Annotated in this window: 53 protein-coding genes, 6 pseudogenes and 2 other annotated features (1 of these 61 running past the window's edge); of the genes and pseudogenes, 6 read left to right on the top strand and 53 right to left on the bottom strand. The window is 34.1% G+C overall.

All coding sequences use genetic code 11. The features are described 5' to 3' along the window. Window positions 1–78: 78 nt before the first annotated feature. The 15 genes and pseudogenes from FD18_RS04880 to FD18_RS04950 all read right to left on the bottom strand — a co-directional run bounded on the left by FD18_RS04880 (window position 79) and on the right by FD18_RS04950 (window position 20,516). Complete coding sequence (locus FD18_RS04880) at window positions 79–1,503, bottom strand: C69 family dipeptidase (RefSeq protein WP_057718891.1); 1,425 nt, start codon at window positions 1,501–1,503, stop codon at window positions 79–81. 39 nt (window positions 1,504–1,542) lie between these two features. Further along, a complete protein-coding gene (ftsY, locus tag FD18_RS04885; protein WP_057718892.1) occupies window positions 1,543–2,898 on the bottom strand; it encodes a signal recognition particle-docking protein FtsY in 1,356 nt (451 codons plus the stop codon). A 2-nt stretch (window positions 2,899–2,900) separates the two neighbouring features. Beyond that, window positions 2,901–6,461 carry a chromosome segregation protein SMC gene (smc, locus tag FD18_RS04890; RefSeq protein WP_057718893.1) on the bottom strand — a complete coding sequence of 1,187 codons (3,561 nt, stop codon included), beginning with the start codon at window positions 6,459–6,461 and terminating at the stop codon, window positions 2,901–2,903. Window positions 6,462–6,475: 14 nt separating this feature from the next. Continuing rightward, window positions 6,476–7,156, bottom strand: coding sequence for a ribonuclease III (gene rnc / locus FD18_RS04895; RefSeq protein ID WP_057718894.1), 681 nt, complete (start codon window positions 7,154–7,156; stop codon window positions 6,476–6,478). Window positions 7,157–7,263: 107 nt separating this feature from the next. Then, window positions 7,264–8,871, bottom strand: a pseudogene (locus FD18_RS04900) (oligopeptide ABC transporter substrate-binding protein). Window positions 8,872–9,011: 140 nt separating this feature from the next. Next, window positions 9,012–10,766: an oligopeptide ABC transporter substrate-binding protein gene (locus FD18_RS04905; RefSeq protein ID WP_057718895.1), complete on the bottom strand. Its 1,755-nt coding sequence runs from the start codon at window positions 10,764–10,766 to the stop codon at window positions 9,012–9,014. Between the two features lie 303 nt (window positions 10,767–11,069). Next, window positions 11,070–11,984 carry an ABC transporter permease gene (locus FD18_RS04910; protein ID WP_057718896.1) on the bottom strand — a complete coding sequence of 305 codons (915 nt, stop codon included), beginning with the start codon at window positions 11,982–11,984 and terminating at the stop codon, window positions 11,070–11,072. A 15-nt stretch (window positions 11,985–11,999) separates the two neighbouring features. Beyond that, window positions 12,000–12,962 carry an oligopeptide ABC transporter permease gene (gene opp4B / locus FD18_RS04915; RefSeq protein ID WP_057718897.1) on the bottom strand — a complete coding sequence of 321 codons (963 nt, stop codon included), beginning with the start codon at window positions 12,960–12,962 and terminating at the stop codon, window positions 12,000–12,002. A 2-nt stretch (window positions 12,963–12,964) separates the two neighbouring features. Beyond that, window positions 12,965–13,933 carry an ABC transporter ATP-binding protein gene (locus tag FD18_RS04920; RefSeq protein WP_057718898.1) on the bottom strand — a complete coding sequence of 323 codons (969 nt, stop codon included), beginning with the start codon at window positions 13,931–13,933 and terminating at the stop codon, window positions 12,965–12,967. Window positions 13,934–13,939: 6 nt separating this feature from the next. After that, window positions 13,940–14,950 carry an ABC transporter ATP-binding protein gene (locus FD18_RS04925; RefSeq protein ID WP_057718899.1) on the bottom strand — a complete coding sequence of 337 codons (1,011 nt, stop codon included), beginning with the start codon at window positions 14,948–14,950 and terminating at the stop codon, window positions 13,940–13,942. A gap of 156 nt (window positions 14,951–15,106) precedes the next feature. Further along, window positions 15,107–15,349: an acyl carrier protein gene (gene acpP, locus FD18_RS04930; protein ID WP_004895326.1), complete on the bottom strand. Its 243-nt coding sequence runs from the start codon at window positions 15,347–15,349 to the stop codon at window positions 15,107–15,109. Window positions 15,350–15,405: 56 nt separating this feature from the next. Beyond that, window positions 15,406–16,407, bottom strand: coding sequence for a phosphate acyltransferase PlsX (plsX, locus tag FD18_RS04935; RefSeq protein ID WP_057718900.1), 1,002 nt, complete (start codon window positions 16,405–16,407; stop codon window positions 15,406–15,408). 17 nt (window positions 16,408–16,424) lie between these two features. Next, a complete protein-coding gene (gene recG / locus FD18_RS04940) occupies window positions 16,425–18,464 on the bottom strand; it encodes an ATP-dependent DNA helicase RecG (protein WP_057718901.1) in 2,040 nt (679 codons plus the stop codon). A gap of 3 nt (window positions 18,465–18,467) precedes the next feature. Further along, entirely contained in the window at window positions 18,468–20,132 is a 1,665-nt protein-coding gene (locus FD18_RS04945; RefSeq protein WP_057718902.1) for a DAK2 domain-containing protein, read from the bottom strand. 21 nt (window positions 20,133–20,153) lie between these two features. After that, window positions 20,154–20,516, bottom strand: coding sequence for an Asp23/Gls24 family envelope stress response protein (locus FD18_RS04950; protein ID WP_057718903.1), 363 nt, complete (start codon window positions 20,514–20,516; stop codon window positions 20,154–20,156). Window positions 20,517–20,687: 171 nt separating this feature from the next. On the opposite strand from FD18_RS04950, the gene rpmB reads away from it, so the two are divergent. Beyond that, a complete protein-coding gene (rpmB, locus tag FD18_RS04955; RefSeq protein WP_003647522.1) occupies window positions 20,688–20,873 on the top strand; it encodes a 50S ribosomal protein L28 in 186 nt (61 codons plus the stop codon). 48 nt (window positions 20,874–20,921) lie between these two features. Here rpmB and FD18_RS04960 read toward each other — a convergent pair whose 3' ends face one another. The 10 genes from FD18_RS04960 to gmk are packed head-to-tail and all read right to left on the bottom strand — an operon-like array spanning window position 20,922 to window position 31,443. Then, window positions 20,922–21,590: a thiamine diphosphokinase gene (locus FD18_RS04960; protein ID WP_057718904.1), complete on the bottom strand. Its 669-nt coding sequence runs from the start codon at window positions 21,588–21,590 to the stop codon at window positions 20,922–20,924. Continuing rightward, on the bottom strand, window positions 21,587–22,237 hold the full coding sequence (rpe, locus tag FD18_RS04965; RefSeq protein ID WP_057718905.1) for a ribulose-phosphate 3-epimerase: 651 nt from the start codon (window positions 22,235–22,237) through the stop codon (window positions 21,587–21,589). Before rpe ends, FD18_RS04960 begins: the two co-directional genes overlap by 4 nt. Window positions 22,238–22,245: 8 nt before the next feature. Continuing rightward, window positions 22,246–23,139, bottom strand: a complete 894-nt coding sequence (gene rsgA / locus FD18_RS04970; protein WP_057718906.1) for a ribosome small subunit-dependent GTPase A — start codon at window positions 23,137–23,139, stop codon at window positions 22,246–22,248. Then, window positions 23,139–25,121: a Stk1 family PASTA domain-containing Ser/Thr kinase gene (gene pknB / locus FD18_RS04975; protein WP_057718907.1), complete on the bottom strand. Its 1,983-nt coding sequence runs from the start codon at window positions 25,119–25,121 to the stop codon at window positions 23,139–23,141. Before pknB ends, rsgA begins: the two co-directional genes overlap by 1 nt. Before the next feature lie 2 nt (window positions 25,122–25,123). Continuing rightward, window positions 25,124–25,876, bottom strand: coding sequence for a Stp1/IreP family PP2C-type Ser/Thr phosphatase (locus FD18_RS04980; RefSeq protein ID WP_057718908.1), 753 nt, complete (start codon window positions 25,874–25,876; stop codon window positions 25,124–25,126). Between the two features lie 6 nt (window positions 25,877–25,882). After that, the gene (gene rsmB, locus FD18_RS04985; protein ID WP_057718909.1) at window positions 25,883–27,199 is read right to left on the bottom strand and encodes a 16S rRNA (cytosine(967)-C(5))-methyltransferase RsmB; all 1,317 of its coding nucleotides are present in this window, start codon (window positions 27,197–27,199) and stop codon (window positions 25,883–25,885) included. After that, entirely contained in the window at window positions 27,192–28,136 is a 945-nt protein-coding gene (gene fmt, locus FD18_RS04990; protein ID WP_057718910.1) for a methionyl-tRNA formyltransferase, read from the bottom strand. Before fmt ends, rsmB begins: the two co-directional genes overlap by 8 nt. 19 nt (window positions 28,137–28,155) lie before the next feature. Then, complete coding sequence (gene priA, locus FD18_RS04995; RefSeq protein ID WP_057718911.1) at window positions 28,156–30,555, bottom strand: primosomal protein N'; 2,400 nt, start codon at window positions 30,553–30,555, stop codon at window positions 28,156–28,158. 51 nt (window positions 30,556–30,606) lie between these two features. Next, window positions 30,607–30,825, bottom strand: a complete 219-nt coding sequence (rpoZ, locus tag FD18_RS05000; protein WP_003647530.1) for a DNA-directed RNA polymerase subunit omega — start codon at window positions 30,823–30,825, stop codon at window positions 30,607–30,609. Between the two features lie 3 nt (window positions 30,826–30,828). Next, window positions 30,829–31,443 (bottom strand): guanylate kinase, encoded by a 615-nt coding sequence (gene gmk, locus FD18_RS05005; RefSeq protein WP_057718912.1) that lies wholly within the window; start codon window positions 31,441–31,443, stop codon window positions 30,829–30,831. A gap of 170 nt (window positions 31,444–31,613) precedes the next feature. Here gmk and FD18_RS05010 point away from each other — a divergent pair, with 170 nt between their 5' ends. After that, window positions 31,614–31,907: a hypothetical protein gene (locus FD18_RS05010; protein WP_057718913.1), complete on the top strand. Its 294-nt coding sequence runs from the start codon at window positions 31,614–31,616 to the stop codon at window positions 31,905–31,907. A 65-nt stretch (window positions 31,908–31,972) separates the two neighbouring features. On the opposite strand, the gene recN is transcribed toward FD18_RS05010, so the two are convergent. The 12 genes from recN to rplU form a co-directional block, all read right to left on the bottom strand. Next, window positions 31,973–33,652, bottom strand: a complete 1,680-nt coding sequence (gene recN / locus FD18_RS05015; RefSeq protein WP_057718914.1) for a DNA repair protein RecN — start codon at window positions 33,650–33,652, stop codon at window positions 31,973–31,975. A 9-nt stretch (window positions 33,653–33,661) separates the two neighbouring features. After that, entirely contained in the window at window positions 33,662–34,474 is an 813-nt protein-coding gene (locus FD18_RS05020; RefSeq protein WP_057718915.1) for a TlyA family RNA methyltransferase, read from the bottom strand. 3 nt (window positions 34,475–34,477) lie between these two features. After that, the gene (locus tag FD18_RS05025) at window positions 34,478–35,344 is read right to left on the bottom strand and encodes a polyprenyl synthetase family protein (protein ID WP_057718916.1); all 867 of its coding nucleotides are present in this window, start codon (window positions 35,342–35,344) and stop codon (window positions 34,478–34,480) included. Window positions 35,345–35,346: 2 nt separating this feature from the next. Beyond that, window positions 35,347–35,592 (bottom strand): exodeoxyribonuclease VII small subunit, encoded by a 246-nt coding sequence (locus FD18_RS05030; protein ID WP_057718917.1) that lies wholly within the window; start codon window positions 35,590–35,592, stop codon window positions 35,347–35,349. Then, a complete protein-coding gene (gene xseA / locus FD18_RS05035) occupies window positions 35,582–36,943 on the bottom strand; it encodes an exodeoxyribonuclease VII large subunit (RefSeq protein WP_057718918.1) in 1,362 nt (453 codons plus the stop codon). The genes FD18_RS05030 and xseA overlap by 11 nt, the downstream gene beginning before the upstream one ends. Beyond that, a complete protein-coding gene (locus FD18_RS05040; protein WP_057718919.1) occupies window positions 36,933–37,781 on the bottom strand; it encodes a bifunctional methylenetetrahydrofolate dehydrogenase/methenyltetrahydrofolate cyclohydrolase in 849 nt (282 codons plus the stop codon). Before FD18_RS05040 ends, xseA begins: the two co-directional genes overlap by 11 nt. A gap of 46 nt (window positions 37,782–37,827) precedes the next feature. Then, entirely contained in the window at window positions 37,828–38,229 is a 402-nt protein-coding gene (gene nusB, locus FD18_RS05045) for a transcription antitermination factor NusB (RefSeq protein ID WP_057718920.1), read from the bottom strand. After that, window positions 38,230–38,676, bottom strand: coding sequence for an Asp23/Gls24 family envelope stress response protein (locus tag FD18_RS05050; RefSeq protein ID WP_057718921.1), 447 nt, complete (start codon window positions 38,674–38,676; stop codon window positions 38,230–38,232). A 17-nt stretch (window positions 38,677–38,693) separates the two neighbouring features. Further along, window positions 38,694–39,263, bottom strand: coding sequence for an elongation factor P (efp, locus tag FD18_RS05055; RefSeq protein WP_003647540.1), 570 nt, complete (start codon window positions 39,261–39,263; stop codon window positions 38,694–38,696). 84 nt (window positions 39,264–39,347) lie between these two features. Beyond that, window positions 39,348–40,457: an aminopeptidase P family protein gene (locus FD18_RS05060; RefSeq protein WP_057718922.1), complete on the bottom strand. Its 1,110-nt coding sequence runs from the start codon at window positions 40,455–40,457 to the stop codon at window positions 39,348–39,350. 69 nt (window positions 40,458–40,526) lie between these two features. Next, window positions 40,527–40,826: a 50S ribosomal protein L27 gene (gene rpmA / locus FD18_RS05065; protein WP_003647542.1), complete on the bottom strand. Its 300-nt coding sequence runs from the start codon at window positions 40,824–40,826 to the stop codon at window positions 40,527–40,529. A gap of 19 nt (window positions 40,827–40,845) precedes the next feature. Beyond that, on the bottom strand, window positions 40,846–41,157 hold the full coding sequence (gene rplU / locus FD18_RS05070; RefSeq protein WP_003647543.1) for a 50S ribosomal protein L21: 312 nt from the start codon (window positions 41,155–41,157) through the stop codon (window positions 40,846–40,848). Window positions 41,158–41,171: 14 nt separating this feature from the next. Beyond that, window positions 41,172–41,252 (bottom strand) — a sequence feature (ribosomal protein L21 leader region). A 120-nt stretch (window positions 41,253–41,372) separates the two neighbouring features. On the opposite strand from rplU, the gene FD18_RS05075 reads away from it, so the two are divergent. Next, complete coding sequence (locus tag FD18_RS05075) at window positions 41,373–41,729, top strand: arsenate reductase family protein (protein ID WP_057718923.1); 357 nt, start codon at window positions 41,373–41,375, stop codon at window positions 41,727–41,729. On the opposite strand, the gene FD18_RS05080 is transcribed toward FD18_RS05075, so the two are convergent. The 14 genes and pseudogenes from FD18_RS05080 to FD18_RS05140 all read right to left on the bottom strand — a co-directional run bounded on the left by FD18_RS05080 (window position 41,724) and on the right by FD18_RS05140 (window position 52,027). Continuing rightward, complete coding sequence (locus FD18_RS05080; protein WP_057718924.1) at window positions 41,724–42,563, bottom strand: YitT family protein; 840 nt, start codon at window positions 42,561–42,563, stop codon at window positions 41,724–41,726. The two genes, FD18_RS05075 and FD18_RS05080, sit on opposite strands and share 6 nt — an antisense overlap. A 77-nt stretch (window positions 42,564–42,640) precedes the next feature. Continuing rightward, window positions 42,641–43,961 (bottom strand): annotated as a pseudogene (locus FD18_RS05085) (DUF2325 domain-containing protein). A 296-nt stretch (window positions 43,962–44,257) separates the two neighbouring features. Then, on the bottom strand, window positions 44,258–44,659 hold the full coding sequence (locus FD18_RS05090) for a hypothetical protein (RefSeq protein WP_057718925.1): 402 nt from the start codon (window positions 44,657–44,659) through the stop codon (window positions 44,258–44,260). 2 nt (window positions 44,660–44,661) lie between these two features. Further along, window positions 44,662–44,841, bottom strand: a complete 180-nt coding sequence (locus FD18_RS05095; protein ID WP_003647546.1) for a 2-hydroxymuconate tautomerase — start codon at window positions 44,839–44,841, stop codon at window positions 44,662–44,664. 52 nt (window positions 44,842–44,893) lie between these two features. Further along, the gene (locus FD18_RS05100; RefSeq protein ID WP_057718926.1) at window positions 44,894–45,451 is read right to left on the bottom strand and encodes an ECF transporter S component; all 558 of its coding nucleotides are present in this window, start codon (window positions 45,449–45,451) and stop codon (window positions 44,894–44,896) included. 2 nt (window positions 45,452–45,453) lie between these two features. Next, window positions 45,454–46,283: pseudogene (locus FD18_RS05105) on the bottom strand (PfkB family carbohydrate kinase). Then, window positions 46,280–46,741, bottom strand: coding sequence for a DUF7679 family protein (locus FD18_RS05110; RefSeq protein ID WP_057718927.1), 462 nt, complete (start codon window positions 46,739–46,741; stop codon window positions 46,280–46,282). Before FD18_RS05110 ends, FD18_RS05105 begins: the two are co-directional and overlap by 4 nt. 177 nt (window positions 46,742–46,918) lie before the next feature. Then, on the bottom strand, window positions 46,919–48,712 hold the full coding sequence (locus FD18_RS05115) for a DUF2207 domain-containing protein (protein ID WP_057718928.1): 1,794 nt from the start codon (window positions 48,710–48,712) through the stop codon (window positions 46,919–46,921). A gap of 81 nt (window positions 48,713–48,793) precedes the next feature. Continuing rightward, window positions 48,794–48,985, bottom strand: a pseudogene (locus FD18_RS05120) (MFS transporter); the annotation flags it as partial. A gap of 37 nt (window positions 48,986–49,022) precedes the next feature. Then, a pseudogene (locus FD18_RS09625) lies at window positions 49,023–49,115 on the bottom strand (alpha/beta hydrolase); the annotation flags it as partial. Window positions 49,116–49,199: 84 nt separating this feature from the next. After that, a complete protein-coding gene (locus FD18_RS10110) occupies window positions 49,200–49,544 on the bottom strand; it encodes a helix-turn-helix domain-containing protein (RefSeq protein WP_338141086.1) in 345 nt (114 codons plus the stop codon). Window positions 49,545–49,635: 91 nt separating this feature from the next. Continuing rightward, window positions 49,636–50,050, bottom strand: a pseudogene (locus FD18_RS05130) (ROK family protein); the annotation flags it as partial. Window positions 50,051–50,189: 139 nt separating this feature from the next. Continuing rightward, complete coding sequence (locus FD18_RS05135) at window positions 50,190–51,506, bottom strand: C1 family peptidase (RefSeq protein WP_057718930.1); 1,317 nt, start codon at window positions 51,504–51,506, stop codon at window positions 50,190–50,192. Window positions 51,507–51,661: 155 nt separating this feature from the next. Then, window positions 51,662–52,027, bottom strand: coding sequence for a pyridoxamine 5'-phosphate oxidase family protein (locus FD18_RS05140; RefSeq protein ID WP_057718931.1), 366 nt, complete (start codon window positions 52,025–52,027; stop codon window positions 51,662–51,664). A 362-nt stretch (window positions 52,028–52,389) separates the two neighbouring features. Continuing rightward, window positions 52,390–52,629, top strand: a binding site (T-box leader). 79 nt (window positions 52,630–52,708) lie between these two features. Here FD18_RS05140 and FD18_RS05145 point away from each other — a divergent pair. Then, on the top strand, window positions 52,709–54,463 hold the full coding sequence (locus FD18_RS05145; RefSeq protein ID WP_057718932.1) for an oligopeptide ABC transporter substrate-binding protein: 1,755 nt from the start codon (window positions 52,709–52,711) through the stop codon (window positions 54,461–54,463). Window positions 54,464–54,547: 84 nt separating this feature from the next. On the opposite strand, the gene FD18_RS05150 is transcribed toward FD18_RS05145, so the two are convergent. Continuing rightward, entirely contained in the window at window positions 54,548–54,985 is a 438-nt protein-coding gene (locus FD18_RS05150; RefSeq protein WP_057718933.1) for a MerR family transcriptional regulator, read from the bottom strand. A gap of 172 nt (window positions 54,986–55,157) precedes the next feature. Between FD18_RS05150 and FD18_RS05155 the strand changes: the two genes are divergently transcribed. Together FD18_RS05155 and FD18_RS05160 are read left to right on the top strand one after the other, a co-directional pair. Continuing rightward, window positions 55,158–56,630 carry an MDR family MFS transporter gene (locus tag FD18_RS05155; protein WP_057718934.1) on the top strand — a complete coding sequence of 491 codons (1,473 nt, stop codon included), beginning with the start codon at window positions 55,158–55,160 and terminating at the stop codon, window positions 56,628–56,630. After that, the gene (locus FD18_RS05160; RefSeq protein ID WP_057718935.1) at window positions 56,631–57,191 is read left to right on the top strand and encodes a DUF4811 domain-containing protein; all 561 of its coding nucleotides are present in this window, start codon (window positions 56,631–56,633) and stop codon (window positions 57,189–57,191) included. It begins immediately after the preceding gene. A gap of 158 nt (window positions 57,192–57,349) precedes the next feature. On the opposite strand, the gene FD18_RS05165 is transcribed toward FD18_RS05160, so the two are convergent. Beyond that, window positions 57,350–57,671: the end of a nitroreductase gene (locus FD18_RS05165; RefSeq protein ID WP_057718936.1), read on the bottom strand. Its footprint extends 341 nt past the window's final position; the window shows 322 of its 663 coding nt (coding positions 342–663); the start codon falls outside the window, past its right edge; it ends in the stop codon at window positions 57,350–57,352.

The raw sequence follows: 57,671 nt of genomic DNA on the forward strand, positions 1-57,671 counted from the left end.
TAGTTGCTTGATTCTTTTTCAAAACTATTCATCAACAGGATTTGACAAACAGCCCTCTTTTTCTATAATCTATTTAAATTATAAGTTTGGATCCATCTTAAATGTTAACTTAGACATCTTAATTGCGTCTGTAAACATCTGACCCATTAATTCTTCACTATCTTTCTTAGTATGAGCAACAGTCTTTTGATTTTCTTGAGTCAAGTAATCAGTTAATTTTTCTCCACTCAAATCTTTAGCGTTTTCGATAACTTCTTCAACACGTCCACGGTAGTATCTATTTAATTCTTCTAGGTACTTAGTATTAAGTTGAACAAATTGAGGATAATGACTTTCAACTAAAGCAGCAAGAGACTTGTAATACCACCAAGCATCTTCCTTATTATAAGTCATTGAAGTATTGTTAAATGAAGGATCCGTATCATTCATATTTGCAAAGAATGGAATGTAAGGGGTAAATGTTGGACCACCGATACATAACCACATAATACCTGCTATTTCTTCAGGAACATCGCTTCTAATTTGTAAGATATGTGAGTTTTGAGTTCTATTTAAACCAATTGGACGATAGAGATGCTTTTCTTCTTCAGTTCCATGTCCAAATGGATCAAATGGCGTATCTTGATAGTGAGAACCAAGTGCATACTCAATATCTTCCTTAGCTAACTTTTTAGAAGCTTTTCTAATGAATGGAATATCTGGATCTTCAGGATCTTGTTCAATTTCTGGATTGAAAAGCTTTTGAATATACCATTGACGACTGGTATTGTAGTGACGATCTTGTTCAGTATAAGTTCCGAAAATATGACGGAAATTCCAACCTTCATGATCTGGATTCAAGTGATGTTCTTCAACAAATTCTTGGATTCCTTCACTCCACATAAAGTTATCTTGATCATCAAAGTTCACTTCTTGAATAGCTACGCGGTTACCAGTTGCAGCATAACAATCATCTGGAATACGTTGGGCAACCCAGTGGTGACCAGTAACAATTTCCATGTACCAAATTTCATCCTTATCACCGAATAAAACTGAATTTCCTGCTGGAGAACCATATTTCTTAATTAAAGCACCAAGACGCTTAACACCATCTCTTGCAGAATCAATGTATGGTAAAACGACGGTTTGCATACAATCTTCATCCAAACCATCTTTAACCAATGGATCAAAGGCTAAAGTTCTTTCATTACCATAAGTTGATTCAGTACATGACATGGCAACATTCTTTTGGTTAATACCACTTTCGTCATAATAACCAAGTTTCTTATAATCAACATTGGGAACAGCTGGCACTCTTTGAGCATCTTCTGGCAAATCCATTTCAAATTTATTAAGCCAAGATTTAATCTTACGTCCTTTTTCACCGTGAGCAGCCGGTTCAATGATGAACTTTTGAGGTGTAATTGCGCCAGCAGTATCATCATTACGTGAAATCATTACTGAGCCATCGATTGAGGCCTTTTTACCAACTAAAATAGTTGTACATGCACTTAAATGCTTCATATTTACTCCTTCTATAATTACTCGTAATTTTACCTATTATTAGATTATTCCTTGGAAGAGACCAATTGCAAATTTTTCTGCATCAAAGTCAGCTAAATCGTCAACTTTTTCTCCTAAACCGACTAATTTAACTGGTAAGTCCATTTCATTTCTAATTGCTAAAACTACTCCACCCTTAGAAGATCCGTCAAGTTTAGTTAAAACTAAACCAGTAAGTTTTGTTGTTTTATCAAAATCTTTAGCTTGAAGCAATGCATTTTGACCAGTTGAACCATCTAAAACTAAAAGTACTTCGTTTGGTTGATCGGGCAAGATTTTCTTTATCGTACGCTTTATCTTATCAAGCTCGCTCATCAAATTTACTTTATTTTGAAGTCGCCCAGCAGTATCAACTAATAAAAAGTCAACGCCTTCTTCTTTAGCTTTTTTAACACCATCATAAACCACAGAAGCTGGATCAGCTTTTTCAGGACCCGTAATAACTTCAACACCATCACGCTTGCCCCACTCTACTAATTGTTCAACAGCCCCCGCTCTGAAAGTATCAGCTGCTACCATCATAACGGATTTTCCTGAATCTTTAATTCTTTTAGCCAATTTACCGATTGTAGTAGTCTTACCTGCTCCATTGACTCCTACAAACAAATAGACGTTAGGTTTAGCTTCAGTATCATCTGCCAATTTAGCATCCTTACCTTCTCCACCTTTATCGTAAATATCAACTAATTTTTCGACAATAACTTGTTTTAAGGCATCATGACTTTTGGCATTTTGTAATTTTGCCTCATCCCTCAAAGAATCAGTTAATTCTTCAGCAGTTTCGAAACCTACATCAGACTCAATTAGCAAATCTTCCAAATCATCAAAGAAATCTTCATCAACCGTTCTAAATTTAGCAAAGAATGCATTTAAACGAGCACCAAATGAATGATTGGTTTTTTCTAATCCTTTATCATATCTTTCTTGTTCGTCTTCTTCTGGTGCTTCTTCCTCAGTTACTTCTGCCGTAACACTTTCTTGATCATCTTGATCTTCAACTTCTGAATCAGATACTTCTTCTATATCCTCTTCTTGTTCTTCAGACTCTTCTTCTGACTGATCTTCTACTTCTTCAGCTGGTTTTTCAGCCTCATTTTGCGTTTTTTCAAATGCACTACCAGCGTCACTCCAACCAGGCGTTTCTTCTGATTCGGTATTTTCTTCGTCAGATTGATCTTCAGTTTCTGAATCGGGTACCTCTTCTGAATTTTTTTCAACATTTTCTGCTTCAGAAGGCTCTTTTGATTCTTGAGTCTCTTCATTTGATTTTTCAGTTAGTTCTTTTTCTTTATTCTCTTCTTGTTCTTCATCTTTATGACCAAAAAGAGATTTTTTGATTTTATCAAATAATCCCACTACTATTTCACTTCTTTCTTAATCTCATTTAATGATACTGACAGCACCTTCGAAATTCCAGATTCCTGCATTACAATTCCATACAAATTATCTGCTTTCTGCATCGTACCACGACGGTGAGTAATCACAATAAATTGAGTCTTCATATCATAGCGATTTAAAAATTGAGCAAAACGATCAACATTGGTTTCATCCAAGGCCGCTTCTACTTCATCTAGAATACAGAAAGGCACTGGATTAACTTGCAACATTGCAAATAATAAAGTAATTGCAGTCAAAGCTCTTTCACCACCAGAAAGAAGTGTTAACTTTTGCGATTTCTTACCAGGTGGCTGAGCGATAATTTCAATTCCTGTTTCAAGTAAATTCTTAGGATCGGTAAGTTCTAATCTTGCATGTCCACCATCAAACATAATTGGGAAAATTTTAGCAAAGCTTTTTTCAATTTGATGGAACGTTGCACTGAAACGACTCTTTACTTCATCATCTAATTTCGACATTGATTCTTCAATATCTTTTCTTGCATTAAGCAAGTCTGTTTGTTGACCATTCAAGAAATCATAGCGTGTTTTTACATCTTCATATTCTTCAATAGAATTTAAGTTTACTTCACCAATATCTGCTAAAGACATCTTATGTAGATGAACTTCGCGCTCTAGCTTCCTACGTAAGTCTGTTGTATTTTGACCCTTAGATAATTGCAAAGCAGCTTCAAAGGTAAGGGAATACTCTTCACTTAAAGTTTTAAGTTTTTGATTAATTTGAGACTTCAGCTCTCCTAATTTAGCTGAATATTCTTCTTGCTCAGCAGCTGTATTCTTACGCAAATTATAGTTTCTTGTGGCAACTTGATCTAGATTATTTATCTGCGCATCAAATTTTCCTAAATCTTGATTTATTTCAGCAAGAGCCTTTTGCATTTGCTTTCTCTTTTCAGACAATCGAGAAACTTGTTCTTCAACCTCAGTTTCACTTTGTCCATTTTGAGACAATGTAAGGGCCTTAATTTTATTATCAATATCCTTTAAACGAGCATTAGTATTAGTTAATTGTTCCTCTAGCTCAGTCTTTTTTGCAGTAATATTTTCAAGCTTATTCTTAACAACAGCCAAATCAGAATTTAAGTTACTCAATTCATTTTGTAGCTTTTGATAAGCCTCATCAAAATCACTAAGATCATATTTTAATTGATCCATTTGTGTTCTCTGCTTTTGGGCTAATTCTTCAAGTTCTACTTTTTTAGCTTGTTGCTTTTCAAGGCGAGTTGATAGTTCTGCTTCTTCTTGCTTTTTTTCTAGTTGCGCTTTTTGTTGTAAATCATTTAATTGAGTTAAACGTTTTACTTCTTTCTCTTCATTTTCATACTTAATAGCTTGCTCGCTAATTTGTTGATTTAATGAGGTTAAATTACTCTTCTTAGTTTCTAGTTCTGCCTGCAATTCATTTAAGACTTGATTTAACCCATTCAAAATCTCTTGTAATTTAACAAACTTTTCTTTGCTTGCCTTAATTTGAGCAGTCAGCTTATCAATTTCTGCATTTGTTGCAAGTGGTGAATTATTTCTAGTATTTCTAGTTCCCCCAGTCATACTTCCGCCAGGACTGATAATATCACCATCTAAAGTCACAATTCGATAGTGACGACCAATTCTACGTTGCACGCGCAAAGCAGTATCAATTGTATCAACTACCAAAACATTTCCTAAAAGATAAGAAATAGCATTGGAAATATCGATATCCGTCTTTGCAGTAACGAGGTTTGCTGCTACGCCCTTAAATCCATCAATGCTTTGAAGAGACTTAATTGTTGAAGCAGCAATTTCATTATGTCGCAATCCATCTAAAGGTAAAAAAGTAGCTCTACCAGTACGAGTTTGCTTTAACAAATTAATTGCATCCCTAGCACTATTTTGATCAAGCGTTACTAAATCTTGAACTCCGCCACCTAAAGCAGTTGATAATGCTGCTTCTAATTCGGCTGGGAATGAAATTAATTCACCAATAACCCCAACAATACCATGGAAATCACTTTGATGATTTAAAACATACTTAACCCCATAATAGTAACCTTCATGGCGATCTCTAATTCGCTTTAAACCTTCTACTTGAGCGGAAATTTGTTGAAGATTATTACGTACTTGGAAATAGTTCTGCTCATTTTGATCTTTAAGTTTGCTCTTCTGTGCAATTTTTTGATCAAGGACTGATATTTCTTCATTTAATTTTTTACGTTTAAGTACTAAATCATGTCCTTGTTTTTTTAATTGGTCAAGAATTTGTTGAGACTCTGATAATTGCTCTTCAACCTCTTGCTGACGACTATCAGTTGACTTCTGATTACGAGTTAATTCATTTTTCAAATAAACAATTTCGTTATTATTGCTGGTTTGATCTTGTAAAGTTTGAATGTAATCAGAACGAACCTTCTCTAATTGATTATTTAACTGTTCTGGTCCCTGCTTCAATTCTTGCTTTAATTTTTTTTGTTTTTTCAAAAAATTAGCAAGTATTTTATTTTGACTAACCAAATCTTTTTCATTACTATCAAGTTGCTTCAAAAGATGTTTTTGACGTTCTTTTAATTCATCAGATTGAGCGGTATATTCCTTTTGCGTAGCAACATCATACTCACGAGATTGCTGATGCATTTGTAAATCAGTATTCAAAGCAGCAATTTTTTGCGTTAAAGCTAATAATTCTTGTTGTTTTTCATCTTTTTCTGCATGTCGCTTATTTGACTGCTTACGTTTTTCCTCTAAATCAGCTTGAGATTGTTTAACTTCATCATCAAGCTTATTTAAGATTCCTTGATTAGTAGCTGCTTTTTTAGCAACTGCTTTTTTTTCTTCATTTAAGCTTTCAATTTCTAAGCCTAGAAGCTGTTTCAACTTATGATCAAGTTGATCTTTTTGAAACTTATATTCTTTTGCTAACGAGCTTTGTTCATGAAGAGGCTCAATTCTACCCTCTAACTCCTTAACCAAGTCATTAATTCTAATTAAATTGGCATTAGTCTTATCTAACTGCTTCAAAGCAATCTCTTTTTGTTGCTTAAAATGAAGTACCCCAGCAGCTTCTTCAAAAATTTCCCGTCGTTGCTGCGGCTTAGAATTAAGAATTTCATCAACTTTACCTTGCGAAATTATTCCCAAGCTGTCAGATGACATTCCAGACTCAATAAAAAGTGTTTTGACATCTTTTAATCTAACTGGATGATGATTTAAAAGATAATCACTTTCGCCGTTACGCAAAATTTTTCTTGTAACTACAACTTCATCATCATCAGAGGCAAGTTGATGATCACGATTATCGAAAATCAGCTCAACTTCTGCATGATTCATCGGAGCACGCATTTGACTACCAGCGAAAATAACATCTTTCATATTTTCACCACGTAAAGACTTGGCAGACCCCTCACCCATTACCCAGCGAATTGCTTCTGTAATGTTACTTTTTCCACTACCATTTGGACCAACGATGCCAGTAATACCATTATTAAAGCTAATTATCGTCTTATCAGCAAAAGACTTAAAACCATTTAAAACTAATTGTTGTAGTGGCACAGACTCACCTTTTCTTATTTATTTTTAGCTAATGCAGCTTGAGCCGCTTGCTGCTCTGCAGCTTTTTTATTACGTCCTTGTCCCTCTGAAACTTTTTCACCATTTACAAGTAGCTGAACTTTAAAAGATGGCTTTGATTCATCTTCATCTATTACTTGATATTCAATCTTAACTGGTCCATTTACCTGCAAACGCTCCTGAAGTTCAGTTTTATAATCGCGTGAGGCATTAAAATCTCCTTCAGCAATTAATGGATAAACTGTCAAATGTAAGAAGTGCTGTACTGCTGGCATTCCTTGATCCAAAAAAAGCGCACCATTAAAGGCTTCAAACACATCTTCAAGAAGTGTTTTACGTTTTCTTGCCCCAGCTTTTTCTTCTCCTCTACCCAAATTAATTTCTTTTGGGAATCCACATTCAATTGCAAATTCAGAAAATCCTTCTGTTCTAACAATATTAGAACGCATTCTGGTTAACTCACCTTCATTTAATTTTGGAAAATGCCGATAAAGATAATCAGATACAGCTAGTTCAAGAACAGCATCCCCAAGAAATTCTAATTTTTCATAGTCCTTTCTACCAGGATGCTCATTAGCATACGAAGAATGCGTAAATGCATCTTCGAGTAATTTTTCATTATTAAATTTTATTCCATATTTTTCTTTTAAGTTTTGTTTAAAAGCTACTGAAACCATAGTTGCTTCCTTTCTTTAACTCTTTAATTATACCTATTTTATCCTATTAAAAAAAGATAAAGAAAAAGTGTGACCTAATATAAGTCGCACTTTTAAATAATTTTTATTTATTTTGCATAGCCAACATAGTACCAGTTAGGGAATCCACCACCCATACTCTTAGATGGTTCTAATGAGTATCCAGTTAACTTATTGTTAATTGCGTAAATGCTGTAGCTATTAGCAACTGGCACAACATAAGCTTCCTTATCCATGTATGCTTGCCATTGATGGAATTTCTTAACTCTGTAGCTATTATTAAAGGCCTTTTGTGAATCAATATCGTTTAACAAGTCAGTATTTTCTTTAGTGACAAATCTACTGTAGTTAAATGGTGCTTTTGCGCCGTATAAGTCTTGAGGTGATGGTTCAGAAGAAAGTGACCATGCACCCATGAACATATCTACGTCTTTAGAATCATTTTGAACCTTGTCGTAGAAGGAATTCATTTCCATTAAACGACCATCAGTTAACTTAACATTCAAGCCCATTTTCTTCCATTGTTGAATGTAATTTTGAATGATTGGTTCTTGAACTTTACTACCACTCATGGCAGCTAAACGAATAGTTAAAGGTTTACCATTTGGTTGAACACGGTAAGTTCCCTTCTTCTTGTATCCAGCTTTATCTAATAGTTCATTACCCTTTTTAATGTTATAAGTGTATCCCTTAACATTCTTATCGAAGTAATCACCGAATTGCTGTGGAATTAAAGTTGGAATTCTAAATGAAAGACCTGATGAGTATCTCTTATAAACTTGGTCAACATTCATACCATAGGCAATAGCTTGACGAAGAGCTTGATTATTCATCTTAGCGTCTTTGTTCATTACGTTTTCGCCCTTAGAGCCTTTAATATCTTGCCATTGAGAGTTACTTACTTGGGTGACATCAAATTTATTACTCTTAATTGATTGAGCAACTGAAGTTGGAGTAATTACGGAAGCTGTAATTTTATCTAAGTGTGGTTTATCTTTATAGTAATGTTCGTTTGGAACCCAGAAAACTGATTGTCCACGAACCACTTTACTTACTTTATATGGACCATAGAACAATGGATTCTTACGAATCTTATTGCTTGAAATAAGCTTATCAAATGGAACATCTCTTAAGCAATGATAAGGAGCAACAGCTTCCCAAATACAGCTATTACCACTTTGTGTCATTCCAGGCTTCATTTCTTTAAAATGAAGTACTACTGTACGACCATTTTCGCCATCTGGCATTTCAATCTCTGAAATAGTATCAGATTTTCCATCATGATATTCTTGCAAACCTTCAAGTTCAGCTAAACTTGAAGTGTAAGGTTGAGAATGAGTTGCTTTATTAGTGATAATTTCATAAGCATATTCGTAGTCTTTTACAACCAATGGCTGACCATCAGACCACTTAACTTTAGGATTAATAGTAACGGTTGCGGTTTTAGCATTCTTATCAATCTTAATATCTGGCGCTCCACCTTTTACATACTTCTAAGTATTGTTAGTTGATAATTCATCATTAAAAATATCTGTAAATGATGTATCGATAACTACAACGACACTAACCTTACCACCATCTTTAATTGTTTTCTTGGGAGTTGACTCCTTAAAGTTAGGGTGACTACAGTTATTGCTGTTACTATTACCACAGGCTGCTAAAGTTAAGACTACACCTGAATTAATGTACCACTTAATTTGCCTTTCCTTATCGAATTTTCCTCCAATAATATTGGGCAAGTTGATATATTTAATTTTAGCCCTGAAGCCGATTAAAACAAGTTGAACAAAAAACGATCGTCAAAATTGACGATCGTTTGAGAAAATTCATAAAATTATTATTTGGCAATTCCAACGTTGTACCAAAGACTGTTAGCAGCCGAAGGTTTTAATGAGTAACCAGTAATCTTACTGTTAACAGCGTTTACACTGTAACTGTTAGATACTGGAACGACATAAGCTTCATCATCCATGTATTTTTGCCATTCATGGAACTTCTTGACACGATAATTCGTATTAAATGCCTTTTCAGAATCCATTTCTTGAAGTAACTTAGTGTTCTTAGCAGTTACAAAGCGTGAGAAGTTATAAGGAGCCTTTACACTGTACAGGTCATTTGGTGATGGTTCTGATGATAATGACCATGCACCCATGAACATATCAACATCCTTAGAGTCGTTTTGAACCTTGTCGTAGAAGGAATTCATTTCCATCAAACGACCACCAGTTAACTTAACATTCAAGCCTAACTTCTTCCATTGTTGGATATAATTTTGAATGATTGGTTCTTGAGTAGAAGTACCAGTCATAGCAGCTAGCCGAATAGTTAAAGGTTTTCCATTTGGTTGAACACGGTATTTACCCTTCTTCTTGTAGCCAGCTTTATCAAGAATTTCGTTACCTTTCTTGAGGTTATAGTCATATCCTTTAACATTCTTGTCGAAGTATTTACCAAATTGCTTTGGAATTAAAGTTGGGATATGGAAAGTCAATCCATTAGTATAACGTTTCGTTACAGCGGAAACATTCATACCATAAGCAATAGCTTGACGTAATGATTTATTGTTCATCTTGGAATCCTTATTCATTACGTTTTCGCCCTTAGCTGCATCCCACTTACCAACTTTAAAGCCTAAATAGCTATAACCAAGCGGAATATTTGCAATCCAGTTAACGTTATTAGTATTAGCTACATTCTTCCATTGCGAGTTAACAACCCCAGCAATATCATATTTGTGACTCTTAATAGCCTGAGAAGCTGAATTAGGGTTCAAAACTTGAATTGTTACTTTATTTAATTTTGGTGTACCTCTCCAGTAGTACTTATTAGGTACAAATGTTACAGCTTGACCACGAACCACTTTGCTCATCTTATAAGGACCAAAGAATAGTGGATTCTTTCTTACTTGATCGGAGGATTGTAACTTATTAAATGGAACATCCTTTAAGTAGTGGTATGGAGCCGCAGCCTCCCAGAAATAACCGTTACCACTAAATTTCATACCCGGTTTCATTTCTTTAAAGTGAAGTACTACAGTTCTGCCATTATCACCATCAGGCATTTCAATACCAGAAATAGTGTTAGATTTTCCATCGTGATATTCGCTTAAACCAACAATATTTTGAAGTGATTCAGTATAGCGAGAAGACTTTGTTGCCTTATTAGCAATAATTTCGTAAGAATATTCAACATCCTTAGCAGTTACTTGCTTACCATCTGACCACTTTACACCCTTTTTAACAGTAATAGTGGCAGTTTTATTTTTATTATCTAATTTTAATGTAGCTGGACCCTTATCATTAATTTGATAAGTATCATTTGTATCAAATAATGCCTCATTAGCAGGTGCCATTGCATCGGTATCATTTTGAGTATCTGACAATTCATTTAAGAAAATACCGGTAAATGGTGTATCAGATTCAAGGGCAACACTTACTGTACCACCCTTTTTAACAGCTTTCTTTGGAGTAGCTGACTTAAAGCTCTTAGTTGGGTTATCTACCTTAGAATTTGAATTATTATCACATGCTGCCAATGTTAAAGCAACACCAGAAAGTAAAGTTAAACTTCCAAATAGTTTGGCTTTCTTCATAGTTATATTCCTCCATCTATTTGGGACAAGTTGATGATTTAATAGTATCATCATCAAACTCCTAATACAACGCTTTCGCTCAATTAATTTTAATATTAATTTATTATATATAGTCGTAAATGCTGATTTATAGCCTATATCAGAGCTTTTTAATTGCCATAAAAAACTTATTTCAGTAGAGCAAAAATTAAATTTATTCCCATTATTAAACAAACAAAATTAATATATCAGCTGTATTTTGGGCAATATATACAAAAAAGCAACTCAATTATGAGTTGCTTTTTAATGTTCATACAATTAAATTTAATTTTCACGTTGGCGAGCGTCTCCAGCTCTTTGAAGAGCACGACCAACATAGTTAATACTCAAGGAAATAATTAACAACAAAATAGTTGCTGGTAACCACAACCATGGACGAGTAGTGACGTTAACTGGGTCATTAGCAAATCCAATTAAAGTACCAAGAGATGGCGTAGTGGTTGGCAATCCATATCCTAAGAAAGATAAAGTAGTTTCAATACCAATGTTACCAGCAATTGCTAATACCACCTCAATAATAATAGCAGAAGTAATGTTAGGTAAAACTTCACGGAAAATAATCGTTAAATTAGATGAACCAGAAGTTTTTGAAGCCAAAACATATTCACGCTCTCTTTGTGATAGAACGAAGGCACGGAAGTATCTAGCCGACCCAGTCCATCCAAACATAGAAATTAACCATACTAATGTTCCTGCATTATAGTTAGGAATAACAGTAGTTAAAACAATGATGATTGGGAACATAGGTAAAATCTGGATGAAGTCAACTATACGCATGATAATTGCGTCGGTAACTCCACCAAAGTATCCAGAGAACAAACCAACTAAAAGTCCTATACCTTCACAAAGTACAGTAACAGATAGACCAATCAAAATAGAGTTTCGTCCACCCATCATCAATAACTTCAGAATATCACGACCACCGTCATCAGTACCAAAGACGTGACCTGATTCGCCCCAAGCATAATATGCTTCAGCGATATTAATTTCTGTTACCTGACTCTTATTTAAGAATAATGAACCGACGAAAGTAAATAGTAAGATAGCAACGATAATACAAAATGAAACAAATGCTACCTTATCACGCCAAACCTCGCGAACAATAATCTTAAATCCAGATGGTGGTAGAGAGGTTTTAGCATTTTGATCTTTTTTCGATGTGTTTTTATCTTTAGCCATAATTTCTACTCCTCCCTACTTAATCCGAATTCTTGGGTCAACAATACTCATGATAATATCTGACAACAAGTTACCAATTAAAGTTAACACACCAAATAATAAAATTAAAGCAGTTAAAGTACTATAGTCACGTTGTCCAATTGAATCTAGGAACAACTTACCCATACCAGGGTAACTAAAGACTGATTCAATAACCATTGAGCCTGAAAGCAAACCAGTAATAGTGTTACCCAAGAAAGCAGCGATTGGTAAGAGCGAGTTTCTTAAAATGTGTTTATTAAAGACAACATTTTCTGGAACACCCTTACTACGAGCTGTTCTTACATAGTCTTCAACCTTATTATCAACAATACCAGTTCTTAAGTATTGAACAATTGCTGTAGTGGAGATTAAAGAACAAAGGATCGAAGGTAGAATCAAGTGATAGAACCTACTCCAGAAGTAAGCAAAAGTACCTGGGTTAACGTCTGCACTTACAGAACCAGAAATTGGGAACCAACCTAAAGTAAATCCGAATAGCCAAATACCTAAAATGTAGAAAACAAACGGAGGTACAGCATAAGTAATGTAGTTAAAAATTTGTACTCCGTGATCTTGCCATTCATCTTGGTGACGACCGGCTGTAACACCTAATGGAATTGCAATTAAATAAGTTAAAACAACAGTCATTAAAGACAACCAAAAAGTGTTAACCGCACGGTCCCAAATCAAAGAAGTTACTGGCACCTTTTGAATATATGATTGACCTAAATCACCATGGAACATGTTTCCAAGCCAGCGAGTATATTGAACCCATACCGGATCATTCAATCCATATTCCTGTCTTAATCTTGCAATTTCCTTAGGGTCTGAATTCGGATTAATCATTCCAGTAAATGGGTCACCAGGCATCATTTTAGCCAAAATAAAGACTAGTAAACTCAAGATAAGTAACTGGGGGATCATAATCAGGATTCGACGTAAAACCGTTTTCCACATACCTATTCTCCCTCCTTCAATTCTTGTTGAATCATATCTTTAGGTAATGCAACGAAATGACGATCGCCAACTTTTTGAAGTGGTAATACACGACCATCTTTTTCATACCATTTATCTTGATCTTGCAAGAATTCTTTTTCTACGCGTTGACGGTCTTCCTTATGCTGTTCTCTATTTTCAACATCAACAACAGGAATTGCGGAAAGTAGACGTTTAGTATAAATATGCATTGGGTTCTTGTAAATTTGATCACGTTTACCAATTTCTACAAAACGTCCACGGTGCATAATAGCAATATCTTCTGACATGTGTTTTACAACACCTAAATCGTGAGAAATGAATAAGTATGCAATGTTATATTCTTGTTGAATATGCTTCATAAAGTTCAAAACTTGGGCTTGAACTGATAAGTCCAAAGCTGATGTTGGTTCGTCAGCCACGATTAATTTTGGATGAGTAGCAACGGCACGTGCAACCCCAATTCTTTGACGTTGACCACCAGAAAATTCATGTGGAAACTTGTAAATTGCATCACTAGGCATTCCAACAATATCCAAAAGTTCTTGAACTCTCTTTCTTTCTTCATCAGTAGTCAAGTTCTCGAAGTTTCTAATTGGTTCAGCAATAATGTCTTCAATACGTTTTCTAGGGTTCAAACTAGACATAGAATCCTGGAAAATCATTTGCACATCTTTATTGTAGTTAAGCTTTTTACGGTTAGATGCCTTAGTAACGTCAACACCTTTATACAAAATTTGACCGTTAGTTACTTTTTCAACACCAACAATTGCTTTACCAGTAGTTGATTTACCTGAGCCTGATTCACCAATTAAACCGTAAGTTTCCCCTTCTTTGATAGAAAGATTAATTCCATCAACGGCCTTAACATATCCAGTAACTCTATTCCAGAAGCCAGAACGAATTGGATAGTGAACTTTTAAATTTTTTATTTCGATTATTTCATCGGCCATAATTTCCTATCCTTTCTTTTCTTCATCTTGAAAATGGAAGCTTTGCCAGCAAGTACATCTTACAAAGTGTCCTGGTTCAACTTCATGAATCTTAGGATTCTCTTCATGAGCACTTGCAGGAATCCAAGGAATTCTTGCTGCAAATCTATCTCCAGTTCTCGGCATATTAACCAGTGAAGGAACTGTTCCATGAATCACATGAAGATCCTGACTTTCATCATCTGTTTGCGGCATAGAATGAAGAAGTGAACGAGTATATGGATGAAGTGGATTTTGAAAAATAGTCTTGACATCTGCTTTTTCAACAATTTGTCCAGCATACATAACTGCTACTTGATCAGCTGTTTCAGCCACAACACCCAAATCGTGAGTGATTAAGACAATTCCTGAGTGAGACTCTTTTTGAATTTCCTTAAGTAAATCTAAGATTTGTGCCTGAATAGTAACATCTAAAGCTGTAGTTGGTTCATCAGCAATAATAATTTCTGGCTTACATGCGATTGCAATCGCAATTACAACACGTTGACGTAAACCACCAGATAATTCATGTGGGTACATCTCATACATTTCTTCTGGACGAGGCATACCAACTTGGTTAAAGAGTTCAATTACACGTGCATGACGTGCCTTTTCATCCATATCTGTATGGTAGTAAAGTGTCTCAGCAACTTGATCTCCAACCTTCATTAAAGGATTAAGAGAAGCCAATGGATCTTGGAAGATCATTCCAATATTATTACCCCGAATTTTATTAAATAATGATTCGTTCAAATTAACTAAGTTCAATTCATTGTATAAGATATCTCCGGTTACTTTCGTATTTTTATGGTCATACAAACCAATAATGCTTGAAGCAATTGTGCTTTTACCACAACCAGATTCACCAACAACTGCCAAAATCTCATTTCGTTTCAAGGTTAAGTTAATGTCATCAGCGGCATCATAAAACTTACCATGCAAACGATATGCGGTATGCAAGTGTTCGATATCCAATAAAAGATCACTTTGCTTTTCCAAAGGCCATTCTCCTCTCAAACCTTACGACATTATTAAAAGTCAATTAGATTTTCAATTTAATGTCATTATTATAAACAAAAGATACTGCTATTTCAACAACTTTATAAAAGTAAATGAAAAATGACAGTATCTTCTGAAATTTCAATGATTAAAATTTTAATTTTGGTGACTCTTAATGTATTCTACTGCTTCACCAACAGTTTGTAATTTTTCTGCGTCATCATCTGGAATTTCTGCTCCAAATGTATCTTCAAGATCCATTACTAACTCAACGAAATCAATTGAATCTGCATCTAAATCATTCTGAAAATTTAAGTCTTTAGTGATCTTATCACGATCAATACTAAAACGTTCTGAAATCATATCAGCGATTTTGTTAAAAATTTCCTCTTCGGTCATTTCTTTTAACCTCCAAAAAAGTTTAGTTTAATTCTAAGGCATTTTTATATTAAAGTCTAGCGAGATTTACTGAAGTATTTTTTGTATTCTCCAACTAAATCTTGGCTAAGCATTTTATCAATTTGCAATAATGTGTAGTAAATCGGACGGATATTAGATCTACCATGAGTTTTAACAACCGGAGCATTAACACCAAGTAACACAGCCCCACCATATCTTGCCGTGTCAAATCTCTTCTTTAAGGCAGTAAGCCCTGGTTTAGCTAGCAATGCACCAACTTTAGGACGCAAACCATTATTTAAAAGAGAGTCTTTAAGTAAGCGCAAAATAACGCCAGCCGTCCCCTCAATAGCTTTAAGCGTAGCATTTCCAGTAAAGCCATCGGTTACGATGATATCGGCTTTTCCTTCCATTAGATCGTTTCCTTCAACGTTACCAATAAAGTTAAGATTAGTTTCTTTAAGAAGCTTATAAGCTTCCTGGTGAAGAGGATCTCCTTTATCATCTTCTGCTCCATTGTTTAATAAAGCAACTGTTGGCTTATTAATATTTCTAACTTTTTCTGCATAAAAGTTAGCCATCTGAGCCCATTGGACCAAATATTCAGGCTTACTTTGTGCATTGGCACCAACATCGATAATATTGAATCCCTGTTCACTCTTAGCACTTGGGAGAGTTGGCATTAAAGCAGGACGCTCAACGCCTTTAATTCTACCAATAATGAAAATTCCGCACGCTAATAATGCTCCAGTATTTCCAAGTGAAAATAATGCACCAGCTTTTCCAGATTTCACGTAATTAGCCGCAACTACCATTGACGAGTCTTTTTTTCGTCTAATTGCTTTAACCGGTTCATCGCTATCGACAATAATTTCACTTGTTGCTATTATTTCTAAACGATCTTTTTTATCTTCGGGAATTAGACGCTTAATTTTTTCTTCATCCCCGAATAAAACAAATTTTGTATCCCTTAATTTCGGTTTTACTTTCAATACGGCATCTACAATGGCCTTAGGAGCATTTTCTCCGCCCATCGCATCAATTGCAATTGTTTTCATATTTACTCCGTCTAAACTTAATTATTATTCAAATCTTTCTTATATTTTAGCACTTCTTGTAAAAATGTATTTTCTGAGCTTTCCAGATTAGGATCAGCCTTAACTAAAATACGTGCTTCTTTTTGTGCAGTTACTAATGTATTATAGTCATTAACTACGTCTCCAACCTGAAATTGGGGTAAACCTGATTGAGCTTTTCCAAAAACGTCTCCTTCGCCACGTAATTTTAAATCTTCTTCTGCTAATTTAAAACCATTACTAGTCGAGGTAATAATATTCATTCGCTTTTTGCCAATTTCAGTTTTAGGATCACTTATAAATACACAAAAACTTTGTGTTTGACCACGACCAATTCTTCCCCGAAGTTGATGTAATTGACTCAATCCAAAACGGTCAGCGTTAAAGATCACCATCATATTTGCATTAGGTACATCAACGCCAACTTCAATTACGCTCGTAGTAACTAGAACATCAATCTTTCCAGCAGCAAAACTATCCATAATTTTGTTTTTCTGATCGCCCTTCATTTGACCATGAAGCAAGACTACATTTTCATCCTTAAAATATTGTGCCAATCGCGCTTGTAAATCTTCAGCATTCTTTAAATCGCTTTTTTCGGATTCGCTAATTAGTGGTGTTACAACATAAATCTGAAAGCCCTTGTCTAATTGCGATCGCATTAAATCCAATACTTCTTTCAACTTACTAGAGGTTGCCCAAGAAGAAACGACTGGCTTACGTCCCTTAAGCAAGTGACGAATTTCTGAAACAGTCATATCACCATATACAGTTAAAGCTAAAGTTCGCGGAATTGGAGTTGCGGTCATCGCTAATACATCAGGTGTATCTCCTTTTGTAATCAGGGTATTTCTTTGATTAACACCAAAACGATGTTGCTCATCAATAATTATTAAGCCAAGATTTTTAAAATGGACATCCTTTTGAATTAAAGCATGCGTTCCAATGACAACATTAATTGTTCCATCAGCCAGTTCTCGGTAAATTTCTTTCTTTTCTAAATCTTTAGTATCACCTGTTAATAAGGCAACTCTAACTCCTAAAGGTCTCAACAATTCATCAACTTTAGCAAAATGTTGTTGTGCCAAAATTTCAGTTGGAACCATTAATGCAGCTTGATAACCAGCTGTTATTGCAGCATAAACTGCAAAAACTGCTACTACCGTTTTTCCGCTACCTACATCTCCTTGAAGCAATCTTCGCATTTGTCTTGGAGAATGTAAATCAGCAAAAATTTCATTAACTACCTTTTTTTGATCATTCGATAATTCAAAAGGAATAGTTTGAATCAACTCTTTTACAGCAGCTAAATCATATTTTTTAGCAACTCCCGGTACATCTTCATCTCTTTGAGATAAAAGCTGCGCCAATTGCACTTGAAAAAGAAAAAATTCTCTAAAAATTGCACTTCTACGAGCTATTTTGGCTTCGTTTCCACTTTTAGGATGATGCATCTTTTCAATCAAAACTTGATCAGAAAGCAGCCTATATTTTTCTCTCAAAGCTGCTGGAATAGTTTCTCCTACTTCATCTAGCACCTCATCTAAAGCAAGATCAATTAGCTTTTGCAGCTTACTTTGTTTTAAATGACGATTAACCGAATAAATAGGAGCAAAGCCAGAATCTTTCTTTTCAGCTACCATTTTAAAACCACTTAAGGCTTGCTTTGCTACCTGATATTTACCATAAACGGCAATCTCTTTGCCAATTTCGACTTTATCTTTTAACCAGGGTTGATTAAAAAAATTGACCATGATTATGTCATGATCAATTTTTATTTTAAAGCTGAGCCTTGTTTTTCGATAACCAAATCGGCTAACAAATGGAGCTGTTACCACTATTCCTTTTAATAAAACTTTTTGTCCGTCATCAATTTGATTAAGCGGAAGTGTCTCTAAGTCGTCATACCTAAAAGGAAAGTAAAACAGTAAATCATAAATTGTATTAATGCCCAAACTAGTTAAGGCAGCAGCAGTTTTAGCGCCTACTCCCTTTAACTTAGTCACTGGTTCAAATAACTTACTCTGCTTATTATTCATTTTTTATTCCACAGATATTAAGAAGTAATATACTGGTTGACCACCATCATGAATTTCAAATTCAAGATCATCATGATCAGCTTCAAGTTTCTTGACTACGGCATCTGCTTCTTTTCTAGTAGCGTCACTACCGTACATAATGGTAATGATCTCACTATCCTCATCTAGCATTTTTTCAATCATTGCCACTGCCGTATCAACTAAATCAGGATTATCAATCTTAATCGTACCATCCACAATACCAAGATAATCATCCTTCTTAACTTGGATATCATCAATTTTAGTATCACGAATTGCCTTAGTAACTTCACCAGATTTAACTGTATCTAAGTCTTCTGACATAGCTTCAACGTTTTCTTCTACTGATGCGTCAGGATCAAAAGAAAGCATCGCAGTTAATCCTTGAGAAATAGTCTTAGTTGGCACAATTCCAACTGGAATATCACTAACTTCAGCAGCTTGTTTGGCAGCCATGATAATATTACCGTTATTTGGCAAAATAATGGCCTTTTTAGCGCCTGATTTAGTAATAGCGTCCATAATATCCTTAGTAGACGGATTCATAGTCTGACCACCAGAAATTATTCTATTTACGCCTTCACTCTTAAACAGCTCACGAATTCCATGACCAGAAGCAATGGCAATAACTGCGAAATCAACACTTTCTTCTTGTTCTTCGTTATTTTCTAAAATAGTTTCATGTTGAATACGCATATTATCAATTTTAATTTTACCTAGTTGACCAAACTTTTGACCATAAATAAAGACATCGCCAGGATGTTCTGTATGAACGTGAACCTTAGCTACTTCACCATCTGAAACAGCAAGAAGTGAATCACCAAGTTTAGAAAGATGTCCTCTAAATTGATCAAGATCAAACTTCTCTTTATTTGGAACATCTGCTGTTAAATCAACCATAATTTCTGTGCAGTAGCCGTTCTTAATATCACCAGTTGATAATTGAACTTGCGCAGCTTCAGCTTGATGGTGAGCAGCATTTATTAATTCATCCATTTCACCTTCATCAAGTTGATAGTCATTATTATCCTTTTCACCAAGTACTCCTTCTAAGAATCCTTGATAAATAAATACTAAACCTTGACCACCTGAATCAACTACACCAACTTGTTTTAAAACAGGCAATAAATCTGGGGTAGTCTTTAATGCTTTTTTAGCACCGTCAACTACAGCTCTCATTACTTCACTGACATCATCAGTTTCGTTAACCTTATTTTTACCTTCTTCAGCTGCAACTCTTGCAACAGTCAAAATTGTTCCTTCAACAGGCTTCATAACTGCCTTATAAGCTGTTGCAACACCATTTGAAAATGCATCAGCTAGATCTTGCGCAGTTAAAGTCTTTTTGCCCTCAGTAGCTTTATAAAAGCCTCTAAAGAGTTGAGAGGTAATAACACCACTGTTACCACGAGCTCCCATTAGCATTCCTTTTGAGAGACTTTCAGTTAAATCACCGACAGATTCACTAAGGTTTTCATTAACTGCCTTAGCTCCACTTTCGATGGTTAAGTTCATATTAGTTCCAGTATCACCATCAGGTACTGGGAAAACATTTAATTTATTCACAAATTCAGCATTTTTGCCCATGCGATGAGTTGCTGCACGAACCATATCTCTGAATTGATCACTATTAATTTCAGTTAAAACCACAATTAACTCCTCCAGATTGCATTATTCGTCTAGAATCTTTACACCTTGAACAATAACGTTTACAGATTTTGTTTTAATGCCTAAAAGATTTTCAAGATTGTATTTTACACTATCTTGGACATTGTGACTTACTTCCGAAATTTTTAGGCCATAACCCACAATAATATATACATCAACGACTATTTGATTATCATTAGTTTTAATTACAACACCACGTCGATAATTTTCGCGGTTTAAAATAGTATAAGCACCATCACGTAGAGCATTTTTTGAAGCCATTCCAACTACACCATAGTTAGAAGTTGCTGCTCCACCAACAATAGTAGCGATAACACTATTTGAAATATCAATTAAGCCATATTTTGTTTTAATTTTAACAGCCATCGTATTCCTCCATTAACGAAGAACAATTTTTTCTCAATTTATTTTAACACAGCATGCTTTTATATCAACAATGTTAGTTTTAAGAAATTCAAAAGACGTTATTGCACAAATACAAAAGCTGTGATAAATTAGATAAGTACTACAACACAAATAAAGGAGGGTTTAGCACAAATGGCAAAAGACATTATTACTGGCCGCAAGACGGTCTTTGGTAACAAGCGTTCAAAGGCTTTGAACTCCGTGCGGCGTTCATGGAAGCCAAACCTTCAAAAAGTTCGCATCCTTGTTGACGGTAAGCCAAAGCGTGTTTGGGTATCCGCTCGCGCTTTGAAATCCGGTAAGGTTAAACGTGCCTAATTAAGAAGTAAAAAAATAAAAGGGATCAAGATTTTTTCTTGATCCCTTTTATTTTTTATCTCGGCTATTAATTACGATTAATGTACCTGCTCTGCAACCAATTTCTATATTTTGCCCTTCTAAATACTCATTTGAGGAATACATCGTTGGTGCAGATAAATCAGTTTTAGCTAAATCATATCTTGCATTTTTGATATAAAAATTTTGCACTGGTGTAAGCGTCCCAATTCCTAAATATTTATATGCGGCATTATAAGCAATAATATGTTTACCTTCTTTAAAAAATCTTATTAGGTTTTGTTTATCTATAAATTTGATTTTTTCAGCAAAACGATTAAATGGTGGCTTTAATACTGCGTACAGATTAACTAGAAAATGATCTAGTCTTCCACCTGTTGCACCATAAATAGTTAAATTTTCAACCTGATAATCAACAAATGCAGCATAAAACAGCATCTCCGAATCCGTAAAATCTTTAATTGGATTCGAATATCGCATATCCTGAACCTTTCTTTCTACTTTTTCTCGCTCTTCAAATGACAAAGAGTCATAATCTCCCAAAGCTACATCTGGAACTATTCCTAATTGTAATAAAAAAAGGCTTCCCCGGTCACTAGCCATAATTAGGGCGCCCTCTTTACGTGCCTTCTTGATATCAGCAACTATTTCTTGCGGCCATTCTTCTTGTGGTCCGCCTAATAACGCAATTGCTTTCATTTGTCTTCTTTTTTCAATTTCATAACTTGATCTTTGATACTACCATTTTTAAAAATATAAGAACCCACAACAAAAATAGTAGCCCCTGCATCTCTAGAAATTTTCAAGGTTTCACGATCTATGCCGCCATCTACTTCAATTGGTAAGTTCAAGTTCTCCGCTTTAATCATGTTTTTCAACTCAACCAAACGTTCAACAGATTTTTCTTCGAATTTTTGCCCACCAAATCCTGGCTTTACAGTCATTAAAAGAACCTGATCCAAATCTTTTAAAAACGGTCTTACCTTCTGAACTGGAGTTGAAGGATTAATTGCCATTCCTCTGCGAACATTATGATCTTTTAAATATTTTAACCAATAACTTGGATTATCAGTAGCTTCATAATGAAACTCCAAAAGATCGCATCCTGCTTCAACAAAAAGAGGCAATGTAATTTTTAAATTATTACTCATTAAATGAATTTCAGCCCCTGTTAATGGAAAAGAACGTTTAAAATCCTTTACTAATTCTGGACCATAGGACAAATTAGGCACAAAATATCCATCCATAATATCAATATGAAATCTATCAATTCCACTTTCTATAGCGGCTTTAATATCACGACTTAAATGCATATTATCTGCATTTAAAATTGATGGTGCTATCATTGGTTCACCTATTTCTTCAAATACTCTGGCATTCTATTATCAGCTATTTCTTGTCTAATCTTTAAATAAGAATCATAACGACTTTTGGCTATTTTTCCTTCTTCAACTAACTTTTTAACCTCGCAACCTGGCTCTTTTAAATGTTGGCAGCGTCTAAATTTACATTTAGTACTTGCTTCTTTAAGATCATAGAAATAATTTCCTAATTCATCAACTTTTATCTTAAAAAGATCAATCGCTGAAAAACCAGGTGTATCTGCAATAAAGCCTTCACCATACTTAAATAACTTTACTTGTCTAGTTGTGTGTTTTCCACGGTTCAAAGCTGTTGAAATTGCTCCTGTTTCTTGATTGGCTTCACTTTCTAATTTATTTAAAAGTGTTGACTTACCAGCGCCAGATTGACCAGCTAAAGTCCAAATTCGATCTTTTTGAATCAGCTTTGGCAGTTCTTGCTCTAATCTTTCTGCATCCTCGAAAACCAGATAGCCAATTTTTTGATAATACATTAGTTCCTGACGAATCTTCTTCATTTTTTCAGAAGACGCAATATCAGATTTTGACAAATAAATAACTACACCAACATTTTTCCAAGCAAAAAAAGTTAAATATCGATCTAAAAGCTCAAGTGAAAAATCCGGTTCAACTGCTGAGATAACTAATAATACTTTAGAAACATTGGCAACTGCAGGCCGGCCAATTTCATTTAGTCTTGGAAGAAGTTCTACTAAATAGTTCATTCCTTTATCATCTAGTTGAACTACTACTCTATCTCCCACCAATGGCTTTTGCTTACGATCTCTAAAAACTCCACGTGCTCTAGTTCTCACTACTTCATTATTAATTTCAACATCATAGTAGCCAGAAATCGCTCCAATAATGGTTCCTTGTGCTTTTTTCATTATTTATTAACGTCCTCATCTAAAATCGTATTACCATTTCTCAAGATCTTAATATGACCATTTTTCTTGCTTAGTTTAAATGGAACTGTAAAACTTTGTTCAGAAGTTATATTCATATCACGATAAATATTATTAATTGAATGATCATCATCAGAAACATAGACTTGAATATGATCTGGTGTCTTTTGCGAATCGCTTTGACTAGAACTAGGTGGATAACTAATTGTATACGACTTAGTAACAGTAGTAGTAGTATTACTTGACGTACTCTTTTCATCGTGTTTATTAGCTTTAGCTACGACAATAGTCAAAGTATCTCCAGAACTTACATCTGTTCCAGCTTGCGGTGATTGACGTAAAACCTTTCCATCATTTTTTTCATCGGAACTTTCTTCTTCAACTTTTAAGGAAAGATTATGTTCACGAGCGTAATCTTGTGCATCCTTTAAAGAATAACCCACAATATCCCTCAACTTTATTGTATGTCTTCTGGATCGGCTACTACTCGCTGGTGCGTGTCCCTTTGATACCAGTAACGTCACAGTTGTCTTATCAGGATTAATCTGTTGACCAGGTTCAACATCTTGTGCATTAACTTGATTCTTAGGATTGCCAGAATATTCTTCTGTTTTGGTAACCGTAAAACCTAGTTTAACTAGTTGTTTTTTTGCAATACTATAAGGCATCCCAATTACATTAGGCATTTCTATAAGATGGACACCTTTAGAAATTACAATGTTAACTTTTTGTCCATCTTTTATTTGGGAGCCAGATGGTGGTTCCGTTCTAATTACTTCGCCTTTGGGAACTGTGTCAGAATATTCATAACTAATCTTTCCAATTTTCAAACCCGAAGATTTTAAAGAACTTTTTGCTTGTATTTGAGACATTTTATTAAGATTAGGAATATCTACCATATCTTTTCTGCCAAGGGCAAAAAATAGAATTATCATAATTACACAAAAAGCTATTACTGCTCCAAGCCACCACCATGTATGACCCTTTAGATTCTCTAAAAGACCTTTTTTCTCTTCTTGAGGCTCTTCTTGCTTCTTAACTTCATGATCTTTATTATGAACGCTTCCTTCTAAAGGAGGAATAACAATTGTCTCGTCTGCTGACGGATCATGTTGCGGCTTAAAAACAGGCTCATCTTTACGTTTAGGATCTAAAGAAGTATCCAAGTCCTCTTTCATTTCTATTACAGATTTATAGCGATCTCTTGGATCTTTTGCAGTAGCTTTAAATACTACGTTTTCAAGAGCTTGAGGAATTGCTGGATTTTTATCTCTTAAAGATGGTGTCTTTTCTTGAAAATGCTTTAAAGCAACTGTTACGGCATTTTCACCAGTAAAAGGAACACTTCCAGTTAAGAGTTTATATAGAATTATTCCTAAAGAATAGATATCTGACTGCTTTGTAGCCATACTGCCCCGAGCTTGTTCAGGTGACATATAATGTACCGAGCCCATTGCAGTATTAGTTTGAGTCATCGTACTTTGATTAAGTGCAATCGCAATACCAAAATCAACGATCTTAATATTGCCCTTCTTATCCATTAAAATATTTTGTGGCTTTAAGTCGCGATGGATCACATTATGCTTATGTGCCAATGCCACAGCACTCAAAATTTGATCCATAATATCGATAACTTTAGGTAAAGGAATTGGACTATTATGTTGAATATATTTTTCTAAGTCAGGTCCATCAACATAATCCATTACCAGATAATGCCGGTCTCCCTCAGTTCCTACATCAAGAATAGAAACTATATGCGGATGACTTAATTCACTAGTAGAAAGTGCCTCTCTTTGGAAACGTTGAATAGTCTGAGGATCCTTCTGCAAATCTAACCTTAATACTTTAACAGCAACTTTTCTTTGCAAAATAATATCTTCGGCTAGATAAACATTAGCCATCCCGCCTTCACCTAAAACAGAGATAATTTTATAGCGACCACCGAGCAAATGGCCCTTTTCCATTGCTATTTGTCACCCTCCTTTTCTACATAGGTAAGTAAGCAAACAGTAATATTATCTCCGCCACCTAAACGATTAGCTTCGTTAATCAATTTATTGCAGCGTTCTTTTAAACTTAAATTTTTAGTCGCAAGAATTTGTTGAATTTGCGGATCAGTCAATGAGTTAGTTAAGCCATCAGTACATAGAAGAAAAATATCTCCCGCATGTACTTCTAATACATCATATTCTGGATTTACTGTACTTGATACACCTAAAGTCTCAGTAATGATATTTTTTTGAGGATGATTTCTAGCTTGTTGTTCAGTAATTTGTCCCATTTTAACTAGTTCATGAACTAAAGAATGATCTTCAGTAATTTGTTTAAATTCATTTCCACCATATAAATAGCATCGTGAATCCCCTAAATGAGCAATTAAAATTTTCTCCGTAAACGCAATTGCTAAAACTATTGTAGTTCCCATTCCATTTAGGTCTGCAAAGCGATCAGCTGTATTTAAGATAGTTTCATTCTCTAACCTCAATTGAACTGTTAACCACTTTTGAGCTAATTCAGGATCAGTAAAATCTGTTTTTTCAAAATTGTGACCCAAATGACTAACTGCCATAGTTGATGCCACATCACCACCTTGATGACCGCCCATTCCATCACAAACGATCCCCATAATAATATTATTTTGATTTTTAAATACTTTTACAAAGTCCTGATTAGTTTCTCGGACTCTACCAATACTTGAAGCAAATGCTGTCTTAATCAAAATTACTTACCCTCGTTTTTTTAATTTTGCAATAAAAAATCCGTCACTGCCGTCTTCACTTGGAAAAATACGTACCATCTGCTGTTTTGGAAGCTTTCCTACTTGAACAGGTACTAATTCAAACTCAGGATGTAATTTCAAAAACTGCTTAATTACTCCTTCATCTTCTTCATAGCTAATCGTACAGGTTGAGTAAACTAATTCTCCGCTTGTACGTAACAAGACACTAATATTTTCCAAGATAGCTAGCTGAATCTTAGCTAAATTTTTAATATCATTTAACGATTTTTCATATCTAATTTCTGGCTTGCGTCTAATCAATCCAAGTCCAGAACATGGTGCATCTACTAAAACTTTATCAAACTGCTCTTCAGCAAAATATTCCTTTGCCTTTCTTGCATCTAATGCTTTTGTCTTTACTTTATCACTAACATGCAATCTTTTAGCAGTATTTTTAACAAGTTTTAGCTTATTTTCGTGAATATCTAAAGCTACAACGTTCCCTGTGGTTAATTTTTCTGCAATTTGAACTGTTTTTCCGCCTGGAGCACTGCATGCATCCAAAACATGTTCGCTGCCTTTAAAATTAAAGGCATCAACTGCAAGCGAAGCCGCAGCATCCTGAATAGTAATCTTACCAGTTTCAAATAAATCAGTCTTAGCCACTCCACCCTTATTTAGGTTTAAATTATGAGTTGTTAAACTTGATTCTTTATAATCAAAGTCATCTTTTCTTAGATCCTCTTTGATTTTTTCAAAACTATTTTCTTCTACAGTCATTCTAATTGAATTAGATGCTGGCTGGTTACTTCTAATCAAAATTTCTTTGGTTTTATTTTTACCAAAATTATTTAATAAATATTCAACTAACCATTTAGGAAAACTTTCTTTGATGCTTAAATAATTAACTAAGTCATTTTCAGCCGGTAAGATTTTCCCTTGACGTTCAAGTGCTCTCAAAATTCCGTTAACTAATTTATAGCTACCACTATTTTTCTTGCCATATTTTTTAGCTAATTTATTTGCTTCATCAAAAATTGCGTTCGTTGGTACTTTCTCTAAGAAAAAATACTGATATGCAGACATTAAAAGAAGCGGTTTTAAAAACTTATCACGTAAGTTTGTCTTAATAAGTGGGTTTAATTGATACTCTAAAAATAATTTATATTGAATTGTTCCATAAACAACTCTTGTAGCTAAAGCTTTATCAGCTGCCTTTAAATCATGTTTTTCTAATTCATTATTTAAAGCAATATTAGAATAGCTCTTTTGATTAAAAACTTTAATTAAAGTATCTAAAGCAACTGTTCTTGCGTTACTCATCAATTATCTTATCTCCACTTATAAAATGACTGCCTTGTCCGTTCAAATAATCTTTGATATTCATCTTTTTCTTACCAGTTGGTTGAACTTCTAATAGTTCTAATTCAGTTCCATCAGCCATACTAATTACAAATTTCTTTTTATTTGTAACTAAAGTTCCAGCTGGAAAACTAGTTTTCTCAGCTAAAGGCATAGCTTTCCATACCTTAAATCTCTTTCCATCAAGCATAAAGTATGCACCTGGATCAGGATTAAGGGCACGAATTAAATTATTAGCTTCTTTAGCTGTCATTGATAATTTAATTTGTTCTTGTTCTTTAGAAATATTCGGTGAAAAAACAACTTTATCTGTATCTTGAACAGTACGAGTAATTGTTCCATTAATAAATTTAGGTAAAGTTTCTAAAAGTAAATCTCTTCCTAAAACACTTAATTTATCAAATAATGTACCACTTGTATCATCATCTTCAATTGGCAAAGCTTTTTGAGCAAAGATATCACCCGCATCCATCTTCTTTACCATTTCCATAATTGTAATTCCAGTTTCTTTATCACCGTTTAAAACTGAATATTGAATAGGCGCACCACCACGGTATTTTGGAAGTAATGATCCATGAACATTAACAGGAGCAATTTTTGCAGATTTTAAAAATTTAGTTGGCAAAAATTGACCATATGCCGCAGTAACGATAAAATCGGGCTTAATTTCCATTAATTCAGCAAGCTCAACTGATCCAGATAATTTAGCTGGTTGATAAACAGGCAGATCATTCTTCAATGCTGTTTCTTTAACTGCAGATTGATGGACTATTTGCTTACGTCCTACTCGCTTATCAGGTTGAGTAACAACCGCTTTAACATCATATCCCTTATCAATCAATCCTTGTAAAACTACGCTTCCAAAATTTGGAGTTCCTAAAAATATAACTGATGACATAGATTCAACTTCTTTCTTATTACATTATTCTTTCTGGTTCATTATCAATATAAATATTTAACCCACGTTTTTGTGCTAATTGCGCGTCATCTTGAATCTGATGCAACAAATTATGCAATTTAGGTTCATATTTATATTTTACCAAGATTTGATAATAATATTGATTTTTTATTCTCGTTATACTGCTGGGAGTTGGTCCTAAAATAATAGTTGGTACATGCAACTCGCGCATTAACATTCTTTTTATCACAAAAGCTTCCTTTGCAGCTGATTGTTCATTTTTTGAAGTAATTGTAATTAATGTTGTATAGAAAAATGGTGGATAATTCCCCTGAAATCTAACCTGCATCTCTTTTTGATAAAAAGCTTCATAATCCTGATTTTGTGCTAATTTAATTGCATAGTTCTCTGGGTTATAAGTTTGGATCATTACTCTACCAGTTTTATCTGCCCTACCTGCTCTTCCTGAAACTTGCGTTAACAAATCAAAAGTTTTTTCAGAAGAATTAAAATCAGGTAAAGACAAAGCTGTATCTGCATTGATTACGCCAACTAAAGTAACATTTGGAAAATCAAGTCCCTTAGCAATCATTTGTGTACCAAGTAATATATCAGCTTTGTGCTCTCCAAAACTGTCTAGAATCTTCTTATAGCTACCCTTGCGTCTAGTAGTATCAACATCCATCCTTAAAATTCTAGCCTCAGGAATCAATGTTTCAAGCTCTTCCTGAACCTTCTGCGTACCAGTTCCTAAAAATCTTATCTTTTCACTTTGACAACTTGGACATTTTCTAGGAATAGCTTCTTTATGACCACAATAATGACACTGCATCTGCTGAGTATCTTTGTGAAGAGTTAACGAAATATCGCAATTTGGGCATTTTAAGACAAAACCACAATTTCGACAAAGCATAAAACTAGCAAAACCACGTCGATTAAGAAGCAAAATAACCTGTTCTTTTTTAGCAATTTTTTCTTTAATTGCATCAACTAAAGGAACAGACAAATCAAATTGACCACCTGCAAATTCAACTGTTTTCAAATCAATCAAGTCCACTTTAGGAAGAGACTTTTGATTAGCACGTTTTGTTAAGAGAAGCAGTTCATACCTCCCCTTTTGAGCTCGTGCTCGACTGGCCAAAGACGGCGTTGCACTTCCTAAAACTACAGGACAATGATGAAATTTACTACGAAGTAAGGCTACATCCCTTGCATGATAGCGAGGAGTATCGTTTTGCTTATATGAAGATTCATGCTCTTCATCAATCACGATTAAGCCAATATTTTGTAGTGGGGCAAAAATTGCACTTCGAGCTCCAACTACAACTTGAGCTTCTCCGCGTCTTATTCTACGCCATTCATCGTATTTTTCTCCTTCAGATAAACCGCTATGCAAAACTGCTACATTATTTCCAAAACGTTCTTTTACTTGCTTAACCATTTGCGGTGTTAAAGAAATTTCAGGAACCAACATCAAGGCATTTTTCTTCTGCTTAAGCGCAATACTAATTGCATGAAGATAAACCTCGGTCTTACCGCTACCAGTAATTCCCTCAAGTAGGAATGTCTTGGCCTCTTTTTCCTTAATACTAGTTCCAATTGAATTTAAGGCATGTAATTGTTCAGAATTTAATTCAACTGAAGCTTTTTCTACATTATTAGATGAAAAATCCTTTAGCGGGTCCCGATATATTTCTTGTTCCTTTTTGGCAAACCAGCCTTTTTCCGTAGCAGTTCGTAAAACTGAACTAGAAATATTTAACTCGTTTTCTATATCTGGCCCTAGTTTAGGATAATTATCATAATCCTCAATGATATTTGTTAAAAGTAACTGCTGTTTCTTAGCTGTAGACCGGATATTTTGTAATAAAGTCTGATATTCTTTTTTAGTTTTAGTTAAAAGGTAAATAGCTGCCTTTTTCTTCTTCGCTTTATTTTCAACAAGATATTCTATTTGGGCCTGACCATCTTTAATAAGTTTTTTAATTTCTACAATAATCTTAAGATTAGACAATTCATCTAAATCAACCACTTCTTCTTTAAACATTGGTAAGCTTTTTGCTTCTTCTGTAATTGGAACTAAAATTTTACGATAATTTGCCCTCATTACACGTGGAAGCATTGATTGAAGAATAGTGATTCGATAGGCAAAAATTTTATCAGCTAAAGTTTTAGATAAAGCGACTAATTCTGGAGTTAAGGGTGGTAATTCATCAACAACTACGAGCAAATCTTTTAATTTTCCTGAATAAGAGGTTGCCTCGCTAATCCCCACTACAAACCCTTGCACCTTTCTTCTTCCAAAAGGCACAATAACTCTTGAACCAACAGCTACGTCCGTTAACTCGTTTGGAATGTGATATTCAAATATTCTATCAGTTTGTTTTGCTGCTACATCTACAATTACTTGCGCAATCAATCTTATCACCTACTAAAAAACCTTCATTGATTAACAATGAAGGAAAAATTTCTAGCCAATATCTTCACGATGTTCAGGATCAATTGTAACCTTACCAGCAGCAATTTCTTCAAGTGCTTTGCCAACTGCTTTATCAGATTTATAATGCTTTAAAGCTAATGGAGCACCTGCTTGAATTTCATGAGCTCTTTTAGCTGCTAAAACTGAAAGAGAATAACGGGAATTTACTCGAGATAGTAATTTATCAATAGATGGGTATGTAATTTTCATCTGTTAATCCTCCTTAACCATATTTCGATAATCATTAATTACTCGCGACACACGTACATGTTCTGCTTCAACAATTGACTTAATATGATCAACTGCATTAGCAACAGTATCGTTAACTACAGCATAATCATAATCTTCCATCATCAAAATTTCTTTACGTGCTTGTTTCATTCTCATCGCAATCACTTTGTCAGAATCAGTTCCGCGATTAACAATTCGATGTTTCAATTCATGTAAATCTGGTGGTGTTAAAAAGATAAAAACACCATCTGGCATTAATTTACGAACTTGCTTTGCCCCATTGACATCGATTTCAAGCAAAACATCTTTACCTTTGCTTAACATCTTTTGTACAGGTGCTAAAGGCGTACCATAATGATTACCTACATATTCATTATATTCCAAAAGTTCATTACCTTTAATTGCTTCTTGGAAACGATCTTCCGAAACAAAGTAATAATCTTTTCCATCAACTTCACCTGGGCGAGGCTTACGCGTCGTCATCGAAACAGAATATTCAAATGAAAAAGCCTTTTGCTTAACCATTGCACTCTTTACGGTCCCTTTACCAACACCAGAAGGACCAGATAAAACTAATAATAAACCTTGATGTGCCATTTTCGCTCCTAAAAATTATAGTAACAAGAATATATTGCACTAAAAAGAGAGTAATTTCAAGAGTTTCGCAAAGAGATGATAAATTCTCCTTGCAATCCAAAACGTTTGTTCGTATAATACATAGTGCAAACACAAGTTCGAAATATTGAGATAATATAGAGGAATGAGATATGAATTTACTAAAGTCACTTAATAATTATAGCAGACTGATCTATAATTATTTTTTTACCTACAATATTGATAAACTTACCACTTTTGCGCAAGATCCAGGTAAAATTATCCGCATTTTGGAGCATGCTTTATTTCATAAAGAATTTATATTACTTACTTATCAAAATGGCAAAACAGAAATTGGTCAATTAATTAAACGAACATCTGCTGGACGATTCGTCTTAGACAGTTACGATAATAATATTATTCGCATTATCGATTTAAATGATATCTTTAATGTAGAAGCAGCATAAAAATAAAGGACTTTTCATGTAATGCAATTTTTACTATTTGCATTATTTCGAAAAGTCCTTTTATTTTAATTTTTAAAACTCTCCATCAAATCAGCAGCGTTTCTCTTAGCTGCATCAGTCACATCAGATCCTGCCATCATTTGAGCAATTGCAGTAATTGCTTCTTCTTGAGTTAACGGACCCACCTGTGTATAGGTTGCACCGTCTTTAACTTGTTTAACGACAGAGTATCGTTGATCTCCCGCAGCTGCTACTTGCGGTGAGTGAGTAATAGTAATAACCTGTTTTTCTTGACCAATTGCATGCATCTTTTTTCCAATAGCCGCTGAAACTCGTCCAGAAACTCCAGTGTCAATTTCGTCAAAAATCATTGTTCCTACTGGCTCTACACGGCTAAAGATTGCCTTCAAAGCTAGAATTAATCTCGACTGCTCTCCCCCAGAGACAATTTTTACTAATGGCATTAATGCTTCACCGGGGTTTGGCGCAATCATAAAAATTACTTGATCAGTTCCAAGTTGAGTGAAAGAATTAGTTTCATTAATTCTAATTGAAAAACGAGCTTTTTCCATATATAAATCAGCTAGTTCTTTTTTTATCTTTGCTTCAAGGTCGCGGGCAATTTTTTCTCTTTCTTGGTGTAGTCTTTGAGCCTTCTGACTAAGAGATTTTTCAACAATTGCCAATTCCTTTTGAATTTTTTCTTCGTCTAAGTCTCCAGTTTCAAATTTGCCCAATTCTTCCTTAACTTTTTGAGCAAACTTAAATACGTCCTCTAAAGTTGGCCCATACTTTTTCTTAAGCGTATTTAAAGTATCTAAGCGACTAGAAACATACTGATAACGTTCCTCATCAAAGTCCATCTGATCCATTAAAGTAGATAGCTCACTACGAGCATCATTTAACGAATAGACACCATCATTAAAACTAGTAGCGAAGTTTTCGAATTTTTTACCATAGTTACTTAAATCTTCGGCCGCATTTTGTGCATCCCCAAGTAAAGTTGCTAGACCATGTTCGTCATCATCATATAATTGCATAAAATAATTAGCTGTATCAGCAATCTTTTGATAATTATTTAATTCGTTAAATTCTTCTTCTAATTTTTCGTCTTCTTTTGGATCAGTTAAATCAGCACTCTCAAGCTCATTATTTTGAAATTCTAAAATATCCTGTTTTTGAGCTATTTCTTGTGCATCTTCCCTGAGCTTACGTAGTTGGGAAGTGAGATGACGCCACTTTTTATAGTCAGTTTCATAACTTTTTAGCTCTTCTTTAAATTCAGGTTTAGCATAATTGTCAATTAAATCAATTTGTCGATCTGGATCCATTAAAATTTGCTGATCATTTTGTCCATGAATATCGACTAAATTTCTACCAATTTCACGCAAAACATTAATAGTAGTTAACTGACCATTAATTCTAACTACATTCCTTCCTTTATGAGTTAATTCTCGACTAATTATTAGCTGATCATCTTCAAAGGGTAGACCATATTTTTCACATAAATTTTCAATAATTGCTTTTTGATCACTTAGGACAAATAAACCAGTAACAACTGCTTTCTCTTCGCCTGAGCGAATCATTTCACTTTGTGCTCTGCTTCCTAATAATAATGAAACTGCGTCAATTATAATAGATTTACCAGCACCAGTTTCACCAATTAGAACAGTCATTTTTTCTTGAAAACGAACTTTTAAAGTCTTAATAATCGCAAAGTTTTTAATATCTAATTCAACTAACATCTATCTCACCTAAAGACCATTAACTGCACGTTGAACTACATCGACTGGATTGCCTTGCCACAAATCTTGTCCTGGATTAGTTATATCTTTACCTAAATGAATTAAAAATTCAATATTTCCCTTACCACCTTTAATTGGAGAATAATCTACTCCTAAAATATTGAATCCAATCTTTTGAGCCACTTGCATAGTATGCCTGATTACATTTGCATGAACTTCATGATCATGCACAATTCCGTGCTTACCAACATTTTCAGGGCCTGCTTCAAATTGAGGCTTAATTAGGCAAACAGCGTCACATTTATCTTTTAAAATTTTATACATTGGTGGCATGATTAAATCCAAAGAAATAAAAGATACGTCCGTCATGGCAAAGTCAGGCAAACCATCAGTAAAATCAGATGGTTTACTATAGCGAAAATTTTGTTTTTCCATTACTACAACCTGCGGGTTATCACGTAATTTCCAAGCAAGCTGATTATAGCCAACATCAAGAGCATAAACCAGCTTAGCTCCATTTTGTAAGGCGACATCGGTAAAACCACCAGTTGAAGCACCAATATCAAGACAGATCTTATCTTTTAAATCAATATCAAAAACTTGTAGTGCTTTCTCTAATTTAAAACCACCACGAGAAACATATTTTTTCCCATCATCTTTAATATGAAAGACTTCATCTTCTGGAAATTTTTCTCCACTTTTATCAATTCTTTGATGATTGTGGTCATTAACTAATCCTGCCATAATAGCTCTTTGAGCTTGACTACGAGAATTAAAAAGACCTTGTTCAAACAACAGAACATCTGCGCGTTTCTTGACCATTTACTATAATACCTTCTGATATAAATTAAAGAACTCACCTAATACAGGTTCATTAAAAATTGCTATAGCTTCTTTCCCAGCTTTTATCATTTCCGCAAGTTTTTTTCTACTATCTTCAAGTCCAAGCAGAGTTAGAGTATTATTTTTCCCTTCATCTGCATCTTTATGTGTGGCTTTTCCGGCTTCCTTAGCTGTTTCTACCACATCGATTAAATCATCGTAGATTTGATATGATCGACCAAATTCTTTACTAAACTTATCCAGTTTAGCAATTTCGTCATCATTTGCACCTGCGTAAACTGCAGCCATTTTAACACTGGCTTCAATTAAACAACCAGTCTTCAACCATTCCATTTGATTAATTACTTTAGCATTGTTTTTAACTGAATCATTATTTGTCGAATCAATATCTAGATATTGACCACCGACCATTCCATTTGGGCCAATGGCTTGTGACATAATAATTGCCAAGGCAGCTGAATTACTTCCTTCTGCGATCCATTGAATTCCTAAAGGAAGGAGCGCATCTCCAGCCAAAATTGCTTCTGCTTCTCCCCATTTTTTATGAGAGGTAAGCTCTCCGCGACGATAATCATCATTATCCATTGCCGGTAAATCATCATGAATGAGAGAATAAGTATGAATCAATTCAATCCCACATGCAATTCTTAATTCCGATTCTCCAATTCCATGCCCTAATGTTTCAAGAGTTGCTAAAAAGAGCAATGGACGTAGTCTTTTTCCGCCAGCCATCACTGAATAGGACATAATTTTACTAAAAACAGGATTATCAACTTCACTTACTAAATGACTTTTTAAAAAATTATCAATTTGAGGTACATATTTTGTCTGAAACTCTGTTAACTTCATTTTTATTCTTCCTCAGGAGCAGCGGCATTTTGGGGATCTAATGTCTTTTCGTTTCCGTCTTTATCAACGAGTTTAGCAACTGTTTGTTCAGCATCATTTAGCTTCTTTTCTAGCTCTCGACTTAATTTAACCCCAGCTTGAAATTCACTTAGGGCATCTTCAAGTGGAACGTTACCACTTTCAAGTTTGTTTACAATTTCTTGCAATTCATTTAATTGCTCTTCAAAATTATTTTTCTTAGTTGCCATCTTTTTCTCTCCGAATACTTTCTATATTTACTTGTACTTGACCATCTTTAAAATGCAATTTTAATTTTTCATCAACCTGAAGTTTATTAACTGAAGTAACAGTATTACCTTCCTGATCAGTTGTATAAACATAACCACGACTAATCGTTTTCAATGGACTAATATCATCTAATTGCTGCATTGTTTGATGCAATTTATTTCTTTGATCTTTAAGATATGCAGTCATTGCGGAAATAAGGTTCGCATTAATAAAAGTCCGTTCTCGTTCAAGTTGTTGTAATCTTCGACTAGGACTTAAAGCTTTTAAACGCTCTTGCAATAAGCGTAGAGCAGATTGATCATGCTGCAAGCGATTGAGCATTGCTTGATTCAAACGATGTGCAAGCATATCAACTTGTTGGGTTTGCTGATCATATATTCTAGTTGGTTCCCTTAAAACTGCCGCATTTTTTAATCGATCTAAAATTTGGCGTTTAGCATGAATATTAGCTTGCATTGCAGCATAAAGTCTGGCACGTAATTGAACAATTTGTGTTAACACATCCGATAAATTTGGTGTTGCATACTCAGCTGCTGCTGTTGGGGTAGCTGCCCTAGCATCGGCAACTAAATCTGCCAAGGTAGTATCAGTTTCATGTCCAACAGAACTAATAACTGGCATTTGCATTGCATAAATTTGCCTTACAACTTTTTCTTCATTAAACGGCCAAAGATCTTCTAATGATCCTCCTCCACGCCCAATAATTACTACATCATATTTATCGCCTTGCGCTTGAATTTGTTGTAAGGAAGCAACAATGGTATCTGCTGCTTCATCGCCCTGCACTTTTGCGGGATATAAATCAATTTCTGCATGGGGAAAACGCCGATTAGCAGTAACCATAATATCATGGATAACTGCACCAGAAGCACTAGTTACAACAGCAATTCGGTCTGGAAATAAGGGCAAGCGTTTTTTATGTTCTTCATTAAACAAGCCTTCTTTTGCAAGTTTTTCTTGCAGCTGTCGCAATTGTTCATAAAGAGCCCCTAAACCCGCTGGCTCCATCGTTTGAGCATAGAATTGATATGAACCTTGTGGACCATAAACATCCACATAACCACTTACATAAACTTTCATACCTTCTTCAGGCTTAAATTTTAATTTTTCAAAAAATGAGCGAAACATCACCACATTAATCTTAGATTTTTCGTCCTTTAATGAAAAATATTGATGAGAATTCATTCGAAAGCGAAAATTAGATAATTCTCCCTGCAAAAAAACCTTGTGCAAATAAGGATCATTCTTAAATTTTTGTGAAATATAAAAATTTAAATCACTAACAGAAAGATAAATTGGGTTATCTGCCATGTTGTTTCCTCGTTAAAATCACTGCTTGTTTCATTAAACTCGCAACTGTTAATGGACCAACACCGCCCGGTACTGGAGTAATAGCATCGGCTTTTGGAGCAACTGTATCAAAATCCACATCCCCCATCAATTTACCGTTTTCTCGATTCATGCCCACATCGATTATTACGGCACCATCTTTTACCATATTTTCAGTTACTAAATGTGCTTTCCCAACATCAGAAATAATGACATCAGCATTTTTAGTTAAAGTAGCTAAATCTTTAGTTTTAGAATGGGCAATTGTAACTGTTGCATCACGCCCCAAAAGAACTGCAGCTAATGGTTTTCCAACAATAACACTACGACCTATAATAACTGTATTTTTACCAGCCATTTCAATCCCATAGTAATCAATTAAAGTCAAAATACTGCGAACGGTTGCTGGAATAATATCACTTTGGCCTTCCCAAAGACGACCTAAATTAAGTGGAGAAAATCCATCTGCATCCTTTTCTGGAGCAATTGTTTCAAAAATAGCTCTTGGATCAATTTGAGGTGGAACTGGTAGTTGAACCATAATTCCATTAATATTTGGATCTTGATTAAGTTCTTTGATTTTTCCTAGAAGTTCAGCTTGAGAGGTATCAGCAGGGAAATGTAGTCCCACCTCATTAATGCCAACTTTTTTAGCCAAATTTCTTTTAACTCGCAAATAAATCTTACTTGCAGGATCATCTCCAACTTCTATTACGCATAAAGTCGGATTTATTCCGTCATTTTTTAAATTTTTTATTTCTTTTGTTAGATTTTCTGTAATTTTATTTGCAGGAGTTTTTCCCTCTAGTAATTTTTTCACCTAATCACCTCATAAAAAAAGTCGGCTCAACGAGCCGACTCATTAGTTAGTCCTTCTTAATGAAATTGGCCAAGAGACCATTAATAAACTTTTTAGATTCTTTAGAGCTAAATTCATCACATAAATTTAACGCTTCATTCAAAGCAGCTACTGGATCAATTACTTTGCTATTTTGCATTTCATAAAGAGCTACTTCAAGAATTGCCAAATCGATTTCGTTAATTCTATTAAGACGCCAACCCTTTTTTAAATATTTGCTTAATTGCTCATCAAGCGCTTCTTTATTTGCTAAAATGCCTTCTACTAATTCAGCTGAATAAGCAGGGAAGTCTTTAAGTTCTAATGCTTTTAAAGCTTTTTGAGAAACCTCTTTTGCATCAGTTAGTTTGCCTTGATTAGCCAAATAAATTGCTTGCATAGCAATTTTTCTCATCTCATGCTGTGTCATTTAGTCTTTAGCCTCGTCCTCTTTATCATCTGGGAAAAGTGCTTCTGTATCAGTTTTTGCTTCAGCATCAGTATCGTCTGTTTCTGAAACTAAACCAACTACATGAACATTAATTTGAGTTAAATCTAAATCTGTCATTTGCTTTAATTGCAAAGTTAAGTTTTTTTGCAGTTCGACGCACACTTTAGGCACATTTACACCATAGTCAAGATAAGCAAAAACATCAGCAGTTAACTTATCATCTTCAACACTTAAGGAAACGCCTTTACCTTGGTTAGAACGACCAAAAAGAGTATTAATGCCAGTTTTTAGCGTCCCACGCATTTCGCTGACGCCATCGACTTTTCTGGCAGCAATTCCTAGAATAACTTCTAAAACACCAAGATCAACTCGGGTTTCATCGCCTTTGTCATTGCTTGATAAAAGAATCGTTGAATTATCAGCCATATTTTTTACCTCAAAAATTATTTATTTGCACGAGAAACGTAAGTACCGTCGGCAGTATTAATAGTTAATACATCACCTTGGTTAATAAAGAATGGTACGTTAACTACTAATCCAGTTTCCATAGTTGCAGGCTTACCACCACCAGAAGATGTGTCACCTTTAATATTAGGCTCAGTTTCGGCAACTTCAAGATCAACGGTATTTGGTAAATCAACACCTAAAGTTTCACCATCGTGCATAATTACGTTAACTACCATGTTTTCTTTTAAGAACTTAGATTCTCTTTCAACTTGAGCTTCTGGAATTTCAAGTTGTTCATAAGTAGTTGTATCCATAAATACAAAACTTGTACCATCATTGTATAAGTATTGCATTGCCTTAGTTTGAATATCAGCAGTATTAACCTTAGCAGTTGAACGGAAAGTATATTCTTGAACTGCACCAGTTCTTAAACTCTTAAGCTTTGAACGAACAAAGGCACTACCTTTACCTGGCTTAACGTGTTGGAATTCAACAATACGCCATAAGTCATTGTTATATTCAATAGTTAATCCATTTTTAAATTCATTAACTGAGATCATTGTCATAGTAAAATTACCTCATTTCTACACTTACTTATCTTACCAATCTTATCCATTGTTTCGCAACATTAACCGCACAATTACAAAAAATTATAAAATTAAAAGCTCATCTTTTGGTAAATTCGACATTACGTAAGGATGATTGTCTTTAATCAATACATCATCTTCAATTCTAACACCACCACGATCTGGCAAATAAATTCCAGGTTCAACAGTAATGGCCATATTATTTTTCATAACTTCTTTACCGTAAGGCATTGCTGGAGTACAAAGTTCATGTACCTCTAATCCAATTCCATGGCCTATCCCATGACCGAAATATTCTCCATAGCCCTGTTCTTTAATATAATTTCTACCAGCTTGATCAATATCCTTGCCAGTATTTCCAGCGCTTGCAGCTGCGATTCCACGCTTTTGCGCTTCAAGTACAATATAATATATTTTTTCTAACTCAGGTTCTACCTGTCCTAAAGCTACTGTTCTTGTAATATCAGCAGTATAACCATGATAAAAACTTCCAAAGTCAATGACAATTAATTCACCTTGTTGAACTTTTTTATCGCTAGCAACTCCATGAGCCCAACTTCCGCGATAGCCAGAAGCAACAATAGTTTCAAATGATGGACCATCGCCACCATTCATTTTAAATAAGTAATCAAGCTTTGCACCAATAGCTCGTTCGCTAACACCTGGCTTAATTAAAGGTAAAATTTCTTTAAAACTTTGAGCAGAAATATCAATCGCTTTTTGCAAAGTAGCTAGTTCTAACTCATCTTTTACATTTCTAACTTTCTCTACCAATTCAGCACTTAAAACAAAATGAAGATCAGGACATTCCTCTTTTAAAGTTTCAAATTGAGTTGCAGAAATAAATTCGCCTTCAACTAAAACATTTTTAATGTCCAGCTGTTTTAGTTGCTTTGCAATTTCTTTTACTACATCCATTGTTTGCATAACGACTTTCATTTCACCAGGTGCTTGATGACGAATCTGATCTTTGAAACGAGAGTCAGATAAAAGTACTCGGTCTCCATTAGCCGTTAAAATAAGTTCAGCTTCTTCGCCAGAAAAGTTAGTTAAAAAACGATAATTAGCTTGATTAAAGATAACCAAAGCATCTGCCTGTTCAGTTTTAATCAAATTAGTAGTCTTATTAATACGATTATTAATTAGGGTTAACAACTCTTGATCTGAAGACATAAGCTATCCCTCCTGAGTAGATAAAAAAAGACTGAACGTTCCTTAGGGACGTCCAGTCTGCAAAAAAGATTATTTTGCTTCTTCAACTGGGTAAACAGAAACTTGTTTACGATCTCTGCCCAAACGTTCGAATTTAACAACGCCACTAGTTAAAGCAAACAAAGTGTCGTCGCCACCGATACCAACGTTCTTACCTGGGTGGATCTTAGTACCGCGTTGACGGAAAATGATTGAACCTGCGTTGATCTTTTGACCATCAGCACGCTTTGCGCCTAAACGACGACCAGCTGAGTTACGACCGTTAGCAGTTGAACCACCACCCTTGTGGTGGGCAAATAATTTAAGTGCTTCAAGATTATTAATCATCATAATTTGTTTCACCCCTTAATTAAGCTTCAATGCTTTCGATAGTTACCTTAGTGTAAGGTTGACGGTGACCATACTTAGTATGAGAGTGCTTCTTAGGCTTGTACTTGAAAGTAACAACTTTCTTTTCCTTACCTTGCTTTTCAACTTTAGCAACTACCTTAGCACCTTCAACTACTGGAGTACCAATCTTAGTTGACTTACCATCATTTACAAGAATAACTTCATCAAAAGTTACTTCGTCACCAGGCTTAACTTCAAGTTTTTCTACAAAAACGCTGTCGCCCTTAGCAACCTTGTATTGCTTACCACCGGTTTTAATAACTGCGTACATTTGTACACCTCCGAAAAAATACTTAGACTCGCCGTATAAGGTGGAATTAACATTAATTCTCTTGTAACCCCATAAACGTGCGGTTGCAGATGTGAGGTTTCCACAAATACAACTCTTACAGTATACTCTCATCCCACTTTTAAAGCAATTCAATATCAAAAAATCTCAAAAAATAATAGAATATATTTAGTATATTTTCAGTTAAGGAGAAAAAAATGATTAAATTTTATGGTTATAAACGCTGTTCCACATCAAAAAAAGCACAAAAATGGTTTGATATACATAACATTTCTTACCAATATCAAGATCTAGTAGAAAAGCCACCTCAACAAGAAGACTTGCTCAAGTGGCTCACTAAGTTCCAGGATCGTGGCTTGCGATACTTTTTCAATACATCTGGTCAAGTTTATCGTCAGATGAAATTAAAAAATCAAATAAATAATATGTCAATTGATGAAGCAGCCAAATTATTATCGCAAAACGGAAAATTAATTAAGAGACCCTTAGTGACTGATGGTCAAAAATTAACATGTGGCTTTAAAGAAAATATTTATGAAGAGACTTGGCTATAATCCCCATTGACCACCATGTACTCTAGCGACTGTATCAGTGATAATAAAAGCCTCAGGATCAATTTCATGTATTTTACTAATTAAGGGACCATATTCACGCGTGTCAACTACTAAAAGTAACTGCTTTTTATCATCATCGCTATAGCCGCCAACTACATCATAAATAGTTAAGCCATTATAGTTATCAAGTAGCATTGCTTTTAATTCGTCAAAGTGAGTATTGCTCATAATTCTAACTTGATATTTACGATCAAATCCTGCTTCTGCATAATTCATTGTCACTGCTGTAACTACTTGAGATAAAGCAGCTAGTAAAAACGCATTCCATCCATCAACAAATATATTTAGGAAAATAATTATCATATCAATTCCAAGCAAACCAACCGCTGGATTGATATAAAAATATTTTTTCAAAATCATTGGCGGAATTGTTGTACCACCACTTGATGCATTTACACGATAGAGAAGAGACACTCCTAGTCCCATTAGTACCCCACCGTAAATTACAGCAAGTAATTGGTTATTAGTAATTTTAAAACTTGGGGTAATTTCCATTAGTATTGGCAATAATAAACTACCTAAGGCAACGTTCTTCGTTGTCTTTTTTCCTAAAAAGATGGCTGCTAAAATCAACATTAAAATATTAACAACTAAAACCGTTATTGAACGGTTAATTCCCCATACTGCGTCAACTAAAATTGAAATACCAGTTGATCCTCCCGCAGCAATATTAATTGGACCGTAGAAGAAATTAATAGAAATGGCGATTATTTCTAGGCCGGCTAAAAATATTACCGAGCGCATCCAAGATTTCTTTTTAATATTTTTTGTCATTTCATCATCCTTCCTAAAAATAAGTTATTAATATTTTATCTAATTTCTATATAGTTTGTCAGTTTCATCCTTTATTCCTAATTATTTTTTAACATTTTATATTCTAATTGCTGATTTCCTTCATAAGCTGGCATCCCATTTTCTGCCCTATACAAAGCGCGTTCAAATGCTTGATATCCTTTGCTGGAGCTAACGGCAAATTTTACATGATATTTGCTTGCAAACTCTCTAATATTCCAAGTACTGTCATGAGCTGCAAAAGCTGTTAACAAAATTACAATATCTAAATCTTTAATTTGATTTTCAATTACCTTTTTCTTTCCTTCAAAAGCATCGATTGGAATTGCAATACCATTGTAGCGATTAACAATACCTTCTAAAATTGCTTCATTTTGATTGTCTCCAACTGCAATTCCCACTCTTTGGTAATGCAAATTCATATCTAGTTGTGCTAGTTTCTGCGTGTTTTCCCGACTTGACTTTTCTTTTTTAGTTTTAGAAATTCGCTTTGGTTGCTCAGTTTCATAGATCCATCGAATTTGAACAGCACTAGCTGGATCTTTTTTGAGTCTTACGTCACCGGTATACCAAGCCAAGTCAACAATCGAACCATCTTCTAGATGCACACTTCCATTTTGATAATAACTAGAATCAAGGGCAACAATCACCGGCTTATGATTAATTGTTAACCTTTCTCCGTGAATATTACGCGAAACGCTTAGATTTCCAGGGGTTCCTTGTACTACACCATACTTAAAATCTTCTATTTTGTCATAATCACGACTGCGCAATTTTCTATAGCCGACAACTCGTAAAACTTCAGCTTCATTTAATCCATCGGATAAAGGTATAGCTTCAACAATATCGCCACTCTTTAAGTTTAAGTCATGAATTTGACTTTCATTAACCTCAAAAACTACTTCTCCATTATCATTGATTAGATCTGCACCTTTCAATGCACGAATAACTGTATAACGTCTCCCCTTTCGATAGTCACGTACTTTTTCTTTTTTAGGCTTTAATGCCTCTTCAAAAATTTTTCTATTTACTGCACTACTTGTTTCCTCAGATGATTGAATTGCTTGATCCAGCTGTCCTAATTGTTTTCCAAAATTAGCAGTAATATTTTGATCAAAAGTTAATTTATGTAGTGCTCCTAAAGCTGTCTTTTTAGCATCTTTATTACCAGGACGCTCAATTAATTTAGTTATTCCCTGTAAAAAAGGTATTTATTTGTGCAATAACTTTGGGATCAAGTTCACCATCAGCTCCATTTTCCCTACTCTCTCCGATCATTCCTAATACCAACTTAATTGCATTCAAGCTATTTTTCAGGCTTTTTTCGTCGCCTTCTGTACTATTTAATATTCTTTTTAAATTATTTCGATAATCGAACATTTTAACCACTTTCTTACTTACTTCTTATCTATTATTATAGCGATTTAATAATATTCAATTCAAAATTTCTTTATCACTTTTATCAATAAAGTGATATATTAAAAGTAAAAAAGAAAAAGTGAGGAAAAATCATGACTAAGTACACTGTTACATTATCTGAAGAAGATTACCAAATGTTAAAAGATTGTCATTCAAAGAATCCTTCAATTATGAAGGCTTTAGAAGAAGCTAAAAAAGAAGATTAAGCTAAATAAAAAAATCGTGATTAGTTAAATTGCTAATCACGATTTTTTTATTTATTTTTTGGACGCTCTTCGACTAAAAAGCAACATTCCAATTAAAGTACCTATAATTAAGTCAATAATTACTGGGATAATCATAAACCTTCCTGAATTGATCAAAAATATATCAAGAGTTGCCCAAACTATTCCAACAAGGATTCCTTTATATAGATACTCCCACTTAAACTTAAATTTTGGTTGATCTATACTAAGCCAAACACCAGCTAAAATAAAACCTAAAAATAAACTTATAACGATAAGAATTACAAATAGACTAATTACTCTAGGAGTCGGTAAGGTACGTAGGGTTGAAAAATCATTTAGACTTTTAAAGCTAAAAAATAAAAAATAAACAAACCAGACTGTGCTAAAACTTAGTCCCAGCTTTATTAAGCGATTAATAGAAAACTTTTTCATCTTTAAGCTCTCCATTCGCCGCCTTGACCATAAGTATGTTTATCAAGTTCATTAATAATTACATGAATATGTTCTTTTGGAGCACCAGTATTCTTATGAACAGCTTCAGTGATATCTTTCATCATTTGAGTAAGTTGTTCATCGCTTCTACCTTTAATTAGTTCTACATGTACAAATGGCACTTAAAATTCCTCCTTTTTATCTTTAATCAAAATTATAACAAATCTATTTTAATTAAGCAGTTCTTCTTAAAATTCTTCTTGCGCCATCACGGACTGCAAAGTATAAGATCGGGGTACAAATTGCTGTCGAAATCGAATTTATGACTGTTGCTGGCAAACTAACAAAAGAGCTCACCAAAGCCACATTTAAGCTAGTTCCTACCATTAAAGCTTCTACAATTGAAACACAATAGGTAGTAAAAATTTTCGTAATTCCAGCAATAATTCCCAAAATAATAATATTTTTCTTGCTGTCTTTATAATGCATCCCTTTATATACAGCCGTTAAGACGCTCGCTACAACAACGACTTCTAACATAGTCAACCAAGATGTGGCAGCATAACCATTAAGCAAATCAAATCCACCCAGGCCAATAATTCCAGCTAGCATACCATTTCGGTAACCTAAATATAAAATAGCCACTGCAGTTAACGTATTACCAAAGTGGATAAATGGTCTCCCAACTAAAGCTGGTACAGGAATTCTTAAAATCCATACTCCTAAATAGATTATTGCTGCAAATAAACCCGTCATAATAATTGAAACCAGTGAGTTTTCCTTTGTTCGCATTCCTATCTTTCCTCTTCTGTTACTTTTTTCATAAGCCAAGCTAAGGCTCCTGCATAATTGGGGCCTAAACGTTTATCTTGATTTACATCTGTCGCTTTAATAGATAACTTAATAAAATCAGCTGCTATCTGAGAACTTTCTTTTAAATTATATCCAGCTAAAACTGCAGCTAACAAGCTGCTTGCAAACATATCTCCAGTTCCAAAAAAGGAACGAGCAATTTTTTTGTTTTCTAATATAAAGTTGAGCCTATCACTTACCCCAACTATTGCAATTTTTTTACCTGTTGGGATACCTGTAATTATAGCACTATCTAATTCAAATCTTTCTTTTAAATTTAAAGCAATATCATTTATCTCTTTAATTGAAAAATCTCTATACTCTTTCTTTAACAATAAACATGCTTCAGTCAAATTAGGTGTTAAAATCGTAGCTTTTTTTGCAAGCAAACGCATTTTTGATACATATTGCTGATCTAAACCACTATACAATTTACCCGAGTCTGCCATTGCTGGGTCAAGTAAAATCAACTTACTTTTTTAAATTTAGAGATATGTTCAACCCAAAAATCGATTGCTTCTTTTCCCAAATAACCAAGATACAAATTTTCAAAAGTAATATTTTCTTCTTGCCAGTGAGTAATGATTTTTTCTATTTCCCTATTTAAGTTTAAAAATGTATTATTACCAAACCCACCAGTATGCGTAGATAAAATTGTTGTTGGCAATACATCTGGTTGATAACCACAAGCACCTAAAATTGGCAAAGCAACGCTTAACGAAACTTGCCCCACGCAAGAAAGATCTTGGCTGATCAAAAGTTTTTCGTTCATTTTGCCTTTCTTTCTAATCTTATCCGCTTCTTTTTAATAGTATAGCGTTTTGAATTCAATCTAATTTGTAGCAATTTATTATGCCAATAGGTTAAGGCTACCCTGATCGCCAAACGATTATACCAACGATAGTCATGCTTCAGATAATTATACGCATCCTTAAGATCATACAAATGGTCACTAGTCACAAATTGATTTCGACTCCAATGCCAGTCGTCAGCCCCTGTTTTTCGAATTCTAATTTTCTCAACACGACCAACACTTAGTCTTGCATGTCCATTAATATATTTACTTCGCGCAACTGTGAGATAGTTTCCAATCATTGTCTGCTTCCAAAATTGATTGTTTCTTTTTTCTATAAAAAGAGCATGTCTAAGTACTTTACTTAAGCAATACCATTCTTTTTCTCCACTTGGAAGTTCAATTAAACACCAAATATATTCTTGTCTCTTTCGCAACTTTTTCCCAACTTTTATTCTTAACTTTTTTTATTTATATACCAATAAATCAACTTCAACATGAAATGACTCATTTCCTGGCATTTTTTCCGATTCTCCTTGCCTGATCATGAATTCTACATAAGTCATTAAAATCGAATTCTTGGTATTTTCTAATTTTCATCTTACTCATAAAAACTAAAAAGCTCCTCCGCCGCTTCCACCGCCAAAGCCACCTGATGAACCACCAGAGAACCCACCAGATCCACCTGAAGTTGACGAATTAAGATTAGCTCCTGAATTAAAGCTTGAATTAAAATTACTTGCAAATCCGTCTTCTCCTGAACTATAAAATGGTCCCCAGAACAAGATGTTTGCATCATCTATTTCGTCAGCAAATTCTAGCTTCAACTGTTTTAATACTTTCTTGGATACACCTAGAGCCACTGCATATGGCATTATTTCTTCCCACAAAGCAAGTTCTCCAACCTCACGCATCTTGAAGTTGCCAATTTCATCAAGCATTTTCTTAAAGCCGCGTATTCGGTTAGTTGTTTCTGCACCTTTAGCAGTGTATGGTGACAACTTTTTACCACTATAAATAGTAACGATAATCGCTAATGCAAACAGAATTAAAGTTGCCGTAAAAGAAATTACGTCTTGATTAAGAAAAATTGCTGCAATTATTCCAACACCACTTAGTATCAGTAAGATAATCATTAAAGCAATATTGGTCTCTTTTTTATTTTCGAGTTTTTTATCAAAAAAGCCAGCACTATTTGCTTCTTGCATTTTTTCTTTTTGCCATTTAGTAAAAAGCTTATTTAGCTTCGAAGAATGATGTTTCTTTAGCTCATAGCTTGTGAAAGCTTGCCCATTGCCCACATTATTAAATAAATAATTTAATAACGGACTCGAATTTATTAATTCTTTATCAATTAAAGAAATCTCATAGTACGTTTTTCTTCTTACTTTAAGTGGTTCAATCTCTATTTGCTTCTTAACAGCTAGTTGCATTAAATAGGCAGTTAAAGCTTTTGAACTTGGTTTATCATCAGTGTCTAAGATCGCTGCCATAACTGGTGAAACAGCAGGAATATCATAGTTTCTAGGTAATTGTTTTTCTTTTTGAGGCCTAACGCCTGATTTTTTTAAAGTTAGACTTCTAATAATAGCTAGTAGAGATAACAATCCCGATATTATCAAAGCACCTAATCCTAGTATTTTGGTTCTATGCCGCTTTTCATTAGCCTTACGGGCCAGATTTGCTTCTTGATTTTGAACATAATTTTTATGTTTCTCATTTTTAATATTTTTATTTTGATAAGTTACCGATGTAGGAAAAATAGTGTGTACTTCAATTCCTTCATCTCCTGCAACATTAGTTCCAGTCAAAATAATATTTCCTTTTGCTGGATTAACAGTAATCTGACCTGATAAATCTCCATGCGCCCATGCTTTTAAATCTTTAACTGGACCAGGAAAAACTATGCCTACTCTTACATTATCTAAATCAGTATCCCAACCATTACCAATTATTTTAAAGTTAAGTTCCGCTGTATCTTTCCAATTAATAATTGCATTGGTAATTTCATAAGTATAAATAATAGTAAATTTGTCACCATCATTTACATTATGCCAAACCTTAAATCGATAACCATGATTACTATGGCTTAATTTATACGTATTATTTTGATTACTATCACTTCGCACAATATTAGTTGAATTATTTCCAGTTAAAATTCTAACTTGCGGATTTTTTAATTCTTGATTATCTGCTAAATTTTGCCGATAAAAAACTCCATGTGCACTATCATCAAATTTATAGGTTATTCTTCTTTCCATTGAAAGTGATCCATTAGGATTAACACGTGCTGTCACATCAACATTTGTAATATCATAATTAACATCAGCAAAAGTAGGTGAGATAAAGACAATAAAAGCGACTAATATTGTTACCATTCCCAATATTAAGTGAAAAATTTTCTTCATAAAAGCCTCATAAACAAAGTCAGTTTTGGCTTAATTATAACTTAACATGCAAAAAAAGCGCTAGATTTTCTCTAGCGCTTTTGGAAATGTACCAGCCAATAATGTAATTATTAAACCAGTAATAATTGTTGGCTTTTCATTCATTAATTTAATTAAAAATGGACTAATTAATAAACCAATTACAATTCCAATATTTGGAATCGTCGACAGCATTTCTACTGCTGCCTTATCTACTCCTGGAAAGGCATGATACATTAATGGCAAAGCGGATGCTTTTCTTTCATTTTATTTTCCTCCCACTTCATTTCTGCTAATCTTTGACAAGATGCTTTCTAAAGAATTCAGCTTCTTCGTCATTGGCTTCTTTTGCCAATTCATCTTTTTGATTAATTAAGAAAACATAATATTTTCCTCTCTTATTGAATTCACTTTCATGATAATCAAAAATGAGTCTAAAAAAATAGGTCAATTATTGGCGCAAATTGACCTATTTTATTAATTCTTTCTTTATTTTAGATGCGCTTTTGCTATATAACTTCTCAAAAGCACGATCCATAGTTCCAATGCTAGAAAAGCCGTTATCAATTGCAACTTGTGTAAGGTTCTTTTTCTGCTTTTTCAATTCTTGATAAACATGTTCAGCCCTAACATTATTGAGATATGTCTCGACTATTAGTTCCATTTCTTTCTTAAAAAAGCATGCTAAATATTCTTTTGAAATATTGCATTTATTTGCAATGAGAACTAAATTGAGTTCTTCTTGATAATGATTATTTACATACTGAGTAATATATGGTAATCGATTAATAATATAAGCTTTCCGTGCACTAATCTATTCCTGCTCCTTTTTATCTTCAGTTTTACCATATTTCAACATAACTCAATTCACCTGCTTGAAAATATGCTCCGTTTAAAAGTTGTCAATTAACAATTATGCCTCACCAACTCTAGTTTCCAAGGTAATAGAAGCACAGTTTTGCATATTCTTTAAACTGCCAAGCCAGTTCTCAGCTAAAACACTAGCTTTACCATCATTGATTACAGCAATTGGAATATCATATTTTTGGTATCTTTCTGCAAAGTCAATCCCATCAAGAAATGGTAATGCACCACCAAAATGAATTTTAGTATGCGTAATTTTTCTGGAGCACAAAAGGCTAGGTCTTTAACACATTTTTTACATATTTTTCTACAATTTGATCAATATTTTTCAAAAATTGATCTTTTTTATGGGATGTTTTTTATCTTTCCTTATTCAATAATATTTCCTGCATTATCAAGTTCAGCATATTTTACATTTGTTCCACCAATATCGATGCTCAAATAATTCTTTTTCATTATTATCCTCTCTCCTAATGTTTAGCGCTTACAAAAGATATTGTATGGTGTATTTAATTTTGATACAAGTCGATTATTGATATTTTTTAGGTTAGATATTGATATAAAAAAAGAGATCTTTCGATCTCTTCCTTAATTTCTACAATCCAAGATGTACCCAAGGCTTCAAATCAACAGCTGGCTCTTCCCAAAGTTTAACTAAGTCTTCAGACAAGTATTTCTTATCAACAACTACGTCATAAACATATTCTTCAAACCACTTTTGACTCATTTCATAGAATCCCTTATGACCATATTTATCGCCCCAAGAATTTTCTACTTTCCACTTACGAATTTCGCCATTATCTTCATCAACACCAACTAAAGTCATATCATGAGTAGCAGATCCTTCGCCAGTAGCTAAACGATCAGCTTTACTCATTTGTGTATCTACACCATATAAGTCATCAGTCTTATATAATTCAGTATCAAGAAAGCCAGTTTTACGTTCCATTTGCTTTAAAACGTCATTTCCAAAAATAACTGCTTTTCCATCTTTTAATTGTGCTGCAGCTGCTCTTGCCAAAACTTCAATTGGTACGTTCAGACCAGTAATTGGTTGGCCTCCAACAACATTATCGTATAAACCTTGATGATAACGTTTGTTGTAATCATAATTAGGTGAGTTTAATAGAACAACATAGTCATCCCAATTAAAATCTTTTAAATATTTTTCTGCAAATTGACGTGGAGTTAAATCTTTTTCTAAATGATATTTCTTGTCATCATCACGATATTCTAAATCAAATTTCTTTGGAGGCTCACCTAAAGCTACTGCCGCCATTCGATAAACTTCATTTAAGAATTCTTTCTTAGCTTTTTCAGCTTCTTCAAGTTTACCTTCTTGGACTAACTTACGTAATACTAAAGCATCTTTTCTTTCCTTACGTGCTAAAGAATCAATTAAAGCTGTAGTGTTGTTTGATGTAGCATTTTCTGGCATTGCATATGATGGGACAACACCATATTTTTTAACTAAATTAATTGCCATTTGCCACAAACCGCCATCTTGACCAGCAAAATTAAGCCACGTTTCTACTTCACGATCGTCAACTGGCTTATCTGCCAAACGAATCATACTATCATAAAAGGCATTTGCTCTTTCGATCTTATCCCAGAAAAAATTATATGCTTGTGAAAAAGTAAAATCTTTAACATGATATTTTTTACCAAAATGGTGACGTAAAACATTTAAACTAGCGAATTCCCAGCAACGACCCGAATGCTTTTGATCAGTTACTCCACCAATATCAAGTTCAGTTGAAAAAGTATGATTTAAACGCTTTGAAACCTCATCATTAAATGAAGCTTCAAATAATCCATTTTGACGAGCAGCACGAGATGCTACTTTATTTTTATTGTCTTTATTAAAATCTGTAGAGAAAGCTGTTAATTCTTGTTCTGATAAAGCACCCATTTTATTTTCTCCTTTTAATCATATGATTTCATTCAATTATTTTTAATTTTACATTAATATTAAAAATAAGCAAGTTATCTAGAAAAAAAGACTAAGTATTTTATCAATACTCAGTCTTTCTTAATTTATTCAATTACAGGCAGAATAATTTTTAATTATTCAAAAATTTCGTCAATATCTAATACTACTACATATGCATTAGGAGTATCAGTTCCAGAAACGATTTTCTTAGCATATTCGTCATCTTCGTGAACGTGTGGTGTAGCCAAAACCTGTACGGCAGTATGAGAAGGAACATCTGCTGCAACTAATGCTACTTTAGAACCATTTTTAATATTTTCAAAAGCTGCGCCTTTTGTTTTTTCAAGATATTGCATATGACTTGGATCTAATACAGTCATTGAACCTTTAGGACCAACTTGTGGATTACCGTTTTCATCAACAGTAGCAATGTAAACTAAATTATTCTTAAAAAGATCTGCTTGTTTGTCAGTTAATTTGTTTGTATCTAATTTTTTCATAGTATATAGTTCCTTTCTATTACTAATCATTCATAAGTATAAGCCTATTTAATAAAAAAATCTTCTTTTTTGCTTACATTTTCATAATATTTCCATCAAATCAAATAACGTTATTTTATAAATCACAGCAAACAAATTTTATATACACTCTTTTTTCTTTACATACAGCATTATTATAAATAACAACTTTTTTTGCAAAACTAATATATATTTATAAATCTTTTCTTAATTTTTTTGCATTTACTAAATTGTAATTTATCAGGCAATCATAAAATATTATTTATATTGAAAATAAGAAAAATATAATTTATTATTGACTTATTTTCAAATCGGCGTATTATTATGAGCACAAACATTATTATCAAACAGCTTTGATAAGGAAAAGTAATTAAGAAACGTCCCTTCAGAGAATTTCTGGTTGGTGTGAAGAAATAGGTAGGCTCTTAATGAAAATCACCTTTGAGCGTAAACTACGATTTAGAGTAGTTTAAGGGACAGCCCTTTATAGCGACGGCGTATCGTTCTTTTGTATTGAACCGTACGTTATTTAAAGACTAGTTTTCTAGTAAAAATAGGTGGTACAGCGACAAGACGCCCTATTGGATCAAGTGATCTAATGGGGCGTCTTTTTGTTTTCTTAATCATGCTGTTATTGGATTTTTGACGAAAGGAGAATTTTATATGAAAGTGTCAAAATCCAAACTGCTGTATGTAGCTATCGCAAGCTCTTTTACAATTTTATCAACTGCTTGTGGTGCTAAGAAAAATGATTCGAGCAATCAGACCATTAAGTTTTCACAGACTGTTCCTCATAAGCCGATTAAAAAGGGAGGAACCTTAACCTATGCCTTAGAAAACGAATCACCGTTTACTGGAATTTTCTCTGCTGAAATTGCAGATACTAGTCCTGATTCTGAAGCAGCTGCTCCTGGTGATGAACCATTGTTTGATATTAACGATCATTATCAAATCACTAATAAGGGAGCGGCAAGCTTAAAGCTGAACCATAGTAACAACACTGCTGAAATCAGAGTTAAAAAGAAAGTCCGCTGGTCAGATGGAAAGCCAGTAGTTGCTAAAGATTTAGAATATGCTTACGAAATTTTAGCTAATCCTAAAGTCCAAACAACTCAATATACTTCTTCTCTTGAAAATATTAAGGGAATGGCAGACTACCATTCAGGGAAAGCCAAAAACATTTCAGGAATCGAAATGCCAGATGGTCCTAGCGGGAAGGTCTTAATACTTCATTTTAAAGAATTAAAACCAGCAATGATGAATTCAGCTAATGGTTTTTACTGGGAACATGCTGCTCCTTATCATTACTTAAAGCATGTTCCGTTCGAAAAACTAGTTTCTAGCGACCAAATTAGAAAACATCCCCTATACTTTGGTCCTTATAAAATGGACAAAACCGTTCAAGGACAATCAACTAGTTGGTCAAGAAATCCGTATTACTGGCGCGGAGAACCAAATTTTGACCATATCTATATGTCAAACATTACTAATTCTAATGTTTCACAAGCAATTAAAAGCAGAAAATTCGATGTTGCAGGTGTCTTAAGTTCTCAATGGGAACAAGTAAAAAATACTAAAGACGTTAACTTCATTGGTAAAAAGACTTCTAATTATGACTACTTAGCCTTCAAAGTTGGCAAATGGGATGCAAAACTAGGTAAAAACGTAGAAAATCCTCATGCTAAAATGAATAATCCCGCTTTAAGAAAAGCAATGGCATATGCCATGAATGTTGATGTCATCAATAAACGTTTCTACCATGGATTAGATTTCAAAATCAACTCCCTAATCCCTTCACAATTTACTCCTTATTATGATAAAAATATTCCAGCTTACTCATATAATTTAGATAAAGCAAATAAATTACTAGACAAGGCTGGCTATAAAAAAGCACCTGGTGCACTTTACCGGAGTCAACCAAATGGCAAACCATTAGTAATTAACTTAGCTGTTCGCGGATCTGGTGAAAACAGTGAAGCTATCTGGCGTAATTATATTCAACAATGGAAAAAAGCTGGTTTAAATGTTAAGTTTCTTGGAGGTCGTCCGATGGAGTTCAATCGCTGGGTAGCTGCTGTTAAATCAAGCGACCCCAAGATTGATGTGCTTGAAGGTAGCTGGGAGGCTTCGGGTGATCCTTCTCCAAGCGTCTTCTATGGTGAAAAAATGCCGTATAATTTTGCACGTTTTGTTTCTCCCACTAATACTAAGTTGTTAGATGAAATTGACTCGGCAAAATCTTTTAATAAACAATACCGTGTTCAAAAATTCCATGAATGGCAAAGATGGATGTATAACAAAGCTTATGTAATTCCAACTAGCGGTGCTTACTCAGTGACAGCGGTTAATAGTAAAGTAACTGGTTGGTCATTAAAGCCGTCTGTCAATGTTTGGTATGAAGCAGGTTTTAGTAAATAAATATCATTAATGTACTTATAAAAATAAAAACAATATCGACTTGTCCTAAAAAAGGAAGCTTCACTCATCTGACGCTTCCTTTTTTTATTCATCAATTTTTACATAGCGACCACGTTCATCAACAACACCCTTGAAATGATACATTTTACCGTCTTGAGTTTGAAAATCCCCTAAATCGATCTCACCGTACGCTTTATCAGAATTAGTAATTTTCACATCATTAAAGGAATGCTCAAAAAATTTCCTAGCAATCTTACTTTTGACTCTGACATCTCTTGATCGTTCAAAAGCAGCAGCTAGAGTAAAACCTTTATCAAGTTGTTCTTTAATAAAAACAATTAAGTATAAAGTCGATAAATTATATCTTCGTACTCCACTTTTATCATCGGCAACTGGTTTAATATAACCTTTTTCTTCCCAATACCTTAATTGTCTTTGCGAAACCCCAACTACTTTACTGACTTCGCCAATTCCCACCTCAACATTTTGAAAAACATTATGCAATATCTTTTTTGATTCCATTGTTCAATCCCTACCTCGTAATCTTATTATAGTTTAATAGCTTATGTTAATTTTGACAACACATATGTAACATTTTGTTACTTCTATGTGAAATTATTTGACAAGTATTTTATTTAAGAATATAGTTTTTATAGTTTGTAAGATTTTTTAACATATGGAAAGGAATTTTTAAATGGATAAACAACCAACCGATATTCATGGCAAAACCTATAACCGAAATTTATTGGTTTTAGTTTTAATTATTGGCTCTTTTTGCACGGTCTTAAATGGGACTTTACTCTCTACAGCACTACCTTCAATTATGCGTTCCTTTCATATCAGTACTGCAACTGCTGAATGGCTTTCAACTGCCTTTTTGCTAGTTAACGGTGTGATGATTCCAATCTCAGCCTGGTTGATTAATCGTTTTGGCTCAAGAAAAATGTATTTGACAGCAATGTCCGTTTTCTTTATTGGAACAGTTATAGCAGCTACTGCACCAAATTTTGGAACTCTACTTACTGGGAGAATTATTCAAGGCCTTGGCGTAGGGGTCACGATGCCACTCCTTCAAACAATTATGTTATCTATTTTTCCTGCTAATAAGCGTGGAGCTGCCATGGGAACAGTTGGAATTGTCATTGGTCTTGCACCTGCTATCGGCCCAACTTTGTCTGGATGGATTGTTGATAATCTTTCCTGGCACTATTTATTTAGTATTATCGCTCCAATTGCAGGCGTTGTTATTATCTTTGCTTTCTTTTTAATTAAGGATGTACTTCCAACTAAGAAAGAAAAGATTGATATTTGGTCAGTAACATCTTCCACTGTTGGCTTTGGTAGTTTACTTTATGGTTTTTCAGAAGCAGGAAATAAAGGCTGGACTAATCCAGAAATTTTAAGTTTTATTGGTGTAGGCATTGTTTTCGTTATTCTTTTTGGTATACGTCAATTAAAAATGAAAGATCCTTTTTTAGATATCACTGTGTTCAAACATTTTGAATTTTCTTTAGCAGCCGCTTTAAGTGGTATTACTAACTTAGCAATGGTCGGTATTGAAATGGTTCTTCCATTATATATTCAGAATTTACGTGGTGAATCTGCCTTTCACTCAGGATTAATACTTCTTCCTGGTGCCTTAATGATTGGAATCATGTCACCAATTACTGGTCGTTTATTTGATAAATATGGAGCACGCAAAATGGCAATTACGGGAATGACTCTATTAACTTTAGGTACAATTCCATTTGTATTTTTAACGGAACAAAGTTCCTATACAATGATTATCATTCTTTATGCTATTCGGATGGTAGGTGTAGCTTTAGTAATGATGAATGTTACAACTTCTGGAATGAATTCATTACCTCTTGATAAGATTTCACACGGAACTGCTGTGAACAATACTTTCAGACAAGTATTAAGTTCAATTGGTACAGCTATTTTAGTATCAATCTTAACAACAACTACTACAAACAACATGCCAAGCAAAACCTTACTTCATACTTTACCACTCCAATACAAGGAAAAAGCAATTAGTGCTACATTAGACGGTTTCCATGCTTCATTTGCGATGAGTATTGCTTTTGCTTTAATTGCTTTAGTACTTGCTTTCTTTTTAAAGAAAGGTAATCGTGCACGTGAAAATCAAGAAGAGGTGAATGGATAAATGATAATCATAGTTTTAATTCTAGCAGCACTTCTATTTATTTACTTTAACGTTATCCCTGGCAAAGGACATACTTTTGCTGCATGGATTTCATTAATAGTTACCTCTCTTTGCATACTAGGAATTGTTGCACATGATTATAATCACTGGGGAATGAAAACCGAAACACAGACAGTTAACCATAGTTTAGTTTCAAGCGCTACTCCTAATCTTCCCCTTCTTCTTTACCGACCTTTAGGTAATGGAACAGAAAAGATATATTTATATAAGACTAATGATAGTCAAAAAAAGCTTAAAGCTATAAAATTAGATAAAGTTTCAACAAAAATCAATCATAGTAAAAAGCCTACGCTTCAAATCAAAACAACGCGCTATGTTTATAGCGATAATTTTAGTAAAATCATGTTTAGTGTCTTTGGACATAATAACGAATTAAAACAACGAAAATATATTTTTGCAATTCCTTCAAATTGGAAGGTCATTTCAACCAAAGATATGCAAAAATTACAAAAACAAATGAGAGAAAGAATGCAAGCACGGAAAGTTGCTGTTCTTCATTAGAAAATATTTTTTATAGTAAAAAAGGACGTTTTATAAAGACGTCCTTTTTGTTTTACCTAATGCTCTTCAGAAGAGCTTTTTTAAGTTGATATTATTTAATAATTATCTTTCTAAAAGCAATTTAAAAAGATAATATCCTCAAGATGACTTTTCATTTACTAATCCTTAATTTTTAGCATCTTATCTAATTCTACACGAGGAGCACGATATTCGTTTACTCTAGTTGCCATATCTGCATATCCTAAAGCAATTCCCATTCCTAGCCATTCCGAATCTGGAATATTCATAATTTCTTTTACAGATTCTGGGAATTTTACTATTTCATAAGCTGGCATCGAATCTATTCCCATTCCTCTAGCAGCTAACATTAAGGTCTGTCCAAAAGCACCTAGATCATAATCTGACCATTGGTTTGAATCTTTAGGAATAGTTAGATAACAAATCGCAGGAGCATCATAGAGTCTAGTTTGCAATTCTGAG

The sequence above is a fragment of the Lactobacillus taiwanensis DSM 21401 genome (assembly GCF_001436695.1).
Lineage (GTDB): Bacteria > Bacillota > Bacilli > Lactobacillales > Lactobacillaceae > Lactobacillus > Lactobacillus taiwanensis.

Excerpts from the sequence above, each read along its gene's own strand:
- FD18_RS05090 (WP_057718925.1), bottom strand. The coding sequence starts at position 44,659 with ATGAAAAAGTTTTCTATTAATCGCTTAATAAAGCTGGGACTAAGTTTT.
- FD18_RS05025 (WP_057718916.1), bottom strand. The coding sequence starts at position 35,344 with ATGAAGTTAACAGAGTTTCAGACAAAATATGTACCTCAAATTGATAAT.
- FD18_RS05050 (WP_057718921.1), bottom strand. The coding sequence starts at position 38,676 with ATGGCTGATAATTCAACGATTCTTTTATCAAGCAATGACAAAGGCGAT.
- rplU (WP_003647543.1), bottom strand. The coding sequence starts at position 41,157 with ATGTACGCAGTTATTAAAACCGGTGGTAAGCAATACAAGGTTGCTAAG.
- FD18_RS05160 (WP_057718935.1), top strand. The coding sequence starts at position 56,631 with ATGATAATCATAGTTTTAATTCTAGCAGCACTTCTATTTATTTACTTT.
- rpe (WP_057718905.1), bottom strand. The coding sequence starts at position 22,237 with ATGATAGCACCATCAATTTTAAATGCAGATAATATGCATTTAAGTCGT.
- FD18_RS04880 (WP_057718891.1), bottom strand. The coding sequence starts at position 1,503 with ATGAAGCATTTAAGTGCATGTACAACTATTTTAGTTGGTAAAAAGGCC.
- xseA (WP_057718918.1), bottom strand. The coding sequence starts at position 36,943 with ATGGCAGATAACCCAATTTATCTTTCTGTTAGTGATTTAAATTTTTAT.
- FD18_RS05145 (WP_057718932.1), top strand. The coding sequence starts at position 52,709 with ATGAAAGTGTCAAAATCCAAACTGCTGTATGTAGCTATCGCAAGCTCT.
- gmk (WP_057718912.1), bottom strand. The coding sequence starts at position 31,443 with ATGGCACATCAAGGTTTATTATTAGTTTTATCTGGTCCTTCTGGTGTT.
- FD18_RS05140 (WP_057718931.1), bottom strand. The coding sequence starts at position 52,027 with ATGAAAAAATTAGATACAAACAAATTAACTGACAAACAAGCAGATCTT.
- FD18_RS04920 (WP_057718898.1), bottom strand. The coding sequence starts at position 13,933 with ATGGCCGATGAAATAATCGAAATAAAAAATTTAAAAGTTCACTATCCA.
- plsX (WP_057718900.1), bottom strand. The coding sequence starts at position 16,407 with ATGAAAACAATTGCAATTGATGCGATGGGCGGAGAAAATGCTCCTAAG.
- FD18_RS05030 (WP_057718917.1), bottom strand. The coding sequence starts at position 35,592 with ATGGCAACTAAGAAAAATAATTTTGAAGAGCAATTAAATGAATTGCAA.
- rpoZ (WP_003647530.1), bottom strand. The coding sequence starts at position 30,825 with ATGAAAATTACATACCCATCTATTGATAAATTACTATCTCGAGTAAAT.
- FD18_RS04910 (WP_057718896.1), bottom strand. The coding sequence starts at position 11,984 with ATGGCTAAAGATAAAAACACATCGAAAAAAGATCAAAATGCTAAAACC.
- FD18_RS04950 (WP_057718903.1), bottom strand. The coding sequence starts at position 20,516 with ATGGCTGTTAAAATTAAAACAAAATATGGCTTAATTGATATTTCAAAT.
- FD18_RS05080 (WP_057718924.1), bottom strand. The coding sequence starts at position 42,563 with ATGACAAAAAATATTAAAAAGAAATCTTGGATGCGCTCGGTAATATTT.
- FD18_RS05150 (WP_057718933.1), bottom strand. The coding sequence starts at position 54,985 with ATGGAATCAAAAAAGATATTGCATAATGTTTTTCAAAATGTTGAGGTG.
- FD18_RS05060 (WP_057718922.1), bottom strand. The coding sequence starts at position 40,457 with ATGTCTTCAGATCAAGAGTTGTTAACCCTAATTAATAATCGTATTAAT.
- nusB (WP_057718920.1), bottom strand. The coding sequence starts at position 38,229 with ATGACACAGCATGAGATGAGAAAAATTGCTATGCAAGCAATTTATTTG.
- efp (WP_003647540.1), bottom strand. The coding sequence starts at position 39,263 with ATGACAATGATCTCAGTTAATGAATTTAAAAATGGATTAACTATTGAA.
- opp4B (WP_057718897.1), bottom strand. The coding sequence starts at position 12,962 with ATGTGGAAAACGGTTTTACGTCGAATCCTGATTATGATCCCCCAGTTA.
- FD18_RS05075 (WP_057718923.1), top strand. The coding sequence starts at position 41,373 with ATGATTAAATTTTATGGTTATAAACGCTGTTCCACATCAAAAAAAGCA.
- rsmB (WP_057718909.1), bottom strand. The coding sequence starts at position 27,199 with ATGAGTAACGCAAGAACAGTTGCTTTAGATACTTTAATTAAAGTTTTT.
- FD18_RS05135 (WP_057718930.1), bottom strand. The coding sequence starts at position 51,506 with ATGGGTGCTTTATCAGAACAAGAATTAACAGCTTTCTCTACAGATTTT.
- recN (WP_057718914.1), bottom strand. The coding sequence starts at position 33,652 with ATGTTAGTTGAATTAGATATTAAAAACTTTGCGATTATTAAGACTTTA.
- rsgA (WP_057718906.1), bottom strand. The coding sequence starts at position 23,139 with ATGAAAAAAGCACAAGGAACCATTATTGGAGCGATTTCTGGCTACTAT.
- FD18_RS05155 (WP_057718934.1), top strand. The coding sequence starts at position 55,158 with ATGGATAAACAACCAACCGATATTCATGGCAAAACCTATAACCGAAAT.
- FD18_RS04960 (WP_057718904.1), bottom strand. The coding sequence starts at position 21,590 with ATGAAAGCAATTGCGTTATTAGGCGGACCACAAGAAGAATGGCCGCAA.
- fmt (WP_057718910.1), bottom strand. The coding sequence starts at position 28,136 with ATGTCATCAGTTATATTTTTAGGAACTCCAAATTTTGGAAGCGTAGTT.
- FD18_RS05020 (WP_057718915.1), bottom strand. The coding sequence starts at position 34,474 with ATGGTCAAGAAACGCGCAGATGTTCTGTTGTTTGAACAAGGTCTTTTT.
- FD18_RS05010 (WP_057718913.1), top strand. The coding sequence starts at position 31,614 with ATGAATTTACTAAAGTCACTTAATAATTATAGCAGACTGATCTATAAT.
- pknB (WP_057718907.1), bottom strand. The coding sequence starts at position 25,121 with ATGGAAAAGGGCCATTTGCTCGGTGGTCGCTATAAAATTATCTCTGTT.
- recG (WP_057718901.1), bottom strand. The coding sequence starts at position 18,464 with ATGAATAATAAGCAGAGTAAGTTATTTGAACCAGTGACTAAGTTAAAG.
- rnc (WP_057718894.1), bottom strand. The coding sequence starts at position 7,156 with ATGGTTTCAGTAGCTTTTAAACAAAACTTAAAAGAAAAATATGGAATA.
- FD18_RS05115 (WP_057718928.1), bottom strand. The coding sequence starts at position 48,712 with ATGAAGAAAATTTTTCACTTAATATTGGGAATGGTAACAATATTAGTC.
- acpP (WP_004895326.1), bottom strand. The coding sequence starts at position 15,349 with ATGACCGAAGAGGAAATTTTTAACAAAATCGCTGATATGATTTCAGAA.
- rpmA (WP_003647542.1), bottom strand. The coding sequence starts at position 40,826 with ATGATGATTAATAATCTTGAAGCACTTAAATTATTTGCCCACCACAAG.
- FD18_RS05100 (WP_057718926.1), bottom strand. The coding sequence starts at position 45,451 with ATGCGAACAAAGGAAAACTCACTGGTTTCAATTATTATGACGGGTTTA.
- FD18_RS04905 (WP_057718895.1), bottom strand. The coding sequence starts at position 10,766 with ATGAAGAAAGCCAAACTATTTGGAAGTTTAACTTTACTTTCTGGTGTT.
- rpmB (WP_003647522.1), top strand. The coding sequence starts at position 20,688 with ATGGCAAAAGACATTATTACTGGCCGCAAGACGGTCTTTGGTAACAAG.